Annotated in this window: 58 protein-coding genes, 1 rRNA gene and 1 other RNA gene (1 of these 60 running past the window's edge); 21 read left to right on the top strand and 39 right to left on the bottom strand. The window is 50.2% G+C overall.

Features of this window, described 5'->3' with window-relative positions:
• Window positions 1-181 (bottom strand): 16S ribosomal RNA (locus tag BLW29_RS16835); the annotation flags it as partial.
• Window positions 182-723: 542 nt separating this feature from the next.
• On the opposite strand from BLW29_RS16835, the gene BLW29_RS16840 reads away from it, so the two are divergent.
• Entirely contained in the window at window positions 724-1,074 is a 351-nt protein-coding gene (locus BLW29_RS16840; RefSeq protein WP_090981659.1) for a hypothetical protein, read from the top strand.
• Window positions 1,075-1,450: 376 nt separating this feature from the next.
• Window positions 1,451-2,008: a GNAT family N-acetyltransferase gene (locus BLW29_RS16845; RefSeq protein WP_090981661.1), complete on the top strand. Its 558-nt coding sequence runs from the start codon at window positions 1,451-1,453 to the stop codon at window positions 2,006-2,008.
• Between the two features lie 17 nt (window positions 2,009-2,025).
• On the opposite strand, the gene BLW29_RS16850 is transcribed toward BLW29_RS16845, so the two are convergent.
• From BLW29_RS16850 to BLW29_RS16875, 6 genes are read right to left on the bottom strand one after another with little or no spacing between them, the layout of a single operon-like run.
• On the bottom strand, window positions 2,026-2,910 hold the full coding sequence (locus BLW29_RS16850; protein WP_256208687.1) for an urease accessory protein UreD: 885 nt from the start codon (window positions 2,908-2,910) through the stop codon (window positions 2,026-2,028).
• Window positions 2,861-3,592, bottom strand: coding sequence for an urease accessory protein UreG (gene ureG / locus BLW29_RS16855; protein ID WP_090981665.1), 732 nt, complete (start codon window positions 3,590-3,592; stop codon window positions 2,861-2,863). Before ureG ends, BLW29_RS16850 begins: the two co-directional genes overlap by 50 nt.
• Before the next feature lie 54 nt (window positions 3,593-3,646).
• Window positions 3,647-4,366, bottom strand: a complete 720-nt coding sequence (locus BLW29_RS16860) for an urease accessory protein UreF (RefSeq protein WP_256208688.1) — start codon at window positions 4,364-4,366, stop codon at window positions 3,647-3,649.
• A 53-nt stretch (window positions 4,367-4,419) separates the two neighbouring features.
• Window positions 4,420-6,138 (bottom strand): urease subunit alpha, encoded by a 1,719-nt coding sequence (ureC, locus tag BLW29_RS16865; RefSeq protein WP_090981667.1) that lies wholly within the window; start codon window positions 6,136-6,138, stop codon window positions 4,420-4,422.
• Entirely contained in the window at window positions 6,131-6,502 is a 372-nt protein-coding gene (locus BLW29_RS16870) for an urease subunit beta (RefSeq protein WP_090981669.1), read from the bottom strand. The genes ureC and BLW29_RS16870 overlap by 8 nt, the downstream gene beginning before the upstream one ends.
• Window positions 6,503-6,526: 24 nt before the next feature.
• On the bottom strand, window positions 6,527-6,829 hold the full coding sequence (locus BLW29_RS16875; RefSeq protein WP_090981671.1) for an urease subunit gamma: 303 nt from the start codon (window positions 6,827-6,829) through the stop codon (window positions 6,527-6,529).
• 281 nt (window positions 6,830-7,110) lie between these two features.
• Here BLW29_RS16875 and ilvD point away from each other — a divergent pair, with 281 nt between their 5' ends.
• A complete protein-coding gene (gene ilvD, locus BLW29_RS16880) occupies window positions 7,111-8,799 on the top strand; it encodes a dihydroxy-acid dehydratase (protein WP_090981672.1) in 1,689 nt (562 codons plus the stop codon).
• A 103-nt stretch (window positions 8,800-8,902) separates the two neighbouring features.
• Window positions 8,903-9,517: a PH domain-containing protein gene (locus BLW29_RS16885; RefSeq protein ID WP_090981675.1), complete on the top strand. Its 615-nt coding sequence runs from the start codon at window positions 8,903-8,905 to the stop codon at window positions 9,515-9,517.
• A 78-nt stretch (window positions 9,518-9,595) separates the two neighbouring features.
• Here BLW29_RS16885 and BLW29_RS16890 read toward each other — a convergent pair whose 3' ends face one another.
• Entirely contained in the window at window positions 9,596-11,050 is a 1,455-nt protein-coding gene (locus tag BLW29_RS16890) for a polysaccharide deacetylase family protein (protein WP_256208689.1), read from the bottom strand.
• A 226-nt stretch (window positions 11,051-11,276) separates the two neighbouring features.
• Between BLW29_RS16890 and BLW29_RS16895 the strand changes: the two genes are divergently transcribed.
• Window positions 11,277-12,407: an AI-2E family transporter gene (locus BLW29_RS16895; protein ID WP_090981679.1), complete on the top strand. Its 1,131-nt coding sequence runs from the start codon at window positions 11,277-11,279 to the stop codon at window positions 12,405-12,407.
• 12 nt (window positions 12,408-12,419) lie between these two features.
• Here the strand turns inward: BLW29_RS16895 and BLW29_RS16900 are convergent, their stop codons facing one another.
• From BLW29_RS16900 to BLW29_RS16910, 3 genes are all read right to left on the bottom strand, one after another.
• A complete protein-coding gene (locus tag BLW29_RS16900) occupies window positions 12,420-14,252 on the bottom strand; it encodes a peptidoglycan D,D-transpeptidase FtsI family protein (protein WP_090981681.1) in 1,833 nt (610 codons plus the stop codon).
• A gap of 111 nt (window positions 14,253-14,363) precedes the next feature.
• Window positions 14,364-15,269 carry a glutamate biosynthesis transcriptional regulator GltC gene (locus BLW29_RS16905; RefSeq protein ID WP_090981683.1) on the bottom strand — a complete coding sequence of 302 codons (906 nt, stop codon included), beginning with the start codon at window positions 15,267-15,269 and terminating at the stop codon, window positions 14,364-14,366.
• A gap of 34 nt (window positions 15,270-15,303) precedes the next feature.
• The gene (locus BLW29_RS16910; protein ID WP_090981685.1) at window positions 15,304-15,924 is read right to left on the bottom strand and encodes a rhomboid family intramembrane serine protease; all 621 of its coding nucleotides are present in this window, start codon (window positions 15,922-15,924) and stop codon (window positions 15,304-15,306) included.
• Between the two features lie 96 nt (window positions 15,925-16,020).
• On the opposite strand from BLW29_RS16910, the gene tpx reads away from it, so the two are divergent.
• Complete coding sequence (tpx, locus tag BLW29_RS16915) at window positions 16,021-16,539, top strand: thiol peroxidase (protein WP_090981687.1); 519 nt, start codon at window positions 16,021-16,023, stop codon at window positions 16,537-16,539.
• A gap of 65 nt (window positions 16,540-16,604) precedes the next feature.
• On the opposite strand, the gene BLW29_RS16920 is transcribed toward tpx, so the two are convergent.
• The 3 genes from BLW29_RS16920 to BLW29_RS16930 all read right to left on the bottom strand — a co-directional run bounded on the left by BLW29_RS16920 (window position 16,605) and on the right by BLW29_RS16930 (window position 18,121).
• On the bottom strand, window positions 16,605-17,000 hold the full coding sequence (locus BLW29_RS16920; protein WP_177186684.1) for a DUF1499 domain-containing protein: 396 nt from the start codon (window positions 16,998-17,000) through the stop codon (window positions 16,605-16,607).
• Between the two features lie 96 nt (window positions 17,001-17,096).
• A non-coding RNA gene (gene ssrS, locus BLW29_RS16925) (6S RNA) lies at window positions 17,097-17,278 on the bottom strand.
• Window positions 17,279-17,326: 48 nt separating this feature from the next.
• A complete protein-coding gene (locus BLW29_RS16930; protein ID WP_090981691.1) occupies window positions 17,327-18,121 on the bottom strand; it encodes a YesL family protein in 795 nt (264 codons plus the stop codon).
• A gap of 179 nt (window positions 18,122-18,300) precedes the next feature.
• Here BLW29_RS16930 and BLW29_RS16935 point away from each other — a divergent pair, with 179 nt between their 5' ends.
• The gene (locus tag BLW29_RS16935; RefSeq protein ID WP_090981693.1) at window positions 18,301-18,393 is read left to right on the top strand and encodes a YjcZ family sporulation protein; all 93 of its coding nucleotides are present in this window, start codon (window positions 18,301-18,303) and stop codon (window positions 18,391-18,393) included.
• A 77-nt stretch (window positions 18,394-18,470) separates the two neighbouring features.
• On the opposite strand, the gene BLW29_RS16940 is transcribed toward BLW29_RS16935, so the two are convergent.
• Window positions 18,471-20,069: a degradosome RNA helicase CshA gene (locus tag BLW29_RS16940; protein ID WP_090981697.1), complete on the bottom strand. Its 1,599-nt coding sequence runs from the start codon at window positions 20,067-20,069 to the stop codon at window positions 18,471-18,473.
• Window positions 20,070-20,253: 184 nt separating this feature from the next.
• Between BLW29_RS16940 and BLW29_RS16945 the strand changes: the two genes are divergently transcribed.
• The 3 genes from BLW29_RS16945 to BLW29_RS16955 all read left to right on the top strand — a co-directional run bounded on the left by BLW29_RS16945 (window position 20,254) and on the right by BLW29_RS16955 (window position 22,824).
• Window positions 20,254-21,078 (top strand): YitT family protein, encoded by an 825-nt coding sequence (locus tag BLW29_RS16945; protein ID WP_256208690.1) that lies wholly within the window; start codon window positions 20,254-20,256, stop codon window positions 21,076-21,078.
• Window positions 21,079-21,223: 145 nt separating this feature from the next.
• Window positions 21,224-21,418: a hypothetical protein gene (locus BLW29_RS16950; RefSeq protein ID WP_090981698.1), complete on the top strand. Its 195-nt coding sequence runs from the start codon at window positions 21,224-21,226 to the stop codon at window positions 21,416-21,418.
• Window positions 21,419-21,591: 173 nt separating this feature from the next.
• Window positions 21,592-22,824, top strand: a complete 1,233-nt coding sequence (locus BLW29_RS16955; protein WP_090981700.1) for a putative glycoside hydrolase — start codon at window positions 21,592-21,594, stop codon at window positions 22,822-22,824.
• An 89-nt stretch (window positions 22,825-22,913) separates the two neighbouring features.
• Here BLW29_RS16955 and BLW29_RS16960 read toward each other — a convergent pair whose 3' ends face one another.
• The 5 genes from BLW29_RS16960 to BLW29_RS16980 form a co-directional block, all read right to left on the bottom strand.
• Window positions 22,914-23,444, bottom strand: a complete 531-nt coding sequence (locus BLW29_RS16960) for an NADPH-dependent FMN reductase (RefSeq protein ID WP_090981703.1) — start codon at window positions 23,442-23,444, stop codon at window positions 22,914-22,916.
• A 71-nt stretch (window positions 23,445-23,515) separates the two neighbouring features.
• A complete protein-coding gene (locus BLW29_RS16965; RefSeq protein ID WP_090981705.1) occupies window positions 23,516-23,719 on the bottom strand; it encodes a DUF3906 family protein in 204 nt (67 codons plus the stop codon).
• 89 nt (window positions 23,720-23,808) lie between these two features.
• Window positions 23,809-24,777 (bottom strand): 6-phosphofructokinase, encoded by a 969-nt coding sequence (pfkA, locus tag BLW29_RS16970; protein WP_090981706.1) that lies wholly within the window; start codon window positions 24,775-24,777, stop codon window positions 23,809-23,811.
• Window positions 24,778-24,828: 51 nt separating this feature from the next.
• The gene (locus BLW29_RS16975) at window positions 24,829-25,911 is read right to left on the bottom strand and encodes a tetraprenyl-beta-curcumene synthase family protein (protein ID WP_090981708.1); all 1,083 of its coding nucleotides are present in this window, start codon (window positions 25,909-25,911) and stop codon (window positions 24,829-24,831) included.
• A gap of 32 nt (window positions 25,912-25,943) precedes the next feature.
• Window positions 25,944-26,258, bottom strand: a complete 315-nt coding sequence (locus BLW29_RS16980; protein ID WP_090981710.1) for a hypothetical protein — start codon at window positions 26,256-26,258, stop codon at window positions 25,944-25,946.
• A gap of 113 nt (window positions 26,259-26,371) precedes the next feature.
• On the opposite strand from BLW29_RS16980, the gene BLW29_RS16985 reads away from it, so the two are divergent.
• Together BLW29_RS16985 and BLW29_RS16990 are read left to right on the top strand one after the other, a co-directional pair.
• Window positions 26,372-27,706 (top strand): multi antimicrobial extrusion protein MatE, encoded by a 1,335-nt coding sequence (locus BLW29_RS16985; protein ID WP_090981712.1) that lies wholly within the window; start codon window positions 26,372-26,374, stop codon window positions 27,704-27,706.
• 2 nt (window positions 27,707-27,708) lie between these two features.
• Window positions 27,709-28,860 (top strand): MFS transporter, encoded by a 1,152-nt coding sequence (locus BLW29_RS16990; protein ID WP_256208691.1) that lies wholly within the window; start codon window positions 27,709-27,711, stop codon window positions 28,858-28,860.
• A gap of 58 nt (window positions 28,861-28,918) precedes the next feature.
• Here BLW29_RS16990 and BLW29_RS16995 read toward each other — a convergent pair whose 3' ends face one another.
• The 3 genes from BLW29_RS16995 to BLW29_RS17005 form a co-directional block, all read right to left on the bottom strand.
• On the bottom strand, window positions 28,919-29,644 hold the full coding sequence (locus BLW29_RS16995; RefSeq protein ID WP_090981716.1) for a YebC/PmpR family DNA-binding transcriptional regulator: 726 nt from the start codon (window positions 29,642-29,644) through the stop codon (window positions 28,919-28,921).
• A gap of 172 nt (window positions 29,645-29,816) precedes the next feature.
• A complete protein-coding gene (locus BLW29_RS17000) occupies window positions 29,817-30,014 on the bottom strand; it encodes a cold shock domain-containing protein (RefSeq protein ID WP_090981718.1) in 198 nt (65 codons plus the stop codon).
• Between the two features lie 126 nt (window positions 30,015-30,140).
• Window positions 30,141-31,079, bottom strand: coding sequence for a methylenetetrahydrofolate reductase (locus tag BLW29_RS17005; RefSeq protein WP_256208692.1), 939 nt, complete (start codon window positions 31,077-31,079; stop codon window positions 30,141-30,143).
• A 200-nt stretch (window positions 31,080-31,279) separates the two neighbouring features.
• Here BLW29_RS17005 and BLW29_RS17010 point away from each other — a divergent pair, with 200 nt between their 5' ends.
• The 3 genes from BLW29_RS17010 (at window position 31,280) to pepF (ending at window position 33,767) form a co-directional block, all read left to right on the top strand.
• Window positions 31,280-31,513, top strand: a complete 234-nt coding sequence (locus BLW29_RS17010) for a hypothetical protein (protein ID WP_090981720.1) — start codon at window positions 31,280-31,282, stop codon at window positions 31,511-31,513.
• A 96-nt stretch (window positions 31,514-31,609) separates the two neighbouring features.
• Window positions 31,610-31,789 (top strand): hypothetical protein, encoded by a 180-nt coding sequence (locus BLW29_RS17015; RefSeq protein WP_090981722.1) that lies wholly within the window; start codon window positions 31,610-31,612, stop codon window positions 31,787-31,789.
• 187 nt (window positions 31,790-31,976) lie between these two features.
• A complete protein-coding gene (pepF, locus tag BLW29_RS17020; RefSeq protein WP_090981724.1) occupies window positions 31,977-33,767 on the top strand; it encodes an oligoendopeptidase F in 1,791 nt (596 codons plus the stop codon).
• Window positions 33,768-33,830: 63 nt separating this feature from the next.
• Here pepF and ssuE read toward each other — a convergent pair whose 3' ends face one another.
• The 6 genes from ssuE to BLW29_RS17050 form a co-directional block, all read right to left on the bottom strand.
• Window positions 33,831-34,391: an NADPH-dependent FMN reductase gene (gene ssuE / locus BLW29_RS17025; protein WP_090981726.1), complete on the bottom strand. Its 561-nt coding sequence runs from the start codon at window positions 34,389-34,391 to the stop codon at window positions 33,831-33,833.
• 173 nt (window positions 34,392-34,564) lie between these two features.
• Window positions 34,565-35,449: an ABC transporter ATP-binding protein gene (locus BLW29_RS17030; protein ID WP_090981728.1), complete on the bottom strand. Its 885-nt coding sequence runs from the start codon at window positions 35,447-35,449 to the stop codon at window positions 34,565-34,567.
• Between the two features lie 3 nt (window positions 35,450-35,452).
• Window positions 35,453-38,329, bottom strand: a complete 2,877-nt coding sequence (locus tag BLW29_RS17035; protein ID WP_090981729.1) for an ABC transporter permease — start codon at window positions 38,327-38,329, stop codon at window positions 35,453-35,455.
• Window positions 38,330-38,361: 32 nt separating this feature from the next.
• On the bottom strand, window positions 38,362-39,408 hold the full coding sequence (locus tag BLW29_RS17040; protein ID WP_177186685.1) for an efflux RND transporter periplasmic adaptor subunit: 1,047 nt from the start codon (window positions 39,406-39,408) through the stop codon (window positions 38,362-38,364).
• The gene (locus BLW29_RS17045) at window positions 39,386-40,108 is read right to left on the bottom strand and encodes an ABC transporter ATP-binding protein (protein WP_256208693.1); all 723 of its coding nucleotides are present in this window, start codon (window positions 40,106-40,108) and stop codon (window positions 39,386-39,388) included. Before BLW29_RS17045 ends, BLW29_RS17040 begins: the two co-directional genes overlap by 23 nt.
• A 221-nt stretch (window positions 40,109-40,329) precedes the next feature.
• A complete protein-coding gene (locus tag BLW29_RS17050) occupies window positions 40,330-41,178 on the bottom strand; it encodes a DUF92 domain-containing protein (RefSeq protein ID WP_090982056.1) in 849 nt (282 codons plus the stop codon).
• 123 nt (window positions 41,179-41,301) lie between these two features.
• Here BLW29_RS17050 and BLW29_RS17055 point away from each other — a divergent pair, with 123 nt between their 5' ends.
• Entirely contained in the window at window positions 41,302-42,459 is a 1,158-nt protein-coding gene (locus tag BLW29_RS17055; RefSeq protein ID WP_090981733.1) for an HD domain-containing phosphohydrolase, read from the top strand.
• Window positions 42,460-42,804: 345 nt separating this feature from the next.
• On the opposite strand, the gene BLW29_RS17060 is transcribed toward BLW29_RS17055, so the two are convergent.
• The 4 genes from BLW29_RS17060 to BLW29_RS17075 form a co-directional block, all read right to left on the bottom strand.
• The gene (locus BLW29_RS17060; protein ID WP_090981735.1) at window positions 42,805-43,539 is read right to left on the bottom strand and encodes a glycerophosphodiester phosphodiesterase; all 735 of its coding nucleotides are present in this window, start codon (window positions 43,537-43,539) and stop codon (window positions 42,805-42,807) included.
• A 5-nt stretch (window positions 43,540-43,544) separates the two neighbouring features.
• Window positions 43,545-44,870, bottom strand: a complete 1,326-nt coding sequence (locus BLW29_RS17065; RefSeq protein WP_090981737.1) for a CapA family protein — start codon at window positions 44,868-44,870, stop codon at window positions 43,545-43,547.
• 78 nt (window positions 44,871-44,948) lie between these two features.
• Window positions 44,949-45,971, bottom strand: coding sequence for an MBL fold metallo-hydrolase (locus BLW29_RS17070; RefSeq protein ID WP_090981739.1), 1,023 nt, complete (start codon window positions 45,969-45,971; stop codon window positions 44,949-44,951).
• Window positions 45,968-46,720, bottom strand: a complete 753-nt coding sequence (locus BLW29_RS17075) for a class I SAM-dependent methyltransferase (RefSeq protein ID WP_090981741.1) — start codon at window positions 46,718-46,720, stop codon at window positions 45,968-45,970. Before BLW29_RS17075 ends, BLW29_RS17070 begins: the two co-directional genes overlap by 4 nt.
• Before the next feature lie 171 nt (window positions 46,721-46,891).
• Here BLW29_RS17075 and BLW29_RS17080 point away from each other — a divergent pair, with 171 nt between their 5' ends.
• From BLW29_RS17080 to BLW29_RS17090, 3 genes are read left to right on the top strand one after another with little or no spacing between them, the layout of a single operon-like run.
• On the top strand, window positions 46,892-48,220 hold the full coding sequence (locus BLW29_RS17080; RefSeq protein ID WP_090981743.1) for a spore germination protein: 1,329 nt from the start codon (window positions 46,892-46,894) through the stop codon (window positions 48,218-48,220).
• On the top strand, window positions 48,217-49,326 hold the full coding sequence (locus tag BLW29_RS17085) for a GerAB/ArcD/ProY family transporter (RefSeq protein WP_090981745.1): 1,110 nt from the start codon (window positions 48,217-48,219) through the stop codon (window positions 49,324-49,326). Before BLW29_RS17080 ends, BLW29_RS17085 begins: the two co-directional genes overlap by 4 nt.
• Window positions 49,323-50,423: a Ger(x)C family spore germination protein gene (locus BLW29_RS17090; RefSeq protein ID WP_090981747.1), complete on the top strand. Its 1,101-nt coding sequence runs from the start codon at window positions 49,323-49,325 to the stop codon at window positions 50,421-50,423. The genes BLW29_RS17085 and BLW29_RS17090 overlap by 4 nt, the downstream gene beginning before the upstream one ends.
• Window positions 50,424-50,427: 4 nt before the next feature.
• Here the strand turns inward: BLW29_RS17090 and fni are convergent, their stop codons facing one another.
• On the bottom strand, window positions 50,428-51,489 hold the full coding sequence (fni, locus tag BLW29_RS17095) for a type 2 isopentenyl-diphosphate Delta-isomerase (RefSeq protein ID WP_256208694.1): 1,062 nt from the start codon (window positions 51,487-51,489) through the stop codon (window positions 50,428-50,430).
• 195 nt (window positions 51,490-51,684) lie between these two features.
• Here fni and nagB point away from each other — a divergent pair, with 195 nt between their 5' ends.
• Together nagB and nagA are read left to right on the top strand one after the other, a co-directional pair.
• Window positions 51,685-52,407, top strand: coding sequence for a glucosamine-6-phosphate deaminase (nagB, locus tag BLW29_RS17100; RefSeq protein WP_090981748.1), 723 nt, complete (start codon window positions 51,685-51,687; stop codon window positions 52,405-52,407).
• A 3-nt stretch (window positions 52,408-52,410) separates the two neighbouring features.
• Window positions 52,411-53,592 (top strand): N-acetylglucosamine-6-phosphate deacetylase, encoded by a 1,182-nt coding sequence (gene nagA / locus BLW29_RS17105; protein ID WP_090981750.1) that lies wholly within the window; start codon window positions 52,411-52,413, stop codon window positions 53,590-53,592.
• A gap of 95 nt (window positions 53,593-53,687) precedes the next feature.
• On the opposite strand, the gene BLW29_RS17110 is transcribed toward nagA, so the two are convergent.
• The 5 genes from BLW29_RS17110 to recQ all read right to left on the bottom strand — a co-directional run.
• Window positions 53,688-54,623 (bottom strand): NHL repeat-containing protein, encoded by a 936-nt coding sequence (locus BLW29_RS17110; RefSeq protein ID WP_177186686.1) that lies wholly within the window; start codon window positions 54,621-54,623, stop codon window positions 53,688-53,690.
• 165 nt (window positions 54,624-54,788) lie between these two features.
• The gene (locus BLW29_RS17115; protein ID WP_090981755.1) at window positions 54,789-55,592 is read right to left on the bottom strand and encodes a DeoR/GlpR family DNA-binding transcription regulator; all 804 of its coding nucleotides are present in this window, start codon (window positions 55,590-55,592) and stop codon (window positions 54,789-54,791) included.
• Complete coding sequence (locus tag BLW29_RS17120; protein WP_090981757.1) at window positions 55,593-56,549, bottom strand: sugar kinase; 957 nt, start codon at window positions 56,547-56,549, stop codon at window positions 55,593-55,595.
• Window positions 56,550-56,570: 21 nt separating this feature from the next.
• A complete protein-coding gene (locus tag BLW29_RS17125; RefSeq protein ID WP_090981759.1) occupies window positions 56,571-57,002 on the bottom strand; it encodes a hypothetical protein in 432 nt (143 codons plus the stop codon).
• 76 nt (window positions 57,003-57,078) lie between these two features.
• Window positions 57,079-57,671, bottom strand: the end of a protein-coding gene (gene recQ / locus BLW29_RS17130; protein ID WP_090981762.1) for a DNA helicase RecQ. It continues 1,639 nt past the right edge of the window; 593 of the gene's 2,232 nt are visible here — the last part of the coding sequence; its start codon lies beyond the right edge, outside the window; its stop codon occupies window positions 57,079-57,081.

The raw sequence follows: 57,671 nt of genomic DNA on the forward strand, positions 1-57,671 counted from the left end.
AATTGCATATCCGGTATTAGCATTCGTTTCCGAATGTTATCCCGGTCTTACAGGCAGGTTGCCTACGTGTTACTCACCCGTCCGCCGCTAAGCTATCCCCGAAGGAATAACTCCGCTCGACTTGCATGTATTAGGCACGCCGCCAGCGTTCGTCCTGAGCCAGGATCAAACTCTCCATAAAAGCAGATTGGTTTCCGTTCGAAGCCAAAGCTTCGAATGGAGCATTCTGCTAGATGAATTCGCTTGTTAGCTCATTCAAAAAACTAGCTTTGCGAAACGTTAGTTTCGCGATTTATAACCATTTGACTGGTCGCTCATTGTTCAGTTTTCAAAGAACAAATACTTCGTGTTATGCTCGTTTATTTCCTTCCGTCTCATGACCGGAATTAGATCATACCATGATTCGAAACATGATTGCAAGCTTTATTTTTCAGCTTGTTTTTGTCTCGATCACCACTTCCAAGTTGATCTCTCGGAGGCAGAAATAGAATATATCATGGATACTACAACAATCGCAACAGGTATTATTATACAAATGAAATCACATGGACCACCTTCCTGTTTCAGGGTGATTGTTTCATTGGCTATATAATGAAGTAATCGGTTCAGAACAACATATCCGCAAAAAAATTTGAAAAATATGGCTCATCCTGTTCACAAGCCCAATTGTTTGTGTTAGAATGAAAGCGCTAACAAATTCATCTTATTGAGGGGGATCATTACATGATGAAGGTAGTAGCAGACGATGCTCGCAACGTATATGAAAACTTTGAGGTAGAGAAGGACATTTACTATTTCAAGGTCGGTAGGCTCGGTCTGGCCAGCTTTCACGGTAGAAACTACAACATAAAGAAGAGAATCACTACCGAGCAGTTGAACAGTTACATCACATCAGGTCGTTTCATTAAAGTAAGCGCCAATTGCTACGTTAACGCTGAGAAGGTACTTTCTCTAACAGACGGTACGATCAGCTTTGACCACAGCACTTCTGAAGCTAAACAAATCCATGTTTCGATGTGGCGTGCACAAAGCGTGAAGAATGTGCTGACATCACGGAATCCAATGGCCATGTAACCGTTCAAAGACCATGATTGGAATGAGACCTTCATTCCCATCACGGTCTTTTTGATTATTCTTCCACCGGGCTCATAATCAGGAACATTCCTACACACAATAGGCTACATCTTCCCCGAAAGGAGTGTGCCCGATGGCAAAGCAGCAAGGACAAGGACGCAAGAATACAACAACAAAGTCCTCTGATAAGAAAAGCAACAGCAATGCAGAGGATTAACAATAAGCTTCATTAGTCAATATCAGTATCGCACATGAAAGCCCTTGCTTCTCTGTCCTAACGGAGATAGGCAAGGGCTTTTATCTACGTTACAAAACACGGATGACCTCATCTTCGCCCGCTGTTATAATAAGGAAAATGGCTGAGAGGTGAAAGGTTATGAGCCTGATTTTACAAACATCCAGATTGCAACTGCGACCATTTGATCCAAAGGACGCTTCCACTGTACAACGGCTAGCCGGACAATACGAGGTTGCTCGGACAACATTGTCCCTGCCACATCCTTACCCCGATGGAGCAGCGGATACTTGGATCGCGTTTCGCAAGGATGCAGCCAAACACGGGCATGGTTATACGTTTGCTATTATAGAAGAGAAACAGCAGCAGTTAATGGGCTGCATCAGTTTGAATCTAACTGCAGAGCATAGTCGGGCTGAAATCGGCTACTGGTTAGGCCAGGAATTCTGGGGTCAAGGTTATGCTACGGAGGCTGCTGAACGAATCATACGTTATGGTTTCGAAGCACTTAACCTGAACCGCATTATTGGCGCTGCTATGACACGTAACCCGGCATCATCCTCAGTGCTTACCAAAGCGGGCTTGAAACACGAAGGGACCTTTAAACAACATATTCGCAAATGGGACCAATTCGAAGATCTCGATTACTATGGGATTACCAGAACAGCATATTACTCCGACAAAAAGGATGGCGAGTAACTCGCCATCCTTCACATTTAGCTTATCGCAAATGGTGATAACCCCAACAATTCCTTCCTCAACACTGCCCACACGACCGCAAATAACTCTTGGACATGCCAGGCAGTCGTCCCTGCTGCCATAACCGCTAGGCCATGTTTATAGGTTAACGATACGCCCCACTGCAGCATCCGCCCCTCACGACTCGGCATCGCTTCCAGTGCAACCCGAACCGCCTCAGCATGTTTCGTTTGAATTCGATCCGCGAAAGCATAGAAAACGCCCGTATGCGTTAACTGCCCCAGACAACCGGGAGCTGTTAATTGCTGCGATGCCGGAATGATATTTTGCTGCTGGGCATAGATGAGCTCATCCTCATAATAAACTCGCACCTTGTTCTTCAGATGGAGGTAGTCGAACAGCTCGCCACGAAGCGTTCTGCCAGGGCAAAGCACTTCAGCCCCCATCCACACCGCACCTTCACCCAAGTGTACGATCGTCTCGGAATCCAGCGCAGCATCAAGGTAAAGCATGATCGGCTCCGGCATGGACTCCAATACCGAACCATTTGCGAGCTCAAAGCGTTGCCTGACCGAAGATCCGCCAAGCAGCGCATTGGATGGATGCACCTTCGTAAACGATTGATTCGTAACGTAGGCATGCGCGCCAGGCTCTAAACGCCAATCAAATTCATAACAATCTCCTGCAAGCAAGCCCGGAGACACATCCATTACGATGACACCGAGCTGCCCATCAAGCGGGAAAGCTTTTGCGATCTTAATTGGTGCCGTATGATATTTCGAGGTGAGAACCGTTCCGCGCTCCCGCTTCTCAAATACCGCCCGAAGCTGCGATGCACGCTGCCCCTCTTGTTTAGGAGTGGTGGTGATGTGCTGCATGCTCATGTCCACTCTCGTGCTCATGATGATGCTCATGTCCATGAGCGTGGGCGAGCTCATGCTCGAGCCAAGCAACGATTCGATCCACATTCACGCCTCCAAAGAGGTTCGAGAATACATAGGGACGCTCTCCGCGCATGCGCTTCGTGTCCGACTCCATCACTTCAAGGCTGGCACCGACATGAGGGGCTAGATCGATTTTGTTGATAATCAACAAATCCGAACGCATGATGCCAGGACCGCCTTTTCGCGGGATTTTCTCACCTTGAGCAACGTCGATAATGTAGATAAACCGATCCACCAGCTCCGGACTAAAGGCAGCCGCCAAATTATCGCCGCCGCTTTCAATAAAGATAAGCTCGAGATTGTCAAACCGGCTCGTCAGCTCATCCACTGCCTCAAAGTTCATCGAAGCATCCTCGCGTATCGCGGTATGCGGGCATCCGCCAGTCTCTACCCCGATAATGCGCTCTTCGGGAAGTACACCGGTAGCAGCCAGGATACGAGCATCTTCTTTGGTATAAATGTCGTTCGTGATGACCGCCAAACTATATTTGTCCTTCAGCGCACCAGCAAGTCGTTCCACCAAAGCCGTCTTACCCGAACCTACCGGTCCGCCGATTCCAATTCGAACCGGTCTTGAACCTGCGCGATTGATTGCCGGCTGTTCCCATTCCTGATGATGATGACCTTGTCCTTGACACATTGTACATTCCTCCTAGCGGGATATGTTGTTCCATAATCGGGCTACTACAAATGATTAAGACATGAAGAGACGAGAGTACAGATTCTCATGGCGCATCATCGCAATTTCACTCAATGGCATGAAGCTGTAGGCGTCCTCAGGTGCCATCTTCGAAACTACTTCCCAAGCGTCCATCGCCTTCGGCGTCAGCCTGGCGATGATGGTCTGACCTTCGGTTTGACCGATAGACATGAGACGAAGAGCACTGTTGATACAGTTGACGATGCTAGCGTACATATAGCCCTGAGCTGCTTGTTCAAGCGAAACTCCCAAACGATAGCAGGCAAAACCGAACACCAGCGGATGAGTCGCTAAGCAGCTTCTAGACTTAAGTCCATCCTGCAGAGGCGTCCAGTCATAACTCGGATATAATGCGCCTAACAGCTGCAATAGACGGCGCCCCATCTTCTCGATCCCATTTCGCGTTTCAATTGCCGTTCGCTGAACGTGTACGAGCCTCTCTACACCAAACATGGAAGCATAGTCTTGCATCGGCATGTCTCGATATACGGATTTGATCACCATCACATCTGCCGTTGACCAGCTTTGCATCAGCATCGAAACCGTGTAATCTTCCAGCTGCTTGCTTGTTTGCAGCGCCTCTTCCTGAACCAGCGTCTCGAGCCCGAAGGAATGTGCGAACCCGCCAATAGGCAGTGCCGAGTCAAGCAGCTGTTGAAGGGCAAGCCAAGGCAGTACGACAGGGTGAGGACTTTCTTCTGAATTGTTGGCCAAGCGCTCATCCCCTCCATTCCGAATCGGAAGAAGCTAACCTGCAGTTTATGTACCTAGAACAAGAAGTATCGCTGCGCCATCGGCAGAACGTCAGCCGGTTCACAAGTCGCCACGACACCATCGACTTTCACTTCATAGGTTTCGGGATTAACGGTTATGACCGGCGTCGCATCATTGTGGATCATATCTTTCTTCGTCACTGTTCTGCATCCACGTACCGGTTCGATCCGTTTTGCTAAACCGAGCTCTTCCGCGATGCCGCGATCATAAGCAGCCTGAGACACGAATGTAATCGAGCTGCTGTGCTTGGCTTTGCCAAATGCAGCGAACATCGGACGGCCAAATACCGGCTGCGGCGTCGGAATCGACGCATTGGGATCACCCATCTGCGCGAATGCAATACTTCCGCCTTTGAGCACCAGATCCGGCTTCACGCCAAAAAACATCGGACTCCACACGACCAAATCCGCAAATTTACCGGGTTCAATGGAACCAACCAGATGCGAGATGCCATGTGTGATAGCGGGATTTATCGTGTACTTCGCGATATAGCGTTTGATGCGGAAATTATCAGCTTCAGCGGTAGTATCAGGCGCCAGAGGGCCGCGCTGTTTCTTCATCTTGTCAGCCGTTTGCCAAGTTCGGATGATGACTTCCCCGACACGCCCCATGGCCTGCGAATCGGAGCTGATCATGCTGAATACGCCCATATCATGCAAAATGTCTTCGGCCGCAATCGTCTCCGGACGAATCCGCGAGTCGGCAAATGCAACATCCTCCGGGATGCTGCTGTCCAAATGATGACAGACCATAAGCATATCCAGATGTTCTTCGATGGTATTAATCGTAAACGGGCGAGTCGGGTTCGTGGATGAAGGCAGCACATTCCTTTCGCCGGCTGCCCGGATAATATCCGGTGCATGCCCGCCTCCGGCTCCTTCCGTATGATACGTGTGGATAGTTCGGCCTTTGAATGCCGCCAGTGTGTCCTCCAGAAATCCCGCTTCATTCAGCGTATCCGTATGAATCGCAACCTGAACATCGTACAAATCCGCTGTGGTAAGGCAAACGTCGATGGAAGCCGGGGTCGTTCCCCAGTCTTCATGCAGCTTCAGCCCGATAGCTCCCGCTTCAATTTGTTCGATGAGCGGACCGGTAAAGGATGAATTGCCTTTGCCGGTAAAGCCAAGGTTCATCGGAAACGCTTCGGCAGCTTCCAGCATCCTGCGCATATGCCATGCCCCGGGCGTACAGGTCGTTGCATTCGTGCCAGTCGCCGGCCCGGTTCCGCCGCCTATCATGGTAGTTACACCTGATGAAAGTGCCGTCTCGATCTGCTGCGGACATATAAAATGAATATGGCTGTCGATCCCGCCTGCGGTTACAATCTTCCCTTCACCGGCAATAACCTCTGTGCTCACGCCGACGACCATGTTCGGCATTACGCCATCCATAATATCCGGGTTGCCGGCTTTGCCGATTCCTACAATTACGCCGTCTCGTATTCCGATATCGCCTTTCACAATCCCCCAGTGGTCAATAACAATCGCATTGGTAATCAGCGTATCCAGTACACCGTCGCTTCGCAGCGCTCCGCTCGATTGCCCCATACCATCTCGTATGACTTTGCCACCGCCGAACTTGCACTCGTCTCCATAGACGGTGTAGTCCTTCTCTATCTGGGCCCATAACTCCGTATCCGCCAATCGAACGGCATCGCCTGTTGTCGGACCGAACATGGCCGCGTAGCTGCTGCGACTCATCTTACTCATGCTTGAGCCCCTCCCACGCTTTAAGTCTTCTCCGCACTTCATCAGACATATTGCCGCGAATCGCTGAGCCGCTAGTCAGTGCATTTAGTCCAAAGGAGCGTTTGCTTCCGCCGAGCTGGGCAAGCTGAACAGGTTTCTCCTCGCCAGGCTCGAACCTCACAGCCGTACCGGCAGGAATGTGAAGACGCATGCCGAATGCCGCTTCACGTTCAAATGCGAGTGCCCGGTTTACTTCGAAGAAGTGAAAATGCGAACCTACCTGCACAGGACGATCTCCCGTATTGACAACAACAATCTCCACCGTTTCTCGACCGGCGTTCAGCTCGATATTCCCTGCCATCGTACGGTATTCTCCTGGTATCAAGGCAATCTCCCTCTCTTAGCGGCATTAAAGTATGGGATGATGAATGGTCACGAGCTTCGTACCATCCGGAAAAGTCGCTTCCACTTGCACTTCATGGATCATATCCGCGACGCCGGACATCACTTGATCTCGGCTTAGAATCGTTGTACCGTACTCCATTAATTTGGCCACCGTCAAACCATCGCGGGCGCCTTCTAGGATTTCGGATGTAATAAGCGCTATACTCTCGGGGTAATTCAATTTCACGCCCCGATTAAGTCGTCTACGTGCCAAATCGGCAGCAATCGTAATTAGAAGCTTTTCTTTTTCCCTTTCCGTTAACTGCATACAGGCACCTCTTCCAACGTTTTCTATTATTATAACGGTTGAATTGGGCCAAGTAAATCTTTTGTGTTATGTTTAGTGACATTAGGTGATAGATTCGAAGTTAATATTGCTATTATCTGGATTACTGTGTCAGGTTTTGTCGAAAAGCGGTCTAAATCACTTCATCTATTACGCGATTTTATCAACTTCCATGCCACTCCTCCCGTAGGTGAACATGCTAGCCATTCAATGCCCGATGTGATAGACTAAAATTTATTGAACTTACTTTGGGAGGGACAGAAATGGCGGCAAAAAAGATGCGTTCAGACACAATCAAAAAAGGATTTGACCGCGCTCCGCACCGCAGCTTGCTGCGTGCTGCCGGGGTAAAAGAGGAAGACTTCGGTAAACCGTTTATCGCGGTTTGCAACTCGTATATCGACATCATTCCAGGCCACGTTCACTTGCAGGAATTCGGAAAGCTCGTTAAAGAAGCGATCTGGGAAGCAGGCGGCGTGCCCTTCGAATTCAATACGATAGGCGTCGACGACGGCATTGCAATGGGACATATCGGTATGCGTTATTCCCTGGCGAGCCGTGAAATCATTGCGGATTCCGTTGAAACCGTTGTTAATGCTCACTGGTTCGACGGCATGGTTTGTATCCCGAACTGCGACAAGATTACGCCGGGCATGATTATGGGCGCTCTTCGCGTCAACATTCCGACTATGCTTGTCAGCGGCGGACCTATGAAAGCAGGCAAAACCTCTGATGGCCGCTCCATTTCGCTCTCCAGCGTATTTGAAGGCGTCGGTGCATTCCAAGCAGGTAAAATCGACGAAGCCAGTCTTACTGAGCTTGAGCAATTCGGTTGTCCGACTTGCGGTTCTTGCTCCGGTATGTTCACAGCTAACTCCATGAACTGTCTTGCAGAAGTTCTTGGTCTGGCACTTCCTGGCAACGGCACCATCCTTGCTGTATCGCCAGAACGTAAAGAATTCGTCAAGCAAGCTGCTCGTCAGCTGATGAACTTGATCGAGATGGATCTGAAACCACGTGATATCGTGACCAAAGATTCCATCGACAACGCATTTGCCCTTGATATGGCAATGGGCGGTTCCACAAACACTGTTCTCCATACGCTTGCAATCGCACATGAAGCAGGCGTTGAATACCCGATTGAGCGCATCAATGAAATTGCAGCACGCGTTCCGCATCTTGCGAAAATTGCACCGGCTTCTGATTATCACATCGAAGATGTTCACAATGCCGGCGGCGTAAGTGCAATTATCAATGAGCTGTTCAAGAAAGAAGGCGCACTTCACGGAGACGTGCTTACTGTAACAGGTAAGACACTGCGTGAGAACGCAGCGGGGCATGAAATCAAGGATACGGATGTTCTTCATACGCTGGACAACCCGCACAGCGAGCGCGGCGGACTATCTGTCCTATTCGGAAACCTTGCACCACGCGGTGCGATCATCAAAGTAGGCGCCGTTGATAAATCGGTTGGCGGCTACCATAAAGGTCCTGCGATCTGCTTCGATTCACAAGATGAGGCACTTCATGGAATCGCTAATGGTAAAGTTAAAGAAGGACATGTTGTCGTCATTCGATACGAAGGCCCTAAAGGCGGACCTGGTATGCCAGAGATGCTTGCGCCAACGTCGCAAATCGTCGGTATGGGTCTTGGAGCTAAGGTCGGTCTCGTAACAGACGGCCGTTTCTCCGGCGCATCCCGCGGCATCAGTATCGGTCACGTTTCTCCGGAAGCTGCTGAAGGCGGTCCTATCGCTTTCGTAAATGACGGCGACCTTATTGAACTTGATTTGATCAACAACGAAATGAACCTTCTGATTAGTGACGAGGAGTTCGAAGCTCGTCGTGCGAATTGGAAAGGCTTCGAGTCGAAAATCAAAAAAGGTTATCTGGCTCGTTACTCCCACCTTGTAACAAATGCAAGCACAGGCGGCGTACTGAGATTCAATTAATTCCCGCCAAAACTGAAACATAATGGAATCGCCCTGCGTATGACTAGTTGTTAGTCAACTTATACGCAGGGCGATTTTTATTTTAGATTATGGAGGGATTCTCATGTTCGGGAAAGTAGCTGCCGATTTGCTTGGTTTAAGTGATTTAGGATCTGTCATCAAACCGGAAAACTATGATAAGGTCGATTCCGATGACTACGTCCTGCACGAGGATAACGAGAAAATTTATTTTCTTATCAAGTCCAAATCCGATGAATACTGTTTCACGAATCAAGCGCTCATCCATCTCGACGGCACGAGTGCAGTCAGCAAGAAAAGAACGCTCCACCGCTACTCCTACAGTGCACATAAGATTTCCAGCGTATACTTAGAAACGGCAGGAACCGTCGATTTGGACGTTGAGATTAAATTCAATCTTGGCGGTACGCCGTTCACCATAGACGTTCATAAGAAACATATTGAAGAAGTTAAGGATCTCTACAAAGCACTGATCAAAATCGCCGAGCTCACCCACGAGAATGAAATATCGCTTGGTTTTGCAAGGCAAAGTTTAGATCTGGCCTCCTCGACTGTAAGCCAGATTTATAAAGCGGAAATCGATCTCTCCGAGCAGTTCAAATCGATTAACCAGCTTGCTTTCAATTGGCTTGCCGAAACGCAAAAGCAATACAAATCCAAAGATTTCGGTGCTGTATTCGAACGTTACATTAACCACTAGGCTTTATTATCGGCATGCAGCAACAAGAAAGGCGCCCCGAGTCCCGAGGCGCCTTCCTTATCCATGCTTGGGTTTCGTTTATGGCGTGTACTCCCCGGCTCCCGCTGCATTCGCACTATCATAAGCAGCAGGTGTAAGCTCCGGACGCGTTCCTTGATGACGCTTAGGCTCATATAATTGCGTCTTCTTCCACTCCGGTTTCACGTTTGCTTCAGCACCGTAACGCCCCCAGAATTGATCCATTGACATCGCAATAATGCGCGGATCAAGCCGAGAGCCTTGCTCTGTCAGACGCTTCTTCCCCGAAGGATGAAGCACACGGAGCAAGAGCTTTAAATACAGCCGTGTAGAATAATCGAACAGTCCTTTCGGAATCGGCAGCACGCTGAATCCGAATTGCTCTGCGCCGCGATTAATCATGCTGACGCCGTATAACCCTTTTGCATGTTCGTACTCTTTGTTTCCCACAAGCTGCTGGGCTAGCTTAGGCATCCCCTTCTGCACTTCTCGAATGAGCATAATGGCAACATGCATCATCGACCGTGATTCAGTCATCATTCGCAGCAGCTTATGATTATCAAAGTGAAGTTCGATGACAGGATCCTTGTGCTCGATTCGTCTGCCGTCCGACAACTCCAACGTTTGTCCCGGATATGGGACAAGCCGGATGTGGAAGATAGAGCCCTCTCCGCCTGACTTCACGCGGAACAGGACGTGGAACACCTGCTCCCAGCCCATCCAACATGCGATCAACGCTCGCTTGAAGAGACCATGTGTCGCAGGCTTAGTTTCTCTCGATTTACTGCGATCTCTGTCCGTAAGTGCGATCATGTCCGTAATATGGATAAACTGATATCCGCGTTCACGACCTGCCTCTAAGAACGACTCTAATGCAATAAGCATGTTAGCCGGCGCATCTTGATCCGCGCCAAAAGTGGCACCGCAGTCATGAAGAAGCAGCACTTCTCCCGGCCGAAGCTTCTTCATCATGCGGGTCTTAAGACGTTCAGCCCCGACACGTTTGCGCCAATCGCCGAACAGCGCCGACCATAGAATAATTTGAAGATAACCCAAATTGGAAAAATCAAACAGATTGACGATCCCCCACGGAGGTCTGTAGTACGCCGAACGAACGCCGGTTGCCCGGCGAATAATCTCTGATGTGCGATGAATTTGTTTCTTAACCGTTCTTGGACGCATAAGCCAATTGGACTTGTGTACGTAATTATGAATGCCGATTACATGCCCTTCAGCATGCATGCGCTGCAATAACTCCGGGTGCCGTTCTGCATGGATGCCGACGACAAAGAATGTCGCTTTGGCATCGTATTTCTTTAGTAGATCAAGCAGCTGCGGCGTATAGACAGGATCCGGCCCATCATCGAAAGTGAGGGCAATCTCCCGTTCTGCACGACCCCGTTTAAATACGCGAAAACCAAATGTGCGGCTTATAATTCCAGGTAAAAAAGCATAAAACGTTAAAAAATAAAATCCCCACAGCAGGAAGTTTTCCATAATACGTTTTCCCACCACCCTAGTTTCGATCCTTGTCCATTGGAAGAGGGAGTGCCCTAGATGCCTGAACCCTTCATTCATTGTAACATAGCACGTACAATAACGGCTACGGAAGTTACAACGAAGAAACACAGCATAAATCGGAAAATTAGGCGAACATAAAGTTAAGTTGGGAAACTCTGTTATTTTATAGTACAATCTTGATACGTAACCGCATTTCAGCTATTTAAAAAGGAGTCAATCGATGCTTTCCTTCTACCGTAAATATTGGCGTACCGCATTCGATATTGCTTTAATCGTTCTGACCGTGTATCTCATCATGCTTGTATTCAGTTATGTATACCGGATTGCCACACCAATATTCCTTTCTTTCTTAATTTTCATGTTTATTGAGCCTCCTGCACGATGGATGCAGCGACTCGGGATGAAGAAATCCATCGCTTCAGGCATATCCGTTCTTATCTTCACACTCGTCATTGTCGGCGCATTCGTCGGTGCCGGTTTCGTCGTCACGACGCAGGTTACCGGTCTCGCTTCAAACCTCGGTAAGTACCAGGATTTGCTTGTGGACCAGTTTCAGAAGAATGCCGCCATGCTCGAAGATAAATTCAACGCTCTTCCGCTCTCGCCTGACGTGCTCAACAAGGCCAATGAGATCTTCGGTTATATCACAAGATGGGGATCTAATTTGGCGGTGTCGTTCCTGCTCTCGCTTGGCGGGTACCTGAAATCCTTCTCCACCTTTATGATTAACTTCACCATCGGAATCATACTCGCTTATTTCCTTAGTCTGGAAATTAAGGAGTGGAAGAAGCTGGCGCAAGAGAAGACGCCTAATACGTTCAAGAAGGCGTTCCTGTTCTTACGCGAGAATGTATTCTCAGGCATTGCCGGTTATTTGAAAGCCCAAGGCAAGCTAATCAGCATTACGTTCATCGTGATCTTCGTTGCCTTGCTGCTTCTCGGCGTGCCCAATGCCTTCTCCATCGCGCTGCTATCCGCATTCTTCGATATCCTGCCCTTGCTAGGTGTCGGAACTGTCTTCATTCCGTGGATCGTTTACCTGTTCATCGTCGGCAACACCACGCTCGCGATTTGGCTAAGCTGCCTATTCCTTGCGGTCGTCTTGACTCGTCAATTTCTCGAGCCTAAGATCACCGGCGACACGCTCGGCGTTTCTGCTTTTACGATGCTCGCATTCATGATTATTTCACTTTCGATATTCGGGATTGCAGGCGTGATTCTGTCTCCGATTCTAATGATTCTATTGAAGGCGTTGTATGATCAACGATACTTCCACCGCTGGATTCATTCACCTAAAGGCGAGTTTGAGCATCAAACCAATCCAGCGGAAGATACGGGAATAGTGGACTAGCTGTAACATGGTTTAGCGCTTCTGCTTCTGCTGCGGCTGCTTAGCAAGAATATCCATTACCCCGCGGAAGATAACTGTCGCTTGATTGGACGTTCCCGGTGTACGGTTCTCGGCCAGCACCGCAACAGCATAGCGAGGCCGCTCAGCTGGCCCGTAGCCGACAAACCATTGATTTAGTCTTTCCCGATCACCTCTTCTAATTTGGGCGGTGCCAGATTTACCGGCAACCGCCCAAATTCCGTTTCGGATCCCTTTCCCCGTTCCGTAATTGACTACTGCCTCCATACTCCTAAGCAAAGTTCGAGCTGTACGTGCATGAATTCGCCCATATTGTGACGGTGAAGACTGATTGGGAAGTTTCGCCAGCAGCTGTCCATTCCCATACCGAATTTCACTAACCAGTCTAGTCTCTTGCACACGACCTTCATGCAGCAAGGTGACGATAAGGTTAGCCGCTTGGAGCGGTGAGAGTTTAACATCTCTTTGGCCGATGCCCGTTTGCGCCAGCTGACCGCCATCTCTGGCCCCCGGCGGATGAGCGAACACATTTCCCGCTTCTTCCTCTTGGAATTGCCGCAGCGGTCTGCCAAGCGGCGCAAACGGTCCTTTGCTGCTCCATCCGATCTGCCTGGCAATACCAAGCTGATCTGCCGTCACCAGAAACTGCCGCGCACTCAGTCTCTCCGCAAGTTCCGCGAATACGACATTGCACGAGCCTGCGAAAGCATCTTGCAGCGTGACATGCCCATGCCCCCCGTCCTTCCAGCAATGGAGGCCATAGCGGCCATAATTCCCATTGCAATAGAATTGCTCCCCTTCGCCGGAAACACGAGACTCAAGTACAGCCGCTTCCGTCACGATTTTGAATATCGACCCCGGTGTTGCCGCTCTGATCGCATGATTAGCTGCATCAAGCCCCGTCGCATCAATCGAGCTTATTGCAAGCTGAGGCCTTGAAATCATCGTTATAATATCTCCGTTAGCCGTATCAAGGACAACGACTGCTCCTTCTTTGAGTCCTATATGATCCACATAGTTCTCCAGCTGATTCTGCAAGGACAGATCCATGGTCGTCATCACTTTGATCGGGTAGTATGGATTATTCGGGCTAACGAGACGTAAGTTTAATCCGTGCATAGGCTTGTCCGTTCCATCTGTAAAATAAGACACTGCAGTCGGTCCCGTACCTTGCAGCAGCGGATCCAGGGAGCGCTCCAAGCCAGCGCCACCGGTCCGATCGCTCAAGCTCATTGTATGTTCCTTCAGCCGTTTGCTGTAATCGACTCGAAGCAGCTCCGGATGTTGGCTGATGTAGCCAACTGCGTGCATGACGCTGAAGGCAGACGGATAGCGGTTATGATAGGGCAGCACGCGTACGCCGTTAATGTGCAGCGCATCTATCGCAGCAAGCTGCTTCGCCGATAAACGATGAGGCAATCCCTCTCCCTCCCGCTGCCAGAAGGCGGGTTCGGTTAACTTCTCCAGCCATTGCGTCAGCGTAGAAGACTGCATGCCTAGCGCCTTGGCCAGTTCTCCGATTTCCTTAGGGTTATCGGTACGAGATTTCATTTGCAGCGGAAATACAGCCAGTGCCTCGTAAGTTTCCCCCGTAAGCGGTCTACCGGAACGATCATAGAAATCTCCCCTGCCTGTATCCAGCACTAATGTTCGTTCTCGCTGCGCGACAGACTCTTCCTTCCAATCTGAACTTCTGGCTGTTACGGGCGCAGACGGCATCAGCTGCAGCCATCCGATACGCAGAACAAATAACAGCACCATCGCGCTCAGCATAAGGAGGAGGATAAAAATTCGCTGTTGTCTGCTTCTTCGCCGTTCTCTGCTCATGACGTCTATTCCTCCGACTGCTGAAAGGGATTTTAGTACAAGTATCCCCTTAATAAAAAGAGGCCAATCAGAATGACTCTGATTGACCTCAACTGAGATTCAGGCGTGACGTTATTGCTTCTGAAACCGGCTGCAAGCAAAGAATTCGAGCAGGAAGCTCTGAAAAGACTTGGCTACAAGCGGCAGCTTCTCATTGGAACGATAAATAAGTCCGATTGTCCTTGTCACTTGCGGCGAATTCACGCGCACCTTAGCCGGTTTAAGCGGTCCGGACGCGTAAAGCGCCATCTCGGGCAGCAAGCTGACGCCCATGCCTGCCGCAACCAAACCACGAATGGTGTCCGTCTCTTCCCCTTCAAATCCGATCTGCGGTGTAAAACCAGCTGCCAGGCAAGCCTCCCACACGATTGGCCGAAGCGAGTATCCATCACTGAACAGCACAAACAATTCATCCTTTAATTGAGCCAGTTCTATTGACTCTTCGCCGGCAAGCGGATGATTCGGCGGCAGGATCGCAAACAACTCTTCCGTCAAGACGATCTGACCGGTAACATGAGGATGCTTCTCCGGACATGGCGATACGAAAGCCAGATCCACTTCACCCTTCATCACATCTTGAATTAGGGACGGGAACATCCCTTGTTTAAATCGAAACTTCACATTAGGGTTCAGCTTCCGGAAAGCCGCCACAACCTCGGGTATGAGTGAAATGCCCAAGCTGTGCGGAAATCCAAGCCGAATCTCCCCTTTCTCCGGATCGAGAAATTCTTGAATCTCCACAACGGAGCGTTCCAAATCGGCTAGTATCACTTCTGCCCGCTTCAGAAACAATGCCCCTACAGGTGTAAGCTGCAGGTTGCGTCCCTTCTGCAGGAAGAGCTTGGCCCCAAGCTCCTCTTCCAGCTGATGAATTTGTCGGCTGACGGCAGATTGCGCCACATGCAGCTCCTCTGCTGCTTTCGTAACATGCTCCTTCTTAGCCACTTTTACGAAATAATACAATTGACGAAGCTCCACTAGCGTCCCCTCTTCTTCTCTATATCAGCTGCCATTACCGATTATATCGGCGTTTCTTCTTCGCGATTAAATACCAGTCGTATGCATACGCAAGCACGAACCCTGCAAACAATCCGCCAAAATGAGCCCACAGCCCAATACCCGGAGCAAATATCGAATACAGAATGCCGAATATCAGTATCGTATATACTGTTTTGCGCGAATCCGGATCGAGCGAGCGTTTCATTAATGCCAAATAGAGGTAAGCACCATATACACCATAGATCGCTCCCGAAGCACCCGCTCCCGCTGTAGACGAATCGGCGATGGCACTGAATAGATTACCGACGATGCCGCACAGCAGATAGAACAGCAGATATTTCACATGACCGAGCATCCGTTCGAGCGGAGGCGCAAACACTAACACGGCAAACATATTGAAGAAAATATGCGAAATGCTCAAATGCAAGAATTGAGCCGTCACATACCGCCAAGGTTCGGCAAGCGAGAAATAATTGTTGTTCGGCTCACTGTAAAAGAAACCTCGCTCCAGCAGCACGCCATCCAGTATGTAACGGTCGCTAATGTAGATGAGCAGATTCAGGGCGATAATAGCCGCTGTAACCGGATATAGCCGCAAGTAGCTGCGAAAACTTTCATAACGCAGGAATATCATCGTCGTCTCCTTTGCCCTCCTATTGGACAATGGTATTTCATTATAGTTATAATAATTTGGTATGAACCAATTCCATCCTAAGGAGGCTGTTTATTAATGGCACAAGAACGCACAGGCGTTGCTACACTTAAAGGCAACCCGCTTACACTGATCGGCCCAGAACTGAAAATCGGTGACCAAGCTCCTGATTTTCAATTGAACAAATCGCTGGTAGAGGTTGTTTCCTTGAAAGACTTCGCAGGCAAAGTGAAACTTGTCAGCGTAGTGCCTTCCATTGATACAGGCGTTTGCGATGCGCAAACTCGTCGTTTCAATGAAGAAGCAGCAACACTAGGCGATAACGTAGCTGTACTGACAGTGAGCGTTGACCTTCCATTCGCACAAGCTCGCTGGTGCGGTGCTGCAGGTGTCGATAAAGTTGTTCTGCTGTCGGACTACAAAAACAACAACTTCGGCGAAGCTTACGGCGTGTTGATCAAAGATCTTCACCTCGATATGCGTGCAATCTTCGTAATCGACAGCAACGACACGATTCAATATGTGGAAGTGCTTAGTGAAATGACAGAGCACCCGAACTACGAGAATGCAATCAACGCAGTTAAAGCACTCGTATAAGCTACATAAAGATCAGCATATGACAAAAGCGAGGCAGGGATTCCCTTCCTCGCTTTTTCTCGTTATTATATGCCGGTCGTTTTATATTGAGCCAGCTTCTTATCGAGAGTCCGGTAAATATCAATGATGATTCGGTAATTGGATCCAAGATCTCCGAACGAACCGCGCGACGCGGAATAAATGTCCACCGCTGCTGTAACAGGATTCACGTTGATAACGGATACAGTAATATCCATTGTACGGCCGGTTACCGTACGTTTCTCGAGTACGATCTCACCTACGGACTGCACTTCATGAAGCACTTTGTAGCCTTGCATCTTCTTTAGTGTGGAAACAACCTCTTCCCAAGATCTCTCCCGTGACAACTTGTAATAATGGGATTTCAGTAACGGATCTTTCGCTTTATCGCCTGTCAATTCATGACTGCGCAGCAACCCGATAAGGGACCGCTTCAAAGACAAAGGTAATCTCCCCCTCCAACTTCTATGTACGCTAAGAGATATCATAACATAGTTTCTAACATAAAAAAAAGGGGTTGCCCCCTTTTCGCTTGAAGTAAGTAACCCGCCATGCCGTCCGACTTGCTTGTTTCTGAACCCGCTCTCGCAGGTGGGTGGCCGCAGAAACGTTTTTGAGATCCCTTTTCGAGGGCCTGTCAGCCGCGTTTCAATTGAGTCTCCCTTAATACAGCCATTGGTTCAAAACAAGTGATAAGCCGTAACGCACATCGCAGGATGTATAGTTATTATAGACGTAACAGGGGTAAAAGTAAACGTGACATTCACCACTATTTAATGGTGTTCTGACCTTCTTCTGTATGCGGCAGGAACGCTTCATCTTCAAGACGTTTACGCTCTTCCTCCGCTGCTGCTTCGGCTGCTTTCTCCGCTTGAAGCTGCAACTTCGTGTAAATCGCATAGAAATTCCAGAAGGCGATAATGGCCACTACACTACCCGTAAAGAACGGAACGAGAAACATCAGTTTCGGTGAGCTAAAGCTAATATAAATAACGAAGCCGCACATGATGACGGTCGAGAGCGACCGGAATGGTCGTCCGATTGTAAGCAGCAATGCGTTCTTAAGCAGCTGCAGCGTCTTCATGTGATAATGAACGACCATGGAGAAGAAATTGAACAGCGACACAGCCAGCAAAGCTACAAGGGCAACGAACAAATAAGAAACCAGCTGGAACGATTCCAATTTCACCAAGTATACACGGAAGTCCACAATGAGAATCGTAAACAGAACCATATACAAGATTCCGCCTATCATGCTTTGCACATAGCTGTCTTTATAGTTTCTAAAGTACGTGCGAAGGAGCGGCGCATCTACCTCACCCATTACCCATTTACGCGCAACTGCAAACATAGCCGCAGTAGCCGGAAACAGAGTGAATGGAGCAACGATGCCGGAGACGATGAAGTAACTCAGCATTTGATCGCTGTTCTGAGCAAATAACACAGGGAGCAGTAAAATAATAAACGGCAAGGAGCAAATAATCCAAAGCACGTTTGTTACCGATAAGCGCATAATCCATTCCGAGATTTTATAAAACCCGCCCATCATGCCTCTCATTTCCATTGTAGCCAAGTCCTCCTAGCAAGCGATTTCATTTTATACTACGTTAACTATAATATAGACAGCCCAAGAAGCCAACGCCCATTTTCGGGAATGTGGGCAGGCGTCTAAACGACATTCACCCAGATGCATACCATATAGTGTTATCGTACCCAAGACAAAAGCTGAGGAGGACGTCGCTAATGGGTAATATGGGTCATGGTTCTCATACGAGTGCCGCGTTGATTCTTGTTCTGTTCATACTTCTTATCATTATCTCGAAAGGCTTCTTCTGAGCGTAGATAACAAGATAAAAAAGGGGCTCTATTTATCCGATTGCTCGGCTAAACAGAAGCCCCGGTGTTATCCTTACTTATTCGTCAGAGGATGGACGGGAACGGCGAGCTTCGCCGCGGCCGTCTCCACGGCCTTTGTTATCACGATCGCGATTGTAGCTGCTGCTGCTAGTGCTGCTTGAGCTGCTGCTGCGATTGCCGCCGTAGCCGCCACCGCTGCTGCTGCCATAGCCGCCACGGTTGCCGCTGCCTTCGCCGCGTCCACGAGGACCGCTGCCGGTGCGATTGCCGCCGCCGAATGGTCCGCCGGAGAAACGACGTCCGCTTGTACGGACATCCGGTCTGCGTTTCTTAGCGCGAATCGGATCTTCAGGCGTAAGTTCGATGTTTACATCTTTCTTCTCGCCGGTGATCAATTTAATTGCTGCTGCCAGCAAGTTAACGGAGTCGTATTGCTCAAGCAATTGAATGGCAATGGCTTTGAATTCATTAACTGCCTCACCATCAAGAGCTTCAAGAATGCGCTCAGCCGTTACGCGTTGTTTGCCTTCGATTGCTTCAGCGATGCTTGGCAATGGCTTCTTCGCGATTTTGTGACGAGTCACTTTCTCGATGAAGTGCATGTGATCCAGCTCACGCGGCGTTACGAACGACCACGCTGTACCTTCTTTACCAGCACGGCCGGTACGGCCGATACGGTGTACATAGCTCTCCGGATCTTGCGGCAAGTCGAAGTTGATAACATGCGTTACGCCGGAAACGTCAAGACCACGTGCTGCAACGTCTGTTGCTACTAGCACATCGATGCTGCCGTCGCGGAATTTACGCATAACGTTGTCACGTTGATTCTGAGACAAGTCGCCATGCAAGCCGTCTGCAGAATACCCACGCTTCTGAAGGGCTTCGCTAAGCTCATCTACACGGCGTTTCGTACGTCCAAAGATAATTGCAAGGTCAGGTGATTCCATATCAAGCAAGCGGCTCAGCGCGTCAAATTTCTGACGCTCGTGAACTTCGATATAAGCTTGTTCAATCGTCGGTGCGCTGACTTGTGTTGGGATTACCGACACATGCTCAGGCGATTGCAGGAATTGATCTGCCAGTTTACGAATGTTCGGAGGCATTGTAGCCGAGAAGAGCATCGTGTGGCGGTTAGTCGGAACCAAGGAAAGGATGGAAGTGATATCTTCCATAAAGCCCATATCCAGCATTTCATCCGCTTCATCCAAGATAACGGTTTGGACGTCATCAAGTTTAATTGTTTTACGGTTAATATGATCGAGCAAACGACCAGGTGTACCGATGATGATTTGCGGACGTTTCTTCAAAGCGCGGATTTGACGACCGATCTCTTGACCGCCGTAAATTGGCAATGAACGCAAACCTTTGTAACGTGTAAGCTTTCCGATTTCTTCCGAAACTTGAATCGCAAGCTCACGGGTTGGGGTCATAATTAATGCGACGATACGCTCTTCAGTAACCGGAATCTTGTTGACAAGCGGAATCCCGAAGGCGGCCGTTTTGCCCGTTCCTGTCTGAGCTTGCCCGATCAAGTCGGTGCCGGCAAGCGCAATTGGAATGGCTTTCGATTGGATTGGGGTAGATTCCTCAAATCCAAGCTCAGTAATAGCTTGAAGAACCTTAGGTTCCAAGCCGAATTCAGCAAATGTTTTCAAACTGTTTCAATCTCCTTCTATCTGCATCCTACAGAAAATATACAGTTTATTATAGCACAACTGTATTTCTGAATACCAGCAAGCACTAAATACATATACTAGCATCATTTATTACATTAGACAACTTCCAACTTTTTTTGATAAACTGCTACCTGTTGATTATACTCCACCGAGGTGAATCGTTTTGAGATCTTCACGAACTGCAGCAACGACTTTGATCAGCGCAATGCTGATCGCTTTTGGCTTTAACCAGCTTCTGATCCCGCACAAAATGATCAGCGGCGGCGTATCCGGCATTACGATGATTGCCGGGTATGCGACCGGCCTAAACATTGGCTGGCTTTATTTTATTCTAAATGTGCCTATTTTAATCTGGGGATGGCGTGTTCTCGGCTTGCGTTTTGTTGGCTGGAGTGCGTTCTCGGTTGCCGCAACGACGCTGTTCATGCAGCTCGTTCCCGTTAACCCCATGGTTGAGGATTTAACGCTTGGCGCCGTATTCGGCGGGGTTGTGGTCGGTTTCGGAAGTGGACTGGCCCTTCGGGAAGGCTCCTCCTCAGGCGGCTTCGATATCATTGCGGCCATCATTACGCGCAAAAGGGATATCTCGATCGGCCTGCTGATTTTCGGCCTGAACGGGACCGTTATCGCAGCGCTCGGAATGCTGACCAATGATTGGGATATCGCATTATTCTCCTTGCTTTCGATTTTCACTACGGGCAAAATCATTGACCTCATCTATATAAAGCATGAGAAGATTACCGTCTTTATTGTGACAACCAAAACGGAAGAAATGCGCACGGCCATGATCCCGCTGATCAGGGGCGTAACGGTCATCAAAACACGCGGCGCTTACACCAATGCAGAGAACGACATGCTGATGACGGTGACAACCCGCTTCGAATTGAACCAGCTGCGCAAAATTATAGATGCCACAGACCCGCGTGCATTCGTCAATATCGTAGAAACCGTCGGCGTAATGGGTGAATTTCGAAAACCTTCCCTTTGATTTGCAAATCGGGCATCGGCTAATATGGAAATTCTTTGCTCAACACTAGGTTTTTGATTTCGCTGCTGTTATAATATAGCTATCCCGTTGAATTTGTTTCGTGCCATACGTTTTACCCTCCATTACGATGAAAGGGTGATGCTTCATGGATATGGAAACGGTCAGACTATTACAGATTGTGGAAAAGCTAGCACCGGAATTAGTGCCTTTCCTCACGGAGCGGGAATTGAATTTGAATATCGTGCTGCGGGATGGACTGGCATTGCTGGAACCTGAGGACGCGATGGAGATTGTGCAGCAAAGCATTTGTGAGTATCAAAGAGAAGTGCTTTTGCAATAGAGAACGACCCGGACGAGAAACGAGAAATCGGTTCTCGTTCTTTTTTTGTTCCATAACGCATTTTGCAATCCCCTCTTCTTCATTTTCTAGCAAATTCCTACAAAATACCTCTGTGCCTTCAATCAAAACTGCATTATAATTTTACTGACTTGGCAGATGGGGAGAGAACTGAAATGGATGTTATTGTTTCTACATTGTTATTGTTGTTCCATGTCTTAACCGGATCTGATGCGCAAGCAGGCGCGCAATCCGCATCAACCCACCAACTGCTAGCTACAATGCTAACTGCACCTAATTCGCAGCAGCCGAATGGTCCCGGAGGTTCCACACAGCCTGGTACAGGTGCAACAACGCCAGGTGATGCAGGCTCAGGGTCAAGCGCAGGTACCGAGTTCGTCAAGCATGATCCGCAGCCGGACGCTCCTGAAGTGAAGGGCATTTATGTAACGGCTCACAGTGCCGGCGGCGCTCGCATGGAATCGCTGCTGAAGCTGCTCGATGATACCCCGCTAAACAGCATGGTCATTGATTTGAAGGATGATAACGGCTACATTACCTATCCCACCACCAACCCGGAGCTGCTCAAGCTCGGCAAGCCAAAGAAGTTTATCAGCAATATCAGTCAAACAATGGAACGTTTGAAGAAACATGACGTGTACCCAATTGGACGTATCGTAGTATTTAAAGATACGGTGCTAGCCAGAAGCCATCCCGAGTATTCCTACGTGCGAAAGGACGGGTCACTTTGGGAGAATGGCAAAGGGGACAGCTTCGTAAACCCTTATATGAAGGAAGTATGGGATTATAACGTTGCGATTGCAAAGGAAGCCGTGAAGCTCGGCTTCAAAGAAATCCAGTTCGACTATGTCCGCTTCCCAGAAGGCTTCGAGAAGAAAGCCGATTCCCTGAAATTCTATAAGAACAAGGATTCACGAGTAGATACGGTTGCTGCTTTCGTGAAATATGCGAAGTCCCAACTTGAACCATTAGGTGTACGTGTCTCGGTAGATATCTTCGGTTACGCAGCTTCGGTGCCAGCCGCGGAAGGAATCGGACAAGATTTTGTGAAGATCTCGAAATATGTGGATGTTATCGCACCAATGATTTATCCGAGCCATTACAGCACGGGCTGGTTCAAAGTGAAGGATCCGGACAAAGATCCTTATGCAACCATCAAAGGCGCCATGGTAGACACCCATAAGAAGCTAGATCCGATCGGCTCTTACAAACCGATCATAAGGCCTTGGATTCAAGACTTCACCGCAAGCTGGCTCGGCAAAGGGCATTATATTAAATACGGCAAAGCCGAAGTAGACGCGCAGATTAAAGCCTTACAGGATTCCGGCATTCATGAATATTTATTATGGAACGCGAACAACCGTTATACGGCGGACGCCAAATTCTAAATGATAAGCAAAACGCTCTGCAAGCCGCGCTCGGAACGAATTCCGAAAGGGCTGCAGAGCGTTTTGCGTATAATAGCACACGATACTACTTACTTACGCAGCCTCGCTGCCAATTGCAAGAAGTACGGTACTGTACGGTGAACGCGGGTTACGACATCGACGGATGACGGAGTACCGTCAGCTTCGAATTGACGTGCCGCGCCGCCGATGGAGATCCATTCCGGACAGTTGATTCCGTGCATGTTGCGAACCATGGCCTGCAATTGAGTAAGCGAGCTTACCCCGACTGCGCCGCCTGCAGAACAGATAGAGAGAACGGCTTTGCTGTCAAAATGATCGCCGCCTAGGAAATCAAGCGCATTCTTCAACACGCCGGAGATGCTTCCATGATATTCAGGCGTGCTGAGCACAACAGCGTCGCTGTGTAACACCGATTCACGCAATGCCGCGAGGTTAGCATTCGAATCCTCGTGCGTGCCGTAGAACGGCAGCGGCTGCTTATACAGGTCGTATACAGTAACCTCGTGACCTTCCGATTCTATAAACTTCCCGATATATCGGGACAATTTGGTACTAGTCGATTCCGGACGATTGCTTCCCGCGATAATTGTAATGCGCATAAATATTCCCCTTCCAATTTCTACTTTACATACATAATAGTATGTTTTGTATAATTGGTCAATAAAGGAATTTACGATTGAGGAATCAGGTAACCCGAACCGACTTCGGTCCGTTTCTTCTCCACGATGGCAACCGATTTCAGAACAGGCATCTTGATATAATGACGGGCAACATGGCTCTCTACGAACGAGAATGCTTTCTCATCCGTATCCGCCAGCAGAATCAGATGCGCCGAGGTATCTTCCATTTCGATTTCGATTTTGTACAAGAACATCCTAATCGCCTCCTAATAGAAAAGCCTTATACGGCAGTCATTCAGGTCCATTCTCCCCGGCAGACGCGCATATAAGGCTATAAGTTCATTTATTGCGATAAACGAAGAGCCAGGTTGTAGAGATCCATGTTGAACGGTTTCTTCGTATTGACTACTTTATCGATGTCTGTCACTACGAGCTCACCGCGGATAATACCGCAGCCTTTGCCTGAGTCGCCTTCCATCAGCTTGCGAACAGCGAAGTCGCCCAGCTGGCTGGCAAGAATCCGGTCATTGTGCGTTGGCGTTCCGCCGCGCTGAATGTGACCAAGAACGGTAACACGAGGCTCCATACCACAACGCTCCGTGATGCCTCTACCGATTTCTTCACCGCTTGCCGCGCCTTCAGCAACAACGATAATACTGTGACGTTTGCCGGAGCTGAAGTTTTCTTTCATGCGGTTTGCGACTTGATCCAGATCAAACGGCACTTCCGGTACGATAATGGTTTCTGCGCCGCTTGCCAAACCGGCATACAGAGCAATGTCGCCGCAATGACGGCCCATAACCTCTACGATCGAAGAACGCTCGTGCGAAGTCATCGTATCGCGAAGCTTGTTGATTGCATCCACGACGATGCTGACCGAAGTATCAAATCCGATGGTGTAGTCGGTAAACGGAATATCGTTGTCAATCGTGCCCGGCAATCCCATTGTTTTGATGCCCAGCTTGCAAAGCTTGTTGGCACCTTGGTAGGAACCGTCTCCGCCGATGACGACTAGCCCGTCAATTCCGCGCTCGCGCAGCACTTCTGCACCCTTCTGCTGACCTTCCGGCGTCAGAAACTCTTTACAGCGAGCCGTTTGGAGAATCGTACCGCCGCGCTGAATAATATCACCTACGCTGCGAAGATCCATTTGACGAAGATCATTATTAAGCAGGCCTTGATAGCCGCGTTGCACACCATAAACTTCAAGTCCATGATATAAAGCACTGCGAACGACAGCGCGTACCGCCGCGTTCATCCCTTGGGAATCTCCACCACTTGTAAGAACGGCAATTGATTTGACTGCTGACATTGCAAATCCACTCCTCTTTCATCTTTATCTGTGCTTTCCGTATTCATAGCATTATTTGAATTGACGCAATCGAATAACAACGCTGTTGCCCCAGAAGAATAACCGCGTGAGCGGGCTCTTCTTCATGAGCCGCTTCGAAACGAGCTGCACATCCTTCTGACCCCGCACTTTGGGATCGGACAGATATAAGGCGAGCAGACCTTCGATTACCATGCGGTGAAACTTCGGAGCAGGCAGCCCGCTCACATCTCGGCGCGCCCCTTCAACGATGTCTCCGATTCGTGTCACTAATTCGCTTTGATTGGAATAGTAATTGCAGAAATTCAAGTCTCCGCCTATCCGATCCTCTTCTTGGTCGATCAAATAATCTAGCATAATATGAAGACCGCAAACATGGGGGAAATAGCCGTTACGAACTTGCAGCGCTTCTTCACTGCCGCAGCCTTCATCAGAAGCGGCAAGAAACAGCATAAACATGCCCAGTGTCGAGCCTGTCGCCGCACCAAACTCGTTCCACTTAAAATTCGGCGCAAGGTGACGATGCTGCTCCCACCATGCGAGCAAAGCCGGCTCGCGTCTCTCTTTGACAATATGTTTGTGAACTTGCAGGTCACCATATAGTCCAACAAGCTCTGTTACATAAGGCTGCACAGCCGAATAGGAAGGCAGTTTCCTTATACAGGCTTGACATGTACGAACGAGCTCATGCAAATAGCCCCCGTCGTCGCGCTCTGTCCGCAGTGCATAATAATCACGCAGCGGCGCGTTCGGGTCTACGGCATCCAGCATCGATTGATGAAGCAGTCGAAAATCATCTGCATCCAGCGATGTGCTTCGGTCACACAGGTTGTCCAAATAATCACTTATTGTCTGTAAAGCAACGATGAGCGGTACGAGTACATCCCTTCGCTGCAGGTTGGCGGCGGCGTAAATGCCTCCTCCTTCACAATGAAACTGCTTGCTCGTCATACTGGCGATCGCTTGTGTCCTTAGTTCGTGGTCGGGAATTTGCTCGGCAATAACACGCAATCTTGCGAGTTCGGCTCTAACTTCCGGCAATACATATTTGTAAACCCGGTACATTAATCGAATTGGCGTTTGCGGCATTTGGCGGGCCAAAGTTGATAGTTGCATCGATATGCGCCCTCCTTCTTCCACTCCGCTTGTTAGGAATGGCGCTTATTTTCAATTTCTTGATTCATTCGATACCAGATATGTAAATCATTAATCCGGCTTGCCAGCTCGGCAATATCGGAGTTAATGGTACATGAACGCTCAAAGTTCTCTTCCTCAAACAGCTGAATTTGCTTTACGTTAATTACCGCTTCAAATGCGATAACGCGCTCAGGTATCGTCCCGCGAATGATCTCCCATTCTGTCACAATGAACGTACGTTCCTTTTCACTGTACATGTCCCACTCCTGATGGAGGGCCGGAAGCGGGATTCCAAGCCGATCATTCCAACTAAAAAATTGGTTCACGTCTCAAAACCTCCATCAAATAATGTACCATTTCATAGAGTACAAATCCAGCGCGAAAACTTGTTCGCCATATGCTATACTGAGGTACATATCGCTTGCAAGGAGAACGAACTATGGGGAAACAGCCAGGCTCTGTGTCGATGAGACAGCTATGGCGTTTTTTTTTGCCGCTCGGACTTTCAGCTTCTCTCGTAACTATTTCACATGTCATTATCAATAGTACACTGGCACATGCTGCCAATCAGAAAGTCGTCATTGCCAGTTATGCCATCGCGATGAGTCTGCTTATCATTACGGAACGGCCGGCCGTCTTGCTGCGCCAGACATGCTCGGCACTGGTGCGCGACAAGCAATCCTTCCGCGCGATGCTGCGGGTTGGCCAGCTAGTATTTGCGGCTATACTGGTTCTCGGCATGATTATCTGCTATTCGCCGCTCGGCACTTGGATATTCGGAGGATTATTCGGCGCAGATGATGAGCTCGTTCCGCATATCCTGGATGTCTATCAAATTCTCATGTTCGTCAGTATTTTCTCAGGCATCCGCTGTTTATATCACGGCGTCATCATTTATAATTTACGCACCAAATGGTTGACGATCGGCATGGCGCTGCGTCTTGTCGGGATGTACGGCATTTCCCTCTATTATATGAATAAAGGGGTCACGAGCGGTACGGTCGGCGCTGTCATTTTCCTAGCCGGCATGATGATTGAAGCATTGGTGAGTTATCTGGAAGGTTCTTCGCTGGTCAAGCAAATGCCCGAGAAAGTAGAACAGCATGCCGTACAGAACTTCAGGCAAGTCTTCTCCTTCTATCGTCCATTGCTGCTCTCTACATTAATTGCGGTCTGGATCGGGCCATCCATCAATATCATGTTGGGCAAAACGAGCGACGCCGCGCTGTCCATTGCATCCTTTGCGCTTGCAGCCAGTCTGGTACAGCTCACTTTAAGCTTCTTTACTTATTTCCATCAAATTGTACTTAATTTCTATAAAATCGATCCCAAAGCCGTCCGAAAATTCACGCTGCTTCTAGGCTTCATTCCAACGCTGCTTGTCGCTCTTCTCGCATTCACGCCGGCAGGCGACTTCATAGTCGGCCATATCATGGGCGTAGAAGGAAAGCTGAAATCGGAAACGCTTCGTGCGATGCAGCCTTTCGTCCTGCTCGCACTGGCATTGCCGTGGCTGGATGTCGGCAACGGTCTCATCATGGTGCGCGGACAGACACGCATCATATTAGGCTCGCAATCCGTGAATCTAGTGTTCACGGTATTAACCTCTATTCTATGTATTATGCTCACGCCGGGCTGGAATGGTGCAATCGGTGCATGGGCACAATCCATTGGAGTAGCAGCAGAATGTCTGTTCATCGCTGTCGCGATCAAACGGGTCGGACATGCGGACAAAACCATGTCTAAGACAGGCATCAGATTTGGAGTGAAATGATCTTGGGTTCTAAGTCTAAAGAAGTGTTCATGCTGCGTTTCTTTATGTACGTTATCTACACTACGCAAGCGCTAGTCGTTTCCTACTTTCCGCTCTACTTCATGGACCGCGGCTATACAGCTGGTCAAATTGGCATTATCTATTCAACCGGACCGATTATCTCGATATTCGCGAACATCATCTTCGGTACGGCAAGCGATCGCTATCGTACGATCAAGAAAATAATGACCCTTCTCATGTTCGGACAGTTGGTCATGGTTTCACTGCTCTTCACGACAGATGCGTTCGTTATGGTCTGCTTCATTATGCTGGCTTTCTATTTCTTTCAGACGCCTGTCAATCCGCTGAGCGACAGCCTGATTCTGTTATCCAGTCAATTTACTTCGAAGCCATATGCGCTCATTCGAGTATTCGGTTCGCTTGGCTTTGCATTGTCGGCTTTCCTGGTTGGTCAGCTGCTTAAGGTAACTGGCACGCAAATTACGATTCCACTTGCTGTGGGCTCAATCACTCTCGCCCTGCTGCTTTCCTTTACACTTAAGGATTATCAGGGAACGAAGCGAAAAATCGAATTTGGCGGTTTCCTGAAACTTATTCGTAAGCCAAGCATCCTCAGCTACTTCGCGATCGTTCTCGTCGTTTCCGTAGCGCACCGGATGTATGAAGGCTTCCTGGCTGTGACACTGAGGGAAATGGGAGCGGACAATTCACTCGTTGGCATTGCCTGGATGGTGTCCGCCATAAGCGAAATCCCTGTCCTCTTCCTGCTCGGCAAGTACGGACATAAATTCAAAGAGCTTCCTCTACTGGCTATAGCCAGCCTGATGTACGCCTTGCGCTTCTGGCTGATCAGCGAAATTACAGATCCGATCTGGATTATCCCGATTCAGGCGATGCACAGCATAACATTCGGGATCTACATGGTTACGGCGCTGCGGTATTTATCTTCCATCATTCCCGATGAGTTCCGTTCCTCCGGGCAAGCCGTTTATGCGATTGTCTGGAGTGGGTTTGCCGGTGCAATCAGCGGAACTGCCGGCGGACTGATCTTCGAGCAGTTCGGCAGAACAGCCTTCTTCCAACTGGCGATGACGCTGGCACTGGTCGCATCCATTGCTTTCCTTGCGAAGCATTTCATCAATCGCGATGCTTAACGGACACAACAAACAAGCCCCCTCGCAGTTTCATCTGCGAGGGGGCTTTGCTTCATATCTATTCTTCGTCTGACAGCTCGAAGTTGACGTAAACGTCTTGGACATCCTCGTTATCCTCGAAGGCATCCATCATCTTCTGCAGCTTCTCGGCATTCTCGCCTTCTGCTGCGACCGTGTTTTGCGGCAGCCACTGGACGCTCGCCGATTCAAACTTATGACCAAGCTTCTCAAGCTCCGTCTTCACCGCCTCGAACTCATGCGGATGCGTAATGACTTCGAAGCTTTCCTCGTTGACGATAACATCCTCTGCTCCGCCTTCCAGCGCTTGCATCATCATCGTATCCTCATCGGTGTCCAGCTCTTCGCGGTCAATGACGAGCAGTCCTTTCTGGTCGAACATATAGGCCACGCAGCCGCTCTCGCCCATGTTGCCGCCGCGTTTATTGAAGATCGAACGCACATCGGCAGCCGTGCGATTCCGGTTGTCCGTCAAGCAGCGGACCATGATTGCCGTGCCGCCCGGGCCGTATCCTTCGTACATGATTTCTTCGTATTCCACACTATCATTGGCTCCCGCAGCCTTTTTGATGGCGCGTTCAATGCTGTCCGTCGGCATTTGCTCGGCGCGAGCTGCCGCGATCGTATTCTTCAATGCAAAATTCGACTCCGGGTTCGGTCCGCCTTTGCGTGCATGAACGTAAAGCTCTCTGGCCAGCTTAACGAATTTATTATTTTTAGCCTGATCGGCCTTCCCTTTACGGTCTTTAAACAATTTGAATTTCATAAGCTCTTATTCGCTCCTTAGCAGAGGTAAAATAATTTCCAATCAACAGTTTATCATCTTGTCCATGTTAAGGTCAAAGGCTCACAACCAAATAAAAAAAACCCGACAACATCATGTCGGGTTCATCTATAGCGTTTACGTATGAGAAGCTTCCCGGCGGAAGCTGCATAGCTTACAGTTTGGTAACGTTTGCCGCCTGCGGCCCGCGATTGCCTTGTGTAATATCGAACTCTACGGACTGACCTTCATCCAGCGACTTGAAGCCTTCGCCTTGAATTGCGGAATAATGTACGAACACGTCCTCGCCATTCTCTACTTGAATGAAGCCATAGCCTTTTTCTGCGTTAAACCATTTAACTGTTCCTTTCAAATGAACAACCTCCTAAAAATGAGCGCGACCGTGAAACCGGGCGACTTGCTTTAGTATACACGCGACGGAAGTGGTTTGCAATCAAATATTGACAAAAAGGACAAGTTATGGTAATAGAATTTATGGTTACTTGACCAGTTTCTTCGCAATCGTCGCTCTGATTTCATTCAAAAGGGCTACTGAAGCATCAATTTCAACTTTTCTTGTTGATACACTCTCTACGCTGCACCCGAGCGGAATCCCCTTCTCCAGTCCGAAATCGAAAATTTCTTCGAACATGCGATGGGACAGCGTGACGGATTTATCCAGAATGTCTCTGGAATGCTTCAAATCATTTTCCAGCCATTTCGGGATGCTGATGCCAAGCCATTTCATAAATTCCAACGTCTTCGGCGAACCGCAAGGCGCAAGATTGATTAAGATCGGGACCATATCGATTTCCTGATCTCTGCAGTAATAATAATAATCGGACAAGAAATTCTTCGTCGCTTCAATATTGTAGGTTGCCTGTGAGATGAAGAATTGACAGCCGCTGTTCATTTTGTCAACCACACGAAGATGCTCGTCGTTCTTCATCGTATGCCTTTCGGGTATCACGACACCACCGAAGCTGAGGTTCGGGTCCATGCGCTTACTCAACTCATAAGCCTCCGGAAGACGCATGCTCGTGGCCTGCTTGCTTGATGAGGCTCCCACATATACGGAGAATCGGTCTTGATCTGTTTCTGCCTGCAGCCATTCCGAGAACTGGTTCGATGAATAGTTGCCTACACAGCGATAAATGATTTTGGGAACCGATAATTCACCTAAGTACTCCTTGCTGTATTTCGTGGGATCCACTGTCCGCAGAAAAGGAAACGGCCGATCTTGATCGATGCGATCGCTCTCCTCCTGCACGTCATACAAGATTAAGCCATCTATGTGTAAACCAGCCAGTCGCTCGATTTGCTTCTGAGCGATTTCGGCGATCTTATCCGGCGTATGCGACTCTTTAGGCGGTGTCATGCCATATGTAATGATGCCCGGTTCTTTTCTGACAATTCTCTCTCTGAGCAAGCTATCCACTTCTCCACTTCCTTCGACTATAATTCACAAGCTGTTCGATCGACCTCATAGGTAATTCGCGAACCAAATCCATTTCTCCTTTTCTCCCCTTAAAGCCGCTTCAGCTGACAGCATGAGACCATGAAATATTTGATTTCTACCCTATTTTATGGCTATCATTGTATGAAGCATCAAGCTATTTACAGAGAGGGATGGTCCTTATGTTTAAGAAGGTTCAAATTTATAAAACAGATAAATACAATATGTTGAACGTTGAAGTACAAGGCAAAACACTCATTGTACGCGAAATCAACGATCAATGGGGCGAAGAATGCCACACGTTCGTGAGCCGCCCGGAAATGCTGCACTGGGCTGAGAACCGCTTCCGTCCATCCGATTTCTCCGGCCGCGAAGAAGAGCTCACAGCCATTATGGAAGCCTTCAGATCGGTTTAAATTCGAGGCTTGCATGCAGGAGGAAAATTCATCCTGCGTATCGAACATAACCATGTATCAACCTGCATAGGTTGTGCGGAGGGGAGCTACATTTAGGTGGATAAGACATCTACGATTATATTCATCATTGCCGCTTTTTCACTCGGAATCGTCATCATCATGCAGCGGAATAATATTCCGCCCAGCTTGCGCAGAGGACTTGCCATTGCAGCGATCGTCTTTATTGCATTTGCTTTTTTCCTGATCGTGTACAGTTTGACAACGATGGGGACATAAGGAACCGCCTGCCGGGTCAAACTAGAGTCACAACCTTTCAGGGAGCGTGACTTCTAGCGTGAAATGGCTGCCGATTCTATTATCGCTCTCACTGCTGCACTCCAGTCAAGCTAACGTCCTGCAGCGTGAAGCACCCCATTCTGCTGATTCCGCCACATCTACCAACCATCATGCGAGGAGGGTTCCCATGAACCAAGTACCAAAACGTTCCGAAACCGCAGCTGAGCACCGCTGGCAGCTGGAGGACATTTTCGCGGATCAATCCGCATGGGACAAGGAATATGCACAAGCGAAAGAGCAGATGAAGAAAGTAGAAGCTTATCAAGGAAAATTAGCGGACCCTGCGCAGCTCAAAGCTTGCTTCGAGCTTGAGGACGAGCTGTCTCTCAAAGTAGAACGACTCTACGTGTACGCGAACATGAAGCATCACGAGGATACGGCAGAGCCGGGCTTCCAAGCACTCTCCGACAAATCGAAGAAGCTGAGTGTCGAAACCGGCGAAGCGCTCTCGTTTATTACCCCTGAGGTGCTTAGCCTCTCGGATGAAGCGCTCCAAAGCATGATCAACAACCCGGATCTCGCGAAATACCGCCATACGTTGGAAGAAATGAGCCGCCAGAAGGCGCATGTGCTCTCCAAATCCGAAGAAGCGCTGCTCGCGCAGGTCGGCAACATCAGCCAAGCTCCGGGCACGATCTTCAGCATGCTGAACAACGCCGACATGAAATTCCCGAAAGTGAAAGACGAGAACGGCGAAGAAGTTGAATTGTCCCATGGTCGTTACATACAGTTTCTTGAGAGCAAGAACCGTGAAGTGCGCGAAGGTGCTTTTAAAGCGATGTACGACACGTACGGCAAACTCAAGAACACACTCGCTTCCACGCTTAGCGCCAATGTAACGAAGAACTTGTTCTATTCACGCGCTCGCAAGTATCCTTCTACGCTCGAAATGTCGCTCTATGGAGACAACATTCCGAAGGAAGTGTATACGAATCTTATCGGCACCATTCACAAGTATCTTCCGCTCATGCATCGCTACATGGAGCTTCGCAAGAAGTTGCTGAAGGTTGATGAGCTCCATATGTATGACCTGTTCGCTCCTCTTGTAGATGAGTTCAAAATGGACATCACCTTCGAGGAAGCGAAGAAAACCGTCAGCGAAAGCTTGAAGCCGCTCGGCAGCGATTATTTGTCGGTCCTGCAGGATGGTTTCGATAAGGGCTGGATCGACGTCTACGAGAATGAAGGCAAACGAAGCGGCGCATATAGCTGGGGCGCTTTCGGCACGCACCCGTACGTGCTGCTCAACCACAAGGATAACTTGAACAGCATGTTCACGTTGACGCACGAGATGGGCCATGCGCTTCATTCCTACTATTCCGACAACAATCAGGATTACCGCGACGCGCAATATACGATCTTCTTGGCCGAAGTGGCCTCGACGCTCAATGAAGCGCTGCTCATGGATTACATGCTGAAGAAGTCGACCGATCCGAAAGAAAAAATGTACCTGCTGACCTACTATGCGGACCAGTTCCGCACAACGGTCTTCCGTCAAACGATGTTCGCTGAATTCGAGAAAATCATTCACGAGCGCGCAGAGGAAGGCGAGTCCTTGACGCCGCAGGAGTTCAGTAAAATTTATTACGACCTGAACAAGCTGTACTATGGCGACGGCATGGTCATCGATAAAGACATCGAGATGGAATGGGGACGTATCCCGCATTTCTACACCAGCTTCTACGTGTACAAATACGCGACGGGCTTCTCCGCAGCTACCAGCTTCTCCAAGCAGATTCTGGAGGAAGGCGCTCCTGCGGTTGAGCGTTACCTCGGCTTCCTGAAGAGCGGCGGCAGCGACTACTCCATCAATATCTTGAAGAAAGCCGGCGTCGATATGTCGACACCGGAACCGATCGAGCAAGCGATGAGCGTGTTCGAACAATTGATCGAGCAAATGGAGCAGCTGACTTCTTAAGCTGCCCTAGTTATAAAAGAGAAAGAGCAGCCGAGCCGGCTGCTCTTTCTCTTTGCGCAGTTATTACGGCTGGGACGGCGTCCGCAGCGAAGCAAACAATTCGGTCGCTTCAGCGAACGAAGCCACAGCGCCGTCCAAGCGCTGAACGAGCTCTTCATCCAGCTGCAGTCCGCCGGCTTCCGTCTTCTTGATTTGTGAATCTACGGCATATACGCCTGCAGAGACATGTCGCGCATATAACGCCGATAGTACCGGTTTAAGCGCATAATCGATCGTTAGCAAATGAGCAATCGTACCGCCAATGAACAGCGGCAGCACTACCTTCCCTTCCAGACCGGTCTGCGGCAGCAAATCCAGATAGGTCTTGAGCACACCTGTGAATGAAGCTTTGTACACCGGACTAGCTACAATGACCGCATCTGCATCAGTGATCTGCTTATTGGCATCTTTAATCGCGGGGCTGTCCCAGCGGGCTAATATGAGATCTTCTGCCGGTAGCGAGGCTACATGCAGCGAGCTCACTTCCCAGCCGAGCCCTTGAAGCTTGGCTTCGGCGTAATCGGTCAAGCCATTCAAACGAGATATCGGATTCGGACTTCCTGAAATAATGACTACTTTCGGCATTGCTGCTCACACTCCCGATATATAGGCTAAATTTAGCTTGCACTGGCAATCCATCTTATGGGATTAGTATACTAACACAATTCCGATATGTAAACTATGAATAGAAGAAAAATAATCCGGGAGACTTGCCTCTACCTCTACGGTAACAGGCAATCTTCCCGGATTGCATCCCATTATTTGGCTTCAGGCGGGTACAGAATGATGCGGCCTTCTTCCATCTCTACCCGCACTTTATTCTTCTCTTTGAATTCATCCGCTTGCAGATACGAAGCCGGGATTTGCAGCCTCCCTGCTTTATCGATAACGGCATATTCCACATGGCTTTCTTCCGCTTCGAAGATACTGCCGTTCGCAAGCGCCGCAAGTTCTTCCGCATACGATTGCCGTCTGATGATCTCAGAAGATGTTTTGCCGTCGCGGATCGCTACGACCCGGTCAACCTTACGCGCGAGCAATGGGTCATGCGTAACGATAACAATCGTGATGCCCATTCTGCTGTTCAGTTCCCGGAACAGGTCCAGAATTTGATTGGACATGCGCGTGTCGAGCGAGCCTGTCGGCTCATCGGCAAGCAGCAGCTTCGGTTCGTTCGCGAGCGCTATGGCAATGGCTACCCGCTGCTGCTCGCCACCAGAGAGCTCGCTTAGCCGGTTCTTAATACGGTGGCTTAGACCAACCGCCTCCAGCAATTCAAGCGCGCGCAGCCGTTTACCTCGGCCTTTCAACAGAATCGGCAGCTCCACGTTCTCCAGCGCAGTCAAATACGGAATCAGGTTGCGCGCGTTGCTCTGCCATACGAAACCTACCGTCTCCCGTTTGTATTTGACCAGATCGCGTTCCGTAAATTTAAGCAAATCCTTACCGTCCACAAGCAGCTTACCGGCGGAAGGGCGATCAAGTCCTCCCAGCATGTTCAGCAGCGTAGATTTACCGCTGCCGCTGTTGCCGATAATCGCCATCAGCTCGCCGGCCTCAACATGAAGGTCAAGCCCTTGCAGAGCTACGACCTCCAGATCATCCGTCTTATAAATTTTGACAAGCCCGTCGCAATGAATCATGTTTTATTCCTCCCCAAGCTTCAGCGCTTGCGTAATTTTCATACGCGAAACCCGAATGCCGAGCACCGCTAGCCCAATTGTCAGCATGACGCCTACGACGCTGTACAACTGCACATAATCGCTTAGCTGACGGACAATTTCGAATGGCGGCACTTGATCCGAAGCGTTGAAGGACAGCTGGAACAGCGGAACGAACTGACTGCTCACCTCATTGCCGATCAGTACCCCGAACAGGATGGCGGCGGCTGAAGTTAACAGCTGTTCACTTAGCAGCATGCCGATAATCTGCATAAACGAAATTCCCATCGCTCGTAAAATACCGAATTGCAGCGTCCTGCCCGATAACGTAAGCACCCAGAACAAGAGGAAACCGAAGAAGCTGATCATCATCGATATAACGAAGCCGAGCGTCATCACACCGTTAATCGCCAGTCGGAACGGATCGTTCTTCGAGCGGATCAGCAGCTGATTGGCATCCACCAGCTTCTCAACCGGTATTTGCTTCTTCTCGAGGTCAGCGTATATAACCGAGCTCGTTGCGTTTTCTTTCAGCTTAATCCATACCTCGTAGGGTTCAAGCGCGAGATGGTTCTGAATATACGACAGGTGACCGACAATTAAATTCGGCAGTCGCACATTCGGATCGTCCTGGTTGCCTGACTGAGGCAGCGGATTCCATCCCGGCCAATAATCGATAATCCCGTATACGATGAAATTCGCATTGTCGAGCCCTGCCCACTTAGCAGAGACCGGGTCGCCCGGTTTGACCTTGAATTTGTCAGCGATGGATCTGGAGATGAGCACCGCCTTTGGGTTACTGGCAATCAGGTTCAAGTAGCTGTTGATCGGGTACTCCAGCAATCCTCCGCGCATCCATGCGACTTTACCGAATTCATACGTATCGATTCCGTATAGGGATGTCCCGCCATTCTGCCCATTAGCTGAGAAATTGGCATCGTCCTTGCGGAACACACGCGCTGCCGTATCCACGCCGGCCAGCTCCGTCATCGTAATGAACGAAGGCTCCGTATACGTGACAACCTTCGGAGTTTGAACCGCTCCCGCATCATCCGCATTAACCATGGCCGGCATACCTGCCGGCGCCGGAGGCGGCTTGTCGTTATCCCAGTGAACGGACAATTGGATATCCGAACCTGTCGTGTATTGAATCTTATCTTCCATATTCCCGTTAATCGTACGTGCTGCATTGGCGCTGAAGAGCCCCATTGCCACGGTCATGATAAGGAACACTTTGATTGTTAAATACTGCGAAGATGATCGGCTGATCTGCAGCAGGGTGGAATACAGCGCAGGTGTCCACCATCTACGCCCGATCCAGAATACCAGCTTAATCAGCCACGGATAGATCCGAAGAATGAATAGACCTGTTCCCAAGCTGAAGATTGCAGGCATAAAGAACAGCAGCGGCTCCATCTGGAGCGCGTTCGGGTCCAGTGCGAGTGCCTTCAAATCGGCCATCCGATTGTTAAAGCCATATAACATGTAGACCGCAAAGCCAAGCAACAGAATGTCTATGCCTGTTTTGTGCCAGAATGACATTTTGTTGGAGCGCGCCATCTGCTGTTTATGGCCGACAATTGAAATACGCGTTGCCAAGAATGCCGGAACCAGAATAAGAATAATGGAACCAATAACGGCAGCACCGGCAATTCGATAAGAGGTGCTGTTCAGTACTACATCCAGCGAGGAGCGCTGCACGAACTCCAAGAATCCGCTTGAAGCCCCTAAAATTTTGGTGAAATAGACGCCTATGAATGGGCCAACCGCAAGCGCCAGTATACCAAGCAAGAGGCTTTCGACCAGAAAGACGAGCATAATTTGCAGACGGCTTGCGCCGCGGCTGCGCAGTACGGATATCTCTGTCTTCTGCCTATCAATAATCAGATTAGCTGCCATGTACAAGTAGAACGCAAGCATGAACATGACCGGTGAATATAAGGACCAGAGCATGATGTCGAGCTTGTCTTTCTTTACCGTATAGGTAGCAATCGAATTCTTAGCCGGCATGTCCACTGACGAAATGCCAAGACGCATGTTGAAATAATTGTTCATGGCTGTATATTGACCCAAATACGTATCGATACGGTCGATATTCATCTGTTCATAATTGAGCGAATACTGCCAGGAAAGCACAGAAATTTTCAACAAGCCTTGGTTCTCAATGAAATCGCGGTTGAACTGCTTGAACGGAATATAGAAGGACGTATTATACGACTCCACATTGAACTGATCATACGCATTGTCCTGTTTCGACTCCACGATTCCTACCGGAATGATGTGCAGCTGCTGACCTGTATCCTTATTCGTATACACGAACTCATGATCAAGATCACGCTTAAGATCAATGATGAACTTCTGCGTAACAAGCGCTTCGTAAACACCGTCGCTGCGACTCGCATCGGGCATCCGTCCGTCAATGAGATGCACCCGCTTCTCGATATCCGAGACGGTACGAAGGCTTCCCGTTACGCTCATTTCTTTCTTCTCACGTTCGGAGGCATCGACAGGCAGTATCTTGAAAGACTGCGTTGCCCTCGACATGATATACGATTGTGTATCCAAGCCAAGGCGCTGCGGCGCATTGTACATATACCGATCCGCTTTGCCGATCAGACTTCTGATTTCGTCAAAATTTCTCGTTCCGGAAACCGAAGTAGAGGCTCTTAAGGAGCCCGGATAGACGTTCTGATCCTTCTGAAGCTGTTGAAGCTCTTTAAATAACGTACGCTGCAAAATCGCATGCGAGTATAGCGGCATGGAGCTGAACAGCGCTACGCAGATCGTAAGCCCAAACCATAAATTAAGCTGCAGCCAACGATTCTTCGCCATTTTACGAAAAATCATCGTCCAGATTGCCATCGGTTCACCTCTTCTCTTCTCAGGAGCTGAAATTAGTTATTCAGGATCACTTTCATGCCCGGATCTAATCCTTTGACGATTTCGACTTCAGTTGAAGTCATAATCCCCGGCTGGACGTCGATTTCTTTGCGGCGGTCGCCATCCAGCGCTTGTACGTAGGTGCGTCCCAAATAAGTACGCAGGCCGCTCCGCGGTATGACAACGACATTGTCGCGTTTCTCGAGCACGATATGAATGTCGATTGTTTTGCCGAGCTCGAACGTCTTGTCCGGTTTGTTGATGGCAATATAGAGCAGCCGCGTATTGCGATCGTCGATTTCTTTGTTTAACGTAATCGGTGCATCCGAAGGGGATTGCAGCACTTTACCCTCTAATTTCTTATCGCCCACTTTAATCTGGACGGCCATGTCGCGTTGTACGCCGGCAATTTGCTTCGGATCCTCGGCCGTGTAAATCAAGTAAAGCTGCGTCGGGTCTGCTACAGACACAAGCGGCGTATATCCGTTCAGCCCATCGCCCGGCGACTTCGTGTCCAAATAAGATACGATCCCGTTGATTGGTGTCGTTAATTTCGCGGACTCAAACTGATCATTCATCGAATCAAGCAACAGCTGTTCCCGCTCCAGATCGATCTCCTTCATGCGCAGATCATTACCGGTAACACCGCTTTGCTTCACTCGGAAATACTCGATCTGAGCACGTTCCAGGCTTAGCTTCTGCAGCTTCACGCGAAGGTCCAAATCCCCCATATCCAGCTCGGCCACCAATTGTCCAGCCTTCACTTCATCACCGAGCTTCACGTGAAGCTCCTTCAATCTTCCGCTTTCCTTATAGAAGAGGGGCACATTCTTGCTCGATGCAACTACAGCCGCACCGGAGAAGCTCCTCTCTATTGTCGCCTTCTTCACTTCGATGGCATCTACCTTCTCCGCAGCAGGCTGCACAAGCGGCGGCTGCAGGACAACTTGCTTCTGCGGCAGAAGCGAGCAGCCGGATAGCAGCGAAGCCGCGACCATTACGACGGCAGCCTCCTTGACGAACGATCTGCGGCGATGTTTACGCGTTAGGTTCTGAGACAATCTCTCCATCCTCCAATGCAATAACATGATCGACGATTTCCATAATCCCGGGGTCGTGTGTCGTCATGACAACGGTCATTCCCAGGTTCTCCACAAGGTCGCGGAATACTTTAATGACCTGCAGCCCCATTCGGCTGTCCAGCTCGGCAGTAGGCTCATCCGCCAGCAGTAGAACCGGTCTATGCGCAATTGCTCTGGCAATCGCAACACGCTGCTGTTCTCCCCCCGAGAGCTCGGGCGGGCGATGCTTCATACGGGATTTCATGCCAACCCACTCCAACGCTTGTTCGGCGCGTTCCTTATGCAGCTTCGAATCGCTGCCTGCGATGCGAAGCCCAAACTCTACATTCTCGTACGCGGACATAAGCGGAATAAGGCCGAAAGCTTGGAAAACAAGGCCAAGGTTCGTTCTGCGCCAAGTGCTGCGCTGCTTCTCGGGCAATCTGGAAATAATTTGACCGTTAAAATAAACGTCGCCTTCTGTCGGCTGATCCAGCGCTGCCAGTAAATTCAGCAGCGTCGTCTTGCCGGAGCCGGAACGACCTTTAAGCGCGATCATCGAGCCCTTGTTAATCCTCAGGTTAATATTCTTGACAGCGGTTACAGAATTGTCACCGCGGCCGAATACGCGTTTCACATTATCCGCTTGGAGCAGCGGAAGGTTGCTGGCAATCGGCGATTCCGCCGTATGGATCTTCACGTGCGGCCATTCTCCTTCCCGAATCTATGAATTCGTTTTCATTTCGATCTGTAAAAATTTTCTATTAGAGTAAGAATACTAGTCGACACCTAGGCTGTCAACCCGAAAAACCACTCGAATTATACACAATTGCATCCAAAAACGTGAACATTAGGTTGATTATAACTCGTTCAACATCCATTGGGATAGTCTTAATTCAGATCGCGCGCCGCAGGGAGTTTCTAGAAAAAGGCGCAGCCTATGATTAGCGCCAGCAAGCCGGCCAGCGCCGAGGATGCGAAATTCACCGCGTCGTTGGTCATCCGGGCGAAGCCGCGAATCCGCTGCACGGCGTCGCTGCTGCCGCAGTGCTCGGCGCGCTCTGTTTCGCTGCCGCATATCCGGCAGCGGTACATCACTTGCACGGTCGCGCCGAGCAGCGAATCGGCGAAGGCACCGGCCGTGCCGGCGCAAGCCGCGGCGGCGAGCAGCGCGCCCGGCGTGACGCCCGCGGGCGCAGGCGGCGCGGCGTGGAGCAGCGCCGCTGCTGCGCCGATGAAAGCGGCGCCGGCCAGCGCGGCGAAGCTGCCAAGCGGCGTGACCCCGCCGCTCGTGCCGGGCGCGACGCGCCGCCCGCTAAGCAGGGCACGCGGAGCGCGGCGGCTGAGCGCGCCGATCTCCGTGGCCCACGTATCCGCGTTCACGGCGGCCATCACGCCGACGAATGCGTATACCCAAGCTGCCGCCGGCCAGATGGCATGCCCCGCGCACAGCAGCAGCCCCAGGCCGCCATTGGCCCACACCTGAGCGGCATCACGGCGGCCGCTCTTGGCATACTTCGCTTCGGCGGCCTGCTTAGCGGAATGTCTTCGCTTCCATTTGGACCACAGCGAAGAGGATAAGAAGAATGCCAGCAGCGCGCCGAACCATAGCGGTCCGCCTAAAGCCACATAACCCGTCCCCATAACGGCAGCCGAAACAGCCCCGCTCCCCGATAAGGAGCGGAGCCGATAGGCTGCCAGTGCGATAGCCGTGCTTCCTACGATCCCCGCTGCCAGCCGCGCTATATCGGAACTCCAAATATCGATCATCGTTTCTTTCACGCTCCATACTCCATTTTTTACATAAGCTTAAGCAGGATTCAATAAAGTTTTGTTGAATTGTTACCGTCGAAGAATATACTTTTTTGTCATTTAAGGAGCGTTCGATTGCATATGTATGATCGTCATCAACGTCATGATGAAAGTCCCCCACTGTCTGATGCCGCTAAAGAACGGACGCCGGAAGAGCTGCTTCGTATTATATTTGATTATACCGCCAAAATCGGCGGAGAGCGAAACCTAAAGAGCGTACTCCTGCTTATGGCCAATATGGGCCGCGAGATGATTATGGCAGATCGATGTACCGTGTGGCTCATCGACCATGCCCGTAGAGAACTGTTTACAACCATCGCCCATGGCGTCAATGAAATCCGAATTCCGCTCGGTACCGGCTTTGTCGGCCATTCCATCGAGACAGGCAATTATTTATTAATCGACGACGCTTACAGCGATCATCGTCATAATGACGAGAATGATCGCCGTACCGGCTATCGAACGAAATCGGTGATCACCGTGCCATTCGTCGGCAATGACGGAACGATAATCGGTGCTTACCAAGCCATTAACAAGCTGACGCCGCAAGCTGCCTTTACGCAGCGCGACCTCGAGCATTTGAAGTTGGCAGCCTCCTACGCCGGCAAATCGCTTGAATCGGTTATTCTCCATGAGGAAATCGTCGCGACGCAGCGCGAAATCATTACCGTCATGGGGGAAATCGGCGAAAGCCGCTCCAAAGAAACCGGCAACCACGTCAAGCGGGTAGCGGAATATTCCTACTTGCTCGCCATCGGGTACGGACTACCTGTAGAAGAAGCTGAATTGCTCAAGATGGTTTCGCCCATGCATGATATCGGCAAAGTGGCCATTCCCGACTCTGTCCTGCTCAAGCCCGGTAAGCTAACCGAGGAAGAGTTCGATCAAATGAAGCTGCATACCGATATCGGCTATAATCTGCTCAAATCCTCCAGCCGCGAGCTGCTCAAAACAGCAGCAATCGTCGCCTATCAGCATCACGAGAAGTGGAACGGCAAAGGATACCCAAGAGGTATCGGCGGAGAGGACATCCATCTCTACGGTCGGATTACAGCCATTGCGGACGTATTCGACGCGCTCGGCAGCGAGCGCGTGTACAAGAAGGCTTGGGAGCTTGAACGAATTCTGCAGCTATTCCAAGAGGAACGCGGCCATCATTTCGACCCGAAGCTGGTTGATGTCTTAATGGAGCAGCTCCCTGCGATTCTGGATATTCGAGATCGCTTCCGCGATACATAGTCATTTGGTATAAATAAAACGAAGGTGGTAGTGCAGAGACACAGCTCAGCACCACCACCGTCAGATTGTAGAGAAACCCCCGTTTTTTCAAAACGGGGGTTTCTTTTTTTAAAGCCGTTTGCACACTTACCTTCGCAATAAAATGTTGCGAAATAAGCAGCATTTCATAGCCAATAGAGCTTTATCAGCGGAAATGTTGCGCATTATGCAACAAATATCCTCCTGCAGTGATCATGCGGCTGATTCTTCTAGTAATGTTGCCTTTTATGCAACATTAGGCCGCAATAGCGTCCTTCAGACGGGAAATGTTGCATTTCCTGCAGCATTCGCAGAAGCGAGGGCATGCTAAATGCCTTCATTCTTCGCCTGCGCGAAGCGATCCGGATAATTCGTACAAATCATAAGCGCGCTGTCAAGCGCGGCGAGCCGCTTCATCATAGGCGCGTCGTTCACGGTCCATGCCATGACATCCACTCGTGCAGCGCGCATGGAAGCTAGCAGCTGATCCGTTACGCGCGTATAGCCGACAGATAAGAAATTTGCGCCTAAGCGCTCCAAATCCATTGTCAGCGTCCAAGGTGACGCATCCAGGATAAGTCCGGTCCGGACTTCCTTAGTCAGCTCACGCACGGTTCGCAGCGCCTCACGGTCAAAGGAGGTGATGACGGCATCATGCTGCAGACCGTTCTTGTACAGCAGCTCGACCACTTTCTTCTCCATGCCGGGGTAGCGGTTGCCGTAAGTTTTGAGCTCCACATTAAGTCGGCAGCGGCCGATTGTTGCGTCTGCCACTTGCTGAAGCGTCGGGATGCCTTCGCCTGCGAAAGACTTATCGAACCAGCTGCCCGCGTCCATCTTGCCAAGCTGCTCTGCCGTGAATTCATGTACACGACCTGCTACTCTTGCCGTTCGCCGAAGCGAGTCATCGTGGATGACCACGGGGATGCCGTCCTTCGACAGCTGTACATCAAGCTCGATCCACTGCACGAACGGAAAACTAAGCGCTTCCCGAAAAGCGGCCATCGTATTCTCCGGCGCAAGTCCTGAAGCTCCGCGGTGGGCAACACACGGATTCAACATCAGCTTCACTCCTTCGATTGAATGTTCCCTGCTTCATCCACTGTTGCATGGAAGGAAATACTCGACATACGCTTCAGCAGCGCGACTCCCTCTTCGCCTGCCAGGGGAGCCGGCTGCGACTGCACCGCGCGCATCGGTTGAAATTTCAACGAGCAATCGCCTTTCACATTACAGGCTGCATCAAGGACGCCGGTGTCTTTCGTTGTGTCCGGCGTCATGCCGCTGAATATGAAATTGCCTAAACTGTAGGCAATCCACTTTCCTTTATACGACTCAAACCCTTGGAGAACATGAGGATGACTGCCGATGACTAAATCTGCCCCTGCATCAATATATTCATGTGCTAACCGTTTCTGATCGTTATTCGGTAAATCCTCGCGCTCAATTCCCCAGTGCACCATGACGACGACAATGTCGGCCTGCGTCTTCGCCTGCTTAATTGCAGCAACCGCACGTGTAGAATCATAGGTTTCCGCTAAGCCTGCATGATCCTTCGTAGCTTTCCAGGAACCGACTGGGATCACTCTCGTCAAGCCAAGGAACGCAACGCTGATCCCTTTAGCCTCCAGCAGAACGGGCTTGAATGCTTCCAGCTCATCGCGTCCGGCGCCCATATTGGGAATGCCCGCTTCATCGAGATGGCCGATCGTATCCAGCAGCCCCTCTTCACCTTGGTCCAGCGTATGATTATTGGCTAAATTAACAACATCGATGCCGGCTGCCTTCAAGGCAGGCAGCGCATCCGGCGATGATTTATAGACATATTGTTTATTCTCTGCCGGCGTACCGCGCAGGGTAACTGGCGTCTCCAAATTAACCGCCATCAAGTCCGGCGTCTTCAGCTGGTTCAATACTTTCGCGTACGGGTACTCATAGCCGTTCTTAAGCATGAGCTTCTCTACGGAAGCTGCCAGCAACACATCACCTGTAAAAGATAAGTTCACTCGCTCCCCGGCAGCCGGCGTCACTGTGCCGCCCGTTGCAGCTTCATTATCGGACGAAGGTTCATCCTCCGAAATAGGCTCATAGGTTGTATGTCCCTCTGTCGGGTCATCCGTCTCCGGCGTCTCGGAGGCATCTGTATTCGCCTGATCAGGCGATTGATCGTCAGTGCCGGACTCGTTCCCTGCATTGGCGGTTTGTCCCGCACTATCGCTTCCGGCAGCCGTATTGTTCAGCTTCTCCTTGCCATCTTGCCGCTGCACCACATAAACGACCGCAAGTGCACCGATAATTAACAGCAGGACAAGGTTGATCGCAAACAGGCGTTTCATTCTGCGGGCACGTTGTTGTTTCTGATGTTGACGAGATTCAGAGCGGGATACGGGCATAGTAGTTGGGCTCCTTTTCTTCAAACGATGACCCCTTCATTATACACCATAGTCCGGGCGCATTTGGAAGCTTTTTCATCAAGGTGAAACGGTTGTCGTCGGCTTCACCGAATAAACCATACAGTCATGTTGCCTTGTTCCGGCAACTAGCCCTTGGCGTTCCAGATGGAACAAATGGGCAAGCGTCTCCGACATCGCAAACCTCAAATTATGCGTATTGCCGGCAATCCGTTCGCCGAAGAGCCGCATACATAACGTATACCCCGTCATCGGTTCCACTTGAATCAGCTCGCGAATTTGAAGCAATCTCCGTTCATGGTGAGCTGCAAGCTGAACAATCCGTTCGCCAAAATTCGTGAAAGGATCCCGATGCCCCGGAAAAGCTAGCTCGACCTCATAACCCTTCAGCTCCTCCAAGCTGTCCAGGAACTGCTGCAGCTGATCATGATTCTCTCCAGGCACTACGCTGATGTTAGGCGTAATATTCGGCAGCACTTGATCCCCGCATAGCATCCATTTCTTCAACGGCTCGTAGAAACATAACTGCCCCCTTGCATGCCCCGGGCTGTCGATCATATGCCACTCTGAATCGCCAATTGCCATCGTCTCGCCTGCTTTCAGAAACGTGACGGTCGGCTGCGGCGATACTCTCTCCACGAAGCTAACCAGATGCGGAGCGATTTCCTCGACGACCGACTGCGGCATGCCTTGCTCGGCATACAGCTCCGTCAGCGAAGCCGCAAATTCCGCTCCAAGATCGACTCCCCATAAGCGCTGGGTGTAGGCATAGGAAAGCTCGGAAATATAGACCGGAGCTCCGGTTCGCTCTTGAAACCATCCCGCTAAACCGTAATGATCAGGATGCTGATGCGTCAGAATGATCGTATGAATCGAATCGAATGAGATCGATTGCTCATGCAGCGACTCGGACCAAGCTTGAACAGCCTCGTCCGTATGTAATCCGGGATCGATTAACGTGTATCCGGCAGCGTCTGGGATCAAATAGCTGTTCACCCATCTTAGCGAGAACGGCAACGGAACTTTAACCTGCACGATTCCTCCCGGCAACAGGGACACCTTCGTTTGTACTCCCTCACTCACGATATCGCCCTGCCTTTCAGAATCATCCGCGGTGAACGCTCCTCATCATAAGGTCGTCCTTCATAATCACCGTAGCGATGCTCCAGTTCGAGCCCCGCCTCCAGAAGTGCTTGTTCAAACCACGGCAATGGAAATAAGCAAACCCGTTCCTCATAATGGCGAGAAGCCTCAGTCCCATCTAGCGAAGTAATATGAATCCGCTTTACGACCCAACCATCCGCAATAACCCGCTGCTCCCTGATATGCAGCTTTGTCAGTTCATCGGTACGCTCCGAATGCGGGACCAGATTAGCAGCAACATAGGACGGATTCATGAAATCAATTAGGAAAGTACCTCGCGGCTTCAGCACTCTTCGAATCTCTCGGATGACGCGGCGGTTGTCTGCTTCCATTTCGAAGTAGCCGAAGGACGTGAACAAATTGACGGTCGCATCGAAGGTGCCGTTCTCGAAAGGCAGCTCCCTCATGTCAGCTTTCACAAGGGCATGAATATGTCCTTGCTCATTGCACTCGTGTGCTTTCTGAAGCAGGGATTCGGACAAGTCGATGCCGGTAACCTTGTAACCGAGCTGGGCCAGGGCAAGCGCATGCCGTCCCATTCCGCAGCCGATATCGAGTACGGTGGCACCCGGTGCTAGCTCCAGCCACCCTGCCATGGTTTCCACCTCGCGCGCCGCCTGCTCCCAGTTGCGGTGCCGATACACAACCATATAATCAGAGCCGAAACTGCACTCATACCAATTCGCCATACTTGCTTCCCCTCTCTAGTCCATCTCTTTTTTTATGACTCTTATTGTACTTCACCCTCCGCTATTCTGGCAAAAGACTCATGCAGCGGCATAATTTGCATCCTAAATATCCATACTATGCCAAGTTGTTATATTCCCAGTCAATTTGGTTCCGGAAAGGGGGCAGCCGTCATGCTGAATCGAATCAACACCTTGTTCGCAGAGTCGCGAGACTTGACGATGAATCGCTTGCAGAATGATACGCTCACGATCGAAATCGCTTATATTTCCACCCTTTGCGACGAAAGTAAAGTCAGCGATTTCATCCTTGTCCCATTTACGAAGCAGGAGCATCCTTTTGAAGAATTGGTCCTGACCAATCCTGTCTTCAAGCGTCTGGACGACCCTGCCAAATGGGCGGCTACGATTCTCCATGGCTTTGTGCTGCTGCAATTAAACGGAAACATCTTCCAGCTTGATGCCGCACGTATTATCCGGAACGAGAATCCGCAAACGATGGTCGAAACCGTCATCGCAGGTCCGCAAATCGCGTTAAGCGAAGATTTGATAGATTCGGTTAATATCATTCGCAGCCGTTATCCAAACCCGGAGCTCGCCGTCGAGGAGCGTACCGTCGGCACGATGTCGAAGACAAGAGTTCTGATGCTCTTCGATAAACGTCGTGTAGATCCGACCGTTCTTACCGGAGTTAGGGAGAAGCTGGATCGGGTTTCGATCCCGATGATTTCGGCGACCGGTGAATTAGCGCGGGCTCTCGGCGATCGCTACCGGCTGTTTCCGACCATGATGCTGACGGAACGCCCGGACCGAGTATGTACAGGCATTCAGAACGGCAAAATCATCCTGCTCATTCAAGGGTCCATGTTTGCGCTTATTTTGCCTGCAACGTTCTTCGACTTTATGAATGCCGTGGATGATCACTACGACTCATTCTGGATGACACGCTTACTGTTGATTCTCCGGTATTTGGCGGTAATTCTTACTGTCGCCTTGCCGGCGCTCTATGTGGCTATCGTCTCCTATAATCCGGAGCTCTTTCGCGTCCAATTAACCTTCTCCATTGCAGGCAGCCGATCTGCCGTGCCTTATCCTTCTTTTATCGAAGTATTCATTATGTTGTTTATGATCGAAGCGCTCATTGAAGCCAGCGTCAGGCTGCCGAAGTATATCGGTTCGACAGCGACTACAGTTGGCGGTCTCATTCTGGGACAAGCCGCGCAGCAGGCCGGACTCGTCAGCAGCATCATGATTATCGTGACCTCTGTCGTGGCGATTTCCAATTTTGTCATTCCCGTTAACAATATGTCGGGGTCGATCCGGTTTCTGAAATACCCGCTTATTTTCCCTGCGATTTTCTTTGGCATCTCCGGGGTAACGATCGGGTTGTTCTGTTATTTGGTTTATTTGGCTGACATGCGGAGCTTCGGCAAACCGTACTTTCGCATTGTCAACAAATCAGCTTCGCAAAGCGGCGACATCGGGCAGGTGAATGAGGAATGATTCGTTATTATTTCTACAATATCATTCTCGTCAGCAATTTGAATCTCATGATGTTTGTTCCGTATATGCTCCTAAATGACCGTTATACAGGATCAGTTTCCTCGATGATTTGCGCTGCATTCTTCGGAAGCTTCTTGGCACTGACCTATACCCATGTCATGAAAACCTTCCCGGGCAAGGGACTTCCGGAAATATTGGCGATCTATTTCCCCAAGTATATCAATATCCCGATATTGATACTCTTATCGTTCATGTGGTACGCAGCAGCCGGAATCGCCATTACCGCCTACGCGGTGCTCATTAATCGATTCTTCAACCCGGATACAAGCTCCATGCTCGTACTGCTCATTCTTGTAGGAGCATGCATATATACAGCGACGCGCTCTACCTTAACGATTGCTTTGATTATGGAGATGACCTTGCTCATTAATCTCCCGATTGTTTTCTTTATTCTGTTTAAAGCGTCAACCAATCCGTTTCTGGACTGGGATGCCATTCGAACCGTCGCCCAATATTGGCGTGTCCCGCCCAAAATTGAACCTTTTGCCGCTGCGACCTTTGTATTTACCGGGTATTCCAACTATGCCATATTCAATCGGCTTAACCCGCCGAATTTCAGATTTCGCTTCCGCTGGGCAATGCCAATCCTCTGTACGTTGATTCTATTGCTCTCTTTCTTCGTCCCGATCGGCTTTCATGGAACGGAAGCCGTTGGCTCGTATTTGTACGTTTGGTCGGTAACTTCAGATTCCATGGTGCTTGGATACGGGTTCATTGAGCGCGTTATCTTCTTGTTTCTGTTATTGTATCTAAACCTTACGCTCCTTTATACGACAACGGGCTGGCATATCGCCATGCAGATGGTAAAGAGCTGTTTGCCCAAAGCAAAGCCGGAGATCGACCCCGTTCGCACAGCTGCCTCGAATTATGTGATCGTTTCGATTTTTGCTGTCTTAACGATGATCTCGTTCTACATCTTTAATGAAAAGCAGAGCTTGATGATAACCAGAGGCTGGCTGCTGGTTCGGTTATTTGCCGAAACGGCGACGGTCATGTTCTTCTTCATACTGAGTTTGATCGCACGCCGAAAGAAGTTGACATCATGATCATGAAGCGAATCGCTATAAAACTAACTTTGATCGTCTCCCTTGCTGTGCTGCTCGGGGGCTGCGGTTTCAAAGATATCGATAAACGTTTCTTCGTCTTGGCCATGGGAATCGACGCCCCTGATGAAGGCAAGAGCGGCTACAAAATCACACTCCGGCTGGCCATCCCATCACCAAAAATAGAGCCCGGCGCAGCTCAGACGCAAGTGGAAACGATTCACGCCTCCACCATTGCCGAAGCTCTCCGTTTGTTGAAATCTCATGTCGATAAGGAACTGGATTTTGGCCATTGCAAGCTCTACCTGCTGGGTGAAGGGCTGGTGAAATCGGATTATACCGATTCCCTTCGGTGGATTTCCCGCCGCCGTGATGTGTCGAACATTGCCTATATCGCCATCGGAAAGCCTGACGCCAAGACGATTCTGAACATAAACCCGCCTGCGGAGCGTTTCCCAGGCAATACGATTTTCCTGCTGTTCGGAAAAGACGGCACCCAGTCTTCTTACATCGTCAGCGTTTATATGTTTGATTTCATGCGGCGTGTTGATGAACGAGGCATGGATCCCATCATGCCGATTATGCGGAAAGAGAAGAATGGTTATGTCGTTGCGAAGCTGGGACTGCTGGATAAATCCAAGCTTGTCCTGACGCTTAACCCCCGCGAGACCGAAATGTACAACCAAATCCGCAATCACTATAAGAAATCGACCGTTACGGCAAAGATTAAAGGAGACACGCTTGTCATCTCCGTTGACCAAATCAATTCCCATTACAAAATAGTCAAAGAGCGGGACGGTTACGTGCTGAAGATGAAGCTGAATATTGGCGGCATATTCGAGGAAGCGCCGGGCGGCATTTACGATCAAGATTGGAAGGAGCTGGAGAAAGCCTTTAATACGCAGGTTGCCGCCGAAGCCAAGAGCCTGCTTGTGAAAGTACAGAAAGCAGGCGTAGATCCGTTTGGTTTCGGACTTCGTTATCGTGCGACCCACGCAGGGATTCCCCAGACTTGGAAAGATTGGGAGTCCATTTATCCCCAATTGAAATTCGAGGTTCAAGTGGATGTGGACATCGAGGGCTCTGGTTTAACTCGCTAATCACTTACAGCTGTATCAAGCGTTTCGTATGACGCAGCTCTTGCAGGTTGGCGGCACCAATGCCGAACATTGCCGTACGAAGCTCGAACTCAATGCGCTCCATTTGGCGTTGCAGCGACTCACTGCCGATCGTTTGCGGCTGTGCCGCACCGGCTAGCAGCGAACGGCCATAGCCTGCCAAATCAGCGCCTAGCGCGATTGCTTTCGCGGCATCCACGCCGTTGTTCAAGCCGCCGCTTGCGATTAGGGCAGTGCCCGGCAGCGCGGTACGGACGTCGCGCACGCATGCTGCCGTCGGCGTCCCCCAGCCTGCAAAGGCAGCCGCAGCCTCGGTGCGCAGCGGGTCGCGAGAGCGGTATTTCTCCACCTGGCTCCAAGAGGTTCCGCCCGCTCCGGCGACATCTATGAAGGCGACTCCTATATCGTGCAGCCTTAGTGCGGTCTCGGCATCGATCCCCCAGCCAACTTCCTTTACGCCAACAGGTACTTGCAGCTGGCGACATACCTCGGCTATGCGCTGCAGCAATCCACGGAAGTTCGTGTTCCCTTCCGGCTGGAATACCTCTTGCAAGCTGTTCAGGTGCAAGACGAGCGCATCGGCTTCGGCAAACTCGACGGCGAGCCTGCATTCGTCGACTCCGTACCCGTAGTTGAGCTGAACAGCGCCAAGGTTGGCTATGATCGGTATGCTCGGCGCTTGCTTGCGCACTTGGAATGTAGGGGCGAGAGATTCCTTCTCGATGGCTGCACGCATAGAGCCAAGCGCCATTACCCATCCCCTTGCCTGCGCTGCATCAGCAAGCCTTTCATTAATAGCACCTGTCTCCGCTGTGCCCCCGGTCATCGAACTAATGAGCAGCGGTGCCGCAATCGGCTTGCTCAGAAACGTCGAAGCGATGTCAATTTCCTCGAAGTCGAACTCAGGAAGCGCTTGATGGCGAAACCGATATTGCTCGAAGCCGGGTTCCGTGCCGACGCTCTTCACTTGTTCCTCCAGAACAATCCGGATATGCTCGCCTTTCCTCTTCGTCGTTTGGACATGCTCCTCAGCTTGCCTGTCCATCATAATCGTAGATCCCCCTGTCATCTGCTTTGCTGCAATCATCATGGCATATGCATGACCTCAAGAGCAAGTTTGCCGGGAACCTCGGTATTTTTGATTATTAATTTCTTAATAATGATTTTTTTAATCATTTTTATTGTCGGTTTTGACGATTTCCTTTATAATAGAATCATAACGAACCCTGGGAGGCACCTCATTATGGAATTGAAACGCTTCGACGACATTAGTGAACTTGACCGTTATGCTGCTCAAATTTTCGCAGATACGATTAAACATAATCCGCACGCAACGCTTGGGCTGGCAACCGGCTCGACACCTATCGGAATTTATGGAAAAATGATAGAGATGTACAATAATGGCGAGGTTTCCTTCAAGGATGCTACTACGTTCAACCTGGACGAATATGTAGGACTTTCGCCAAACCATGAGCAAAGCTATGCGCAATTTATGAAACACCACTTGTTTGACCACATCGATCTGCCGAAGCAGCAAGCGCATTTGCCAAGCGGCATGGTCAGCGATTTGAATGCGGAATGCCTGTCTTATGATCGCATGCTGTCCGAGCAGCCCATCGACGTACAGCTTCTTGGCCTTGGCCATAACGGGCACATCGGCTTCAATGAACCGGATCAAGAGCTGCATGGCGGTACGCATGTCGTGGAGCTTGAGGAAGCCACTCGAGCAGCGAACGCAAGATTTTTCGATACGCCGGATGAAGTGCCGACGAAAGCCATTACGATGGGCGTTGGCTCCATTCTGAAAGCAGACTCGATCGTCCTAGTCGTGAAAGGCGCCGACAAAGCGAATATCGTCAAGCAAGCGCTGCATGGCCCTATTACGACGGAAGTTCCGGCATCGCTGCTGCAAACGCATAAGAAAGTGATCGTGTTGGTCGATCGAGAGGCAGGGAGGTTATTGTAGAGGATGACAACGGCGGATAACAATTGGTTCATTACGAATGTGAAAGCAATCGTGCAAGACGAGGTTATTGAAGGCAGCCTTATCGTAGAGAACGGGATGATTACAGCCATTATCGAGGGTCAATTCCTTCCATCTGAGAATGAGCAGCACCGCACCATCGACGGACAAGGAAGCTGGCTTGTACCCGGTTTTATCGACATGCACGTACATGGCGGCTTCGGCGCAGACTTCATGGATGCCGGCCGAGCTGCTTATGATACCATCACTCGCTACCATGCTTCCAAAGGTACGACTTGCATGCTCGCAACTACCGTTACGGCATCCAAGGAAGCGATCGAAGCCGTGCTGGCAGCCTCCGATGACTATATCAGCGGTGAAATGGCCTTCGCCAAGCTTGGCGGCGTTCATCTGGAAGGACCGTTCATCAGCGAGCTGTGGCCCGGCGCACAGAACCCGGCCTTTATTTCACCGCCTCGCGTCGACTGGGTGAAGTCGTGGAATGAGCAATATCCCGGACTTATCAAACAGCTCACCTTGGCACCGGAGAAAGAACAAGCTTGCGAGCTGATCGCCTACCTCGCAGATAGCGGCATCGTTGCTGCCTGCGGGCACACGGACGCTACATACGCGCAAGTTACGGCCGCGGCTGACGCTGGTTTAACGCAAGCGGTGCATACGTTCAATGCGATGCGAGGCCTGCATCATCGCGAGCCGGGAACGGTTGGCGCTGTCTTGACCGATCATCGCATATCCGGTGAAATCATCGCCGACGGTCATCATGTCCACCCCGCGGCAATCCGACTTCTTGTAGGCTCGAAGCCGTTAGATAAAGTCGTGCTGATCACGGACGCGATGTCGGCTGCCGGTCTTGGCGACGGCGACTATGATCTCGGCGGACTTATCGTAGATGTTAAGCAAGGCGTAGCTCGTCTCCGCGAAGGCGGCAGCTTGGCCGGAAGCACGCTGACTATGATCGATGCCTTCCGCTACATGCTTACTCATACGGACCTGAGTCCCGTTCAAGTAAGTCGGATGGCAAGTGGTAATCCGGCCCGTCAAATGGGTCTTGCTGAAGTGACGGGCTCCATAACGGTCGGGAAACAGGCCGATCTGGTACTAACGGATGCGTCTTTTACTGAAGTAAGCCATACTTGGGTGAATGGGCGCCTCGTACACCGCAGTTAAGTTGAACACAAATAAAGGGTTATGCAGCTTTGGCCGCCGTTCGTGATTGCGGCCGCTTGCTGCATAACCCTTATTCATTTCGTAAGAGTGCGAGTTTACTTCTGTCTGATGAGCTTCGTAATACGGCCGTCGAAGATCCATTCCGCTACATAGACGTTACCTTGCGAGTCTACGCATACGCCGTGCGGCGAACTGAATTTATCAGGACGATAATATTCTTTCGGCAAATTCGGCCAGCCCTGCTGCTTGTATGCCTGCTGGTCTTCTCCAAGATGCGTAATCAGGCGATCATTCTTATCCAGCACGGTGATGCGGCTGTCCAGATCCGGCATATAAACCTCGTCTCCGAAGAAATAGAAGCTGCATGGCAGATCAAGATTGTGATCGACAAAACGCTTATGCTCGCCTTCAAGCGTGAACACTTGAATGCGGCTGTTTCTGCGGTCTGCAACGTAAATTTCCGGCTCATCGCCGCGCAGGTTAATGGAGATGCCATGCGGTTCTTTCACTTTGCCAGGCTCGGAACCACGGCCGCCCCATGAGCGGATGTAATTGCCTTTGGCATCGTAGTGATGAATATAGAATTGACCGTAACCGTCAGAAACGTAGATGTCGCCGTTTGGCGCCACGCACACATCCGTCGGTACGTAACGGCGCTCGGCATCGTATAGATCCGGACGTTCTGGTCCGCTGATTTCTAGCAATACGTCGCCGGAGAGAGTTGTTTTGACTACCAGCGCGCGGTTTGTATCTGCGAAGTACAAATACTCGATGCCGTCTGCGTCGTCACGGTGCAGATAGAAGCCGTGTGCCCCGCCTTCAAATTCCGCGCCCCACGAGGTCAGGAAGTTCCCCTCTTTGTCAAAAACAACGACGGAGTCTTTGCTCGTGTTATGTACGTAAACGTTATCATTTGCATCGACGACAATACCATGCGTATAGCCGTAAGTAATTCCTTCCGGAAGCTTGCCCCAGCCTTGTGCAACTTCATAGGAGTGAGATTCGTTACCAATAATCAATTTTTCAGACACGTTCACATTTCTCCTTTCAACTGTTCGTACAATCCCAAGTATACCAAAATCGCGGAATCGAGGAAGTAATATTTTCACAAAAAAAGCAATATCTTCATGGGATCTCTCCATTTCGACATTGCTTCCTGCTTACGATATATGTATCTGTGATAATAGGCCTAGCTTTCACAATGAAGCTTCCTGCTCCTCGCTTGCTATGACCGTTTGAATGCCATGTGCATGGGCGATTGACGCCAGCTGCTGTGGAAGCGGCCGGTCCGTTATAAACGCTTGCAGCTCGGTTAGCGGCGCGATGGAGAACAGTGAAGTACGGCCAATCTTCGTATGATCGAACATCGCATAGGTGGATTGGGATCTGCGTATCATCGCCTTGGCGATCTGCGCCTCTTGCTCGGAATAAGTCGTGATGCCTCCGGTAGAGGAAACGCCGTCAACGCCGAGGAACATTTTGCCGATATGCAGCTGGCTGATCATGCCTTCCCCGAGCGGTCCGCAGCATTCAAAGCTGTTATGCCGCATCATCCCGCCTGTTACAACGACATTGATATCGCTGCCTGCAAGCTCCATCGCAATGTTGACTGTATTCGTCACGACGGTAATGCCTCTTCGCGTTTTGAGCAGCTTGGCCAAGTAGTAGTTGGTCGTGCCGCCAGAGAGACCGACAACATCGCCTTCGAAGATCAGCCCCGCCGCTGCTGCCGCTATCCGTTCCTTCTCGAGAAAAGACAAGCCTTCCTTCTCTGAGAAAGGGAGCTCCCTCACCGCATTCATGCCGTCATACATCGCTCCGCCAATCGTCCGAATGACCGGCTCTGATTTCTCCATCAGCTCCAAATCGCGGCGCGCCGTAGCTTCAGAAATGCCAAATCGTTCTACGACCTCTTGGATCGTAACTCGCCCTTGACGCTTCAGCACATTCATAATCTGCTCCCGCCGCCGCTGTCCTTTCGACGATTGCACATCTGCCATTTAGCGTTCCACCCAGCCTTTGTCCGATAATCTGCGCTCGACCGACGCCCAATCAGGAAGCGCTTCCCAGTCCCCGCGCATCTGGACTACCAGTGCACCGCTGATGCTGCCAAGACGTACAGCCTCAAGTACACTCATGCCTTTGAGCAATCCCGCCAGAAACCCGGAGCAGAACGCATCGCCGGCCCCAACGGTATCGATTACGCGATCTACCGGATAGAACGGCACCTCTGCCGCTTGGCCATTCTCCAGAACGACTGTCGTATCACCAACGCCTTTGATAATACTAATTGCCGATAGCTTCGACAGCTCCGCTTTCACACCGTCAAAATCATCGTTGTTATACAGCAGCCTCAGCTCGTCCCAGCCCGGCAAGAAATAATCAGCTTGCTCGGCAAGCGGCAAAACCACTTCACGCGCTTCCTCGATCGTCCACAGCTTCAGACGCAGATTCGGATCGAAGGAAATACGAACGCCCGCTTCCTTAGCCGCCGCCACAACTGCAAAGATCGTTTCACGGCAGTTCTTGCTAAGCGCCGGCGTAATGCCGGAAATATGCAAGATCTTGCAGCCGCGGATATAATCCAGATCAAGCTGATCGGGCTGCATCTGACTGGCAGCGGAGTGTTTGCGGAAATAATGAACGGCAAGCTTCCCTGCCACCATTTCGCGGAACATCATGCCTGTTGGAGCATCAGAGATCAAGCTCGCACGTGACACGTCGACTCCCTCACCGCGAATGCGCTTCATGATGGCGCGGCCGAATGGATCATCGCCAAGCGCGCCGAACCAGCCTGCAGAGGCGCCAAGTCTGGCAACGCCAATCGCCACATTGCTCTCTGCTCCTCCGAAGCTTACGTCAAGCGTTGGGGCATTCTCGATACTCTTGTACTCCTGCGGCAAAAACAAAGCCATCGTTTCCCCAAAGGTTACTAAATCCGGCACTGCTTTCGTCAACGGTTATCCCTCCAATGCGACTTACATCGTTTTGATAATCGGATATTTCATGAAGTAAAGAATTACTAAATAGATCACAAGAATGATCAGGCTTAATACACGGGCTTTGCCAATGTGAGCCGTTGCACTTTGACCGCTTTGAATCTCAGCAGCAATCCGCTTCAGCGGTTTCGTCACAATACCGCCAAGTGCGGCAATTGCCAGGAACAGCAAAGTAACAATAATCATCCAAATCACTTTATAATCGCTTTGCGACATCAAGTAACCGCCGGTAAGCAGTTGCAGGACGAGAAAATATTGGGCTATGCGGTTAGCGGAAACCAGACCTTCTGCAAGGCCGGCTTGTCCGGCACCGTCAAGCTTGGATGCGCGTCCGACCATCAGCGGCAATACGAGGTAAAACCCCATTCCGGCTGCACCGAGCACGTGCAAAAACAACATAAAATCATACATCCGTTACGTCCTCCTAAATTGTATTATGATCTTTACAAGTATACTAAAATCGGCGCGGCAATTCAAAGAAACCCGTTTATTCAGCGGCAGGTGACAATCGATGCTTCACCATAACGGCTTTGATCGCAAAATAATCGACATCATCCGGGAGCGCTTCTTTGATCGGCTTGAGCTTGTCTGCCCCTACTTGATTGATCGCTTCCACAATCTGAGCCTCATACTGATGGGGAATAAAAGCATCCCAATCCAGCTCCTCGCCTTCTTGCGCGCATCGCAGCAAGTGATTCTCGATCGTCACTCGTCCCATACCGCGAATCGAGGCGATGTCAGCGATGGAATGCCCCATGCCAAGCAGCGTCAATGACTGCATGTGACTTGATAATCCCTCCAGCTCTGCTTGAATAGCAGCTGTGAGCGCTTCAGAAGGCTTCTCACGCTCTACGCGTGGCACTGATGCGACTATATCAGTGTGGGGCATAGAAGACTGTGAGAAAGGCGTACCGCCTGTCTCTGCCGCATCGCCTTTAAAGGATCTTACGATTGCAATGACTTCGCTGCCGTATTTGTTCGCCTTAGCGGCCCCGATTCCTTTCACGCCGAGCAGCTGCTCCGTGTTCACCGGCTGTCGATCAGCAATTTCACGCAGCGCCGCATCGAAAAACAACATAA

The sequence above is a fragment of the Paenibacillus sp. CF384 genome (assembly GCF_900106745.1).
Classification (GTDB): domain Bacteria; phylum Bacillota; class Bacilli; order Paenibacillales; family Paenibacillaceae; genus Paenibacillus_Z.

Excerpts from the sequence above, each read along its gene's own strand:
- BLW29_RS17065 (WP_090981737.1), bottom strand. The coding sequence starts at position 44,870 with ATGCCCGTATCCCGCTCTGAATCTCGTCAACATCAGAAACAACAACGT.
- BLW29_RS16840 (WP_090981659.1), top strand. The coding sequence starts at position 724 with ATGATGAAGGTAGTAGCAGACGATGCTCGCAACGTATATGAAAACTTT.
- pfkA (WP_090981706.1), bottom strand. The coding sequence starts at position 24,777 with ATGTCAGCAGTCAAATCAATTGCCGTTCTTACAAGTGGTGGAGATTCC.
- nagA (WP_090981750.1), top strand. The coding sequence starts at position 52,411 with ATGACAACGGCGGATAACAATTGGTTCATTACGAATGTGAAAGCAATC.
- BLW29_RS16995 (WP_090981716.1), bottom strand. The coding sequence starts at position 29,644 with ATGAAATTCAAATTGTTTAAAGACCGTAAAGGGAAGGCCGATCAGGCT.
- BLW29_RS16895 (WP_090981679.1), top strand. The coding sequence starts at position 11,277 with ATGCTTTCCTTCTACCGTAAATATTGGCGTACCGCATTCGATATTGCT.
- BLW29_RS16975 (WP_090981708.1), bottom strand. The coding sequence starts at position 25,911 with ATGCAACTATCAACTTTGGCCCGCCAAATGCCGCAAACGCCAATTCGA.
- ilvD (WP_090981672.1), top strand. The coding sequence starts at position 7,111 with ATGGCGGCAAAAAAGATGCGTTCAGACACAATCAAAAAAGGATTTGAC.
- BLW29_RS17050 (WP_090982056.1), bottom strand. The coding sequence starts at position 41,178 with ATGATCGATATTTGGAGTTCCGATATAGCGCGGCTGGCAGCGGGGATC.
- BLW29_RS16955 (WP_090981700.1), top strand. The coding sequence starts at position 21,592 with ATGGATGTTATTGTTTCTACATTGTTATTGTTGTTCCATGTCTTAACC.
- BLW29_RS16965 (WP_090981705.1), bottom strand. The coding sequence starts at position 23,719 with ATGTTCTTGTACAAAATCGAAATCGAAATGGAAGATACCTCGGCGCAT.
- BLW29_RS16850 (WP_256208687.1), bottom strand. The coding sequence starts at position 2,910 with ATGAGCACGAGAGTGGACATGAGCATGCAGCACATCACCACCACTCCT.
- BLW29_RS17030 (WP_090981728.1), bottom strand. The coding sequence starts at position 35,449 with ATGATTCATTGCGACGGGCTTGTCAAAATTTATAAGACGGATGATCTG.
- BLW29_RS16950 (WP_090981698.1), top strand. The coding sequence starts at position 21,224 with ATGGATATGGAAACGGTCAGACTATTACAGATTGTGGAAAAGCTAGCA.
- nagB (WP_090981748.1), top strand. The coding sequence starts at position 51,685 with ATGGAATTGAAACGCTTCGACGACATTAGTGAACTTGACCGTTATGCT.
- BLW29_RS17075 (WP_090981741.1), bottom strand. The coding sequence starts at position 46,720 with ATGGCGAATTGGTATGAGTGCAGTTTCGGCTCTGATTATATGGTTGTG.
- ssuE (WP_090981726.1), bottom strand. The coding sequence starts at position 34,391 with ATGCCGAAAGTAGTCATTATTTCAGGAAGTCCGAATCCGATATCTCGT.
- pepF (WP_090981724.1), top strand. The coding sequence starts at position 31,977 with ATGAACCAAGTACCAAAACGTTCCGAAACCGCAGCTGAGCACCGCTGG.
- BLW29_RS17085 (WP_090981745.1), top strand. The coding sequence starts at position 48,217 with ATGATTCGTTATTATTTCTACAATATCATTCTCGTCAGCAATTTGAAT.
- BLW29_RS16900 (WP_090981681.1), bottom strand. The coding sequence starts at position 14,252 with ATGAGCAGAGAACGGCGAAGAAGCAGACAACAGCGAATTTTTATCCTC.
- BLW29_RS16910 (WP_090981685.1), bottom strand. The coding sequence starts at position 15,924 with ATGATATTCCTGCGTTATGAAAGTTTTCGCAGCTACTTGCGGCTATAT.
- BLW29_RS16930 (WP_090981691.1), bottom strand. The coding sequence starts at position 18,121 with ATGGAAATGAGAGGCATGATGGGCGGGTTTTATAAAATCTCGGAATGG.
- BLW29_RS17055 (WP_090981733.1), top strand. The coding sequence starts at position 41,302 with ATGTATGATCGTCATCAACGTCATGATGAAAGTCCCCCACTGTCTGAT.
- tpx (WP_090981687.1), top strand. The coding sequence starts at position 16,021 with ATGGCACAAGAACGCACAGGCGTTGCTACACTTAAAGGCAACCCGCTT.
- BLW29_RS16875 (WP_090981671.1), bottom strand. The coding sequence starts at position 6,829 with ATGCAGTTAACGGAAAGGGAAAAAGAAAAGCTTCTAATTACGATTGCT.
- BLW29_RS16885 (WP_090981675.1), top strand. The coding sequence starts at position 8,903 with ATGTTCGGGAAAGTAGCTGCCGATTTGCTTGGTTTAAGTGATTTAGGA.
- BLW29_RS17035 (WP_090981729.1), bottom strand. The coding sequence starts at position 38,329 with ATGGCAATCTGGACGATGATTTTTCGTAAAATGGCGAAGAATCGTTGG.
- BLW29_RS16985 (WP_090981712.1), top strand. The coding sequence starts at position 26,372 with ATGGGGAAACAGCCAGGCTCTGTGTCGATGAGACAGCTATGGCGTTTT.
- BLW29_RS16845 (WP_090981661.1), top strand. The coding sequence starts at position 1,451 with ATGAGCCTGATTTTACAAACATCCAGATTGCAACTGCGACCATTTGAT.
- BLW29_RS17125 (WP_090981759.1), bottom strand. The coding sequence starts at position 57,002 with ATGTATGATTTTATGTTGTTTTTGCACGTGCTCGGTGCAGCCGGAATG.
- BLW29_RS17060 (WP_090981735.1), bottom strand. The coding sequence starts at position 43,539 with ATGTTGAATCCGTGTGTTGCCCACCGCGGAGCTTCAGGACTTGCGCCG.
- BLW29_RS16935 (WP_090981693.1), top strand. The coding sequence starts at position 18,301 with ATGGGTAATATGGGTCATGGTTCTCATACGAGTGCCGCGTTGATTCTT.
- BLW29_RS17010 (WP_090981720.1), top strand. The coding sequence starts at position 31,280 with ATGTTTAAGAAGGTTCAAATTTATAAAACAGATAAATACAATATGTTG.
- ureG (WP_090981665.1), bottom strand. The coding sequence starts at position 3,592 with ATGTGTCAAGGACAAGGTCATCATCATCAGGAATGGGAACAGCCGGCA.
- BLW29_RS16960 (WP_090981703.1), bottom strand. The coding sequence starts at position 23,444 with ATGCGCATTACAATTATCGCGGGAAGCAATCGTCCGGAATCGACTAGT.
- ureC (WP_090981667.1), bottom strand. The coding sequence starts at position 6,138 with ATGAGTAAGATGAGTCGCAGCAGCTACGCGGCCATGTTCGGTCCGACA.
- fni (WP_256208694.1), bottom strand. The coding sequence starts at position 51,489 with ATGATGGACAGGCAAGCTGAGGAGCATGTCCAAACGACGAAGAGGAAA.
- BLW29_RS17080 (WP_090981743.1), top strand. The coding sequence starts at position 46,892 with ATGCTGAATCGAATCAACACCTTGTTCGCAGAGTCGCGAGACTTGACG.
- BLW29_RS17090 (WP_090981747.1), top strand. The coding sequence starts at position 49,323 with ATGATCATGAAGCGAATCGCTATAAAACTAACTTTGATCGTCTCCCTT.
- BLW29_RS17115 (WP_090981755.1), bottom strand. The coding sequence starts at position 55,592 with ATGGCAGATGTGCAATCGTCGAAAGGACAGCGGCGGCGGGAGCAGATT.